The sequence below is a fragment of the Blastopirellula sediminis genome (assembly GCF_020966755.1).
Taxonomy (GTDB): Bacteria; Planctomycetota; Planctomycetia; order Pirellulales; family Pirellulaceae; genus Blastopirellula; species Blastopirellula sediminis.
Window position 1 is genome coordinate 1,324,391 of sequence record NZ_JAJKFT010000010.1, and the last position, 57,082, is coordinate 1,381,472.

53 protein-coding genes (2 of these 53 cut by a window edge) are annotated in these 57,082 nt (G+C 58.9%); 26 read left to right on the forward strand and 27 right to left on the reverse strand.

Going from position 1 to position 57,082, the window contains the following annotated elements; genetic code table 11:
- Positions 1-396: the beginning of a hypothetical protein gene (locus LOC68_RS17025; protein ID WP_230220949.1), read on the reverse strand. It extends 2,916 nt beyond the left edge of the window; the window shows 396 of its 3,312 coding nt (coding positions 1-396); its start codon is at positions 394-396; its stop codon lies beyond the left edge, outside the window.
- Between the two features lie 270 nt (positions 397-666).
- Positions 667-7,800, reverse strand: a complete 7,134-nt coding sequence (locus LOC68_RS17030) for an Ig-like domain-containing protein (protein ID WP_230220951.1) — start codon at positions 7,798-7,800, stop codon at positions 667-669.
- 455 nt (positions 7,801-8,255) lie between these two features.
- Between LOC68_RS17030 and LOC68_RS17035 the strand changes: the two genes are divergently transcribed.
- The 3 genes from LOC68_RS17035 (at position 8,256) to LOC68_RS17045 (ending at position 11,446) form a co-directional block, all read left to right on the forward strand.
- Positions 8,256-9,590 (forward strand): dihydroorotase, encoded by a 1,335-nt coding sequence (locus LOC68_RS17035; protein ID WP_230220953.1) that lies wholly within the window; start codon positions 8,256-8,258, stop codon positions 9,588-9,590.
- A 435-nt stretch (positions 9,591-10,025) separates the two neighbouring features.
- On the forward strand, positions 10,026-10,961 hold the full coding sequence (locus tag LOC68_RS17040; RefSeq protein WP_230220955.1) for a DUF1559 domain-containing protein: 936 nt from the start codon (positions 10,026-10,028) through the stop codon (positions 10,959-10,961).
- 53 nt (positions 10,962-11,014) lie between these two features.
- The gene (locus LOC68_RS17045; protein ID WP_230220957.1) at positions 11,015-11,446 is read left to right on the forward strand and encodes an Ig-like domain-containing protein; all 432 of its coding nucleotides are present in this window, start codon (positions 11,015-11,017) and stop codon (positions 11,444-11,446) included.
- Between the two features lie 67 nt (positions 11,447-11,513).
- On the opposite strand, the gene LOC68_RS17050 is transcribed toward LOC68_RS17045, so the two are convergent.
- Both LOC68_RS17050 and LOC68_RS17055 read right to left on the reverse strand, forming a co-directional pair.
- A complete protein-coding gene (locus tag LOC68_RS17050) occupies positions 11,514-11,987 on the reverse strand; it encodes a hypothetical protein (RefSeq protein ID WP_230220959.1) in 474 nt (157 codons plus the stop codon).
- Positions 11,988-12,040: 53 nt separating this feature from the next.
- Complete coding sequence (locus LOC68_RS17055) at positions 12,041-13,546, reverse strand: hypothetical protein (RefSeq protein ID WP_230220961.1); 1,506 nt, start codon at positions 13,544-13,546, stop codon at positions 12,041-12,043.
- A gap of 120 nt (positions 13,547-13,666) precedes the next feature.
- On the opposite strand from LOC68_RS17055, the gene LOC68_RS17060 reads away from it, so the two are divergent.
- Both LOC68_RS17060 and LOC68_RS17065 read left to right on the forward strand, forming a co-directional pair.
- Entirely contained in the window at positions 13,667-14,116 is a 450-nt protein-coding gene (locus tag LOC68_RS17060) for a hypothetical protein (RefSeq protein WP_230220963.1), read from the forward strand.
- 727 nt (positions 14,117-14,843) lie between these two features.
- The gene (locus LOC68_RS17065; protein ID WP_230220965.1) at positions 14,844-15,836 is read left to right on the forward strand and encodes an extracellular solute-binding protein; all 993 of its coding nucleotides are present in this window, start codon (positions 14,844-14,846) and stop codon (positions 15,834-15,836) included.
- 26 nt (positions 15,837-15,862) lie between these two features.
- Here the strand turns inward: LOC68_RS17065 and LOC68_RS17070 are convergent, their stop codons facing one another.
- Complete coding sequence (locus tag LOC68_RS17070) at positions 15,863-16,438, reverse strand: pyridoxamine 5'-phosphate oxidase family protein (protein WP_230220967.1); 576 nt, start codon at positions 16,436-16,438, stop codon at positions 15,863-15,865.
- Between the two features lie 237 nt (positions 16,439-16,675).
- Here LOC68_RS17070 and LOC68_RS17075 point away from each other — a divergent pair, with 237 nt between their 5' ends.
- Positions 16,676-17,194 carry a protein-tyrosine phosphatase family protein gene (locus LOC68_RS17075; RefSeq protein ID WP_230220969.1) on the forward strand — a complete coding sequence of 173 codons (519 nt, stop codon included), beginning with the start codon at positions 16,676-16,678 and terminating at the stop codon, positions 17,192-17,194.
- Positions 17,195-17,206: 12 nt separating this feature from the next.
- Here LOC68_RS17075 and LOC68_RS17080 read toward each other — a convergent pair whose 3' ends face one another.
- The 3 genes from LOC68_RS17080 to LOC68_RS17090 form a co-directional block, all read right to left on the reverse strand.
- Complete coding sequence (locus LOC68_RS17080) at positions 17,207-17,575, reverse strand: hypothetical protein (protein WP_230220971.1); 369 nt, start codon at positions 17,573-17,575, stop codon at positions 17,207-17,209.
- Position 17,576: 1 nt separating this feature from the next.
- Complete coding sequence (locus LOC68_RS17085) at positions 17,577-17,921, reverse strand: YihY/virulence factor BrkB family protein (protein WP_230220973.1); 345 nt, start codon at positions 17,919-17,921, stop codon at positions 17,577-17,579.
- Between the two features lie 310 nt (positions 17,922-18,231).
- Positions 18,232-18,558, reverse strand: a complete 327-nt coding sequence (locus LOC68_RS17090) for a hypothetical protein (RefSeq protein WP_230220975.1) — start codon at positions 18,556-18,558, stop codon at positions 18,232-18,234.
- A gap of 239 nt (positions 18,559-18,797) precedes the next feature.
- On the opposite strand from LOC68_RS17090, the gene LOC68_RS17095 reads away from it, so the two are divergent.
- The 4 genes from LOC68_RS17095 (at position 18,798) to LOC68_RS17110 (ending at position 24,044) form a co-directional block, all read left to right on the forward strand.
- On the forward strand, positions 18,798-19,202 hold the full coding sequence (locus tag LOC68_RS17095; RefSeq protein WP_230220977.1) for a hypothetical protein: 405 nt from the start codon (positions 18,798-18,800) through the stop codon (positions 19,200-19,202).
- 139 nt (positions 19,203-19,341) lie between these two features.
- Entirely contained in the window at positions 19,342-22,425 is a 3,084-nt protein-coding gene (locus LOC68_RS17100) for a PVC-type heme-binding CxxCH protein (protein WP_230220979.1), read from the forward strand.
- A 116-nt stretch (positions 22,426-22,541) separates the two neighbouring features.
- On the forward strand, positions 22,542-23,570 hold the full coding sequence (locus LOC68_RS17105; protein WP_230220980.1) for a DUF1559 domain-containing protein: 1,029 nt from the start codon (positions 22,542-22,544) through the stop codon (positions 23,568-23,570).
- A gap of 57 nt (positions 23,571-23,627) precedes the next feature.
- Entirely contained in the window at positions 23,628-24,044 is a 417-nt protein-coding gene (locus tag LOC68_RS17110; RefSeq protein WP_230220983.1) for a hypothetical protein, read from the forward strand.
- A 9-nt stretch (positions 24,045-24,053) separates the two neighbouring features.
- Here the strand turns inward: LOC68_RS17110 and LOC68_RS17115 are convergent, their stop codons facing one another.
- The 5 genes from LOC68_RS17115 to LOC68_RS17135 all read right to left on the reverse strand — a co-directional run bounded on the left by LOC68_RS17115 (position 24,054) and on the right by LOC68_RS17135 (position 30,646).
- Positions 24,054-24,899 (reverse strand): GGDEF domain-containing protein, encoded by an 846-nt coding sequence (locus LOC68_RS17115; protein WP_230220984.1) that lies wholly within the window; start codon positions 24,897-24,899, stop codon positions 24,054-24,056.
- 140 nt (positions 24,900-25,039) lie between these two features.
- The gene (locus tag LOC68_RS17120; RefSeq protein ID WP_230225159.1) at positions 25,040-26,026 is read right to left on the reverse strand and encodes a sigma-54 interaction domain-containing protein; all 987 of its coding nucleotides are present in this window, start codon (positions 26,024-26,026) and stop codon (positions 25,040-25,042) included.
- A 93-nt stretch (positions 26,027-26,119) separates the two neighbouring features.
- Positions 26,120-28,348 (reverse strand): HEAT repeat domain-containing protein, encoded by a 2,229-nt coding sequence (locus LOC68_RS17125; protein ID WP_230220986.1) that lies wholly within the window; start codon positions 28,346-28,348, stop codon positions 26,120-26,122.
- Positions 28,349-28,425: 77 nt separating this feature from the next.
- On the reverse strand, positions 28,426-29,814 hold the full coding sequence (gene argH / locus LOC68_RS17130; RefSeq protein ID WP_230220987.1) for an argininosuccinate lyase: 1,389 nt from the start codon (positions 29,812-29,814) through the stop codon (positions 28,426-28,428).
- A gap of 361 nt (positions 29,815-30,175) precedes the next feature.
- Complete coding sequence (locus LOC68_RS17135; RefSeq protein WP_230220988.1) at positions 30,176-30,646, reverse strand: zinc-ribbon domain containing protein; 471 nt, start codon at positions 30,644-30,646, stop codon at positions 30,176-30,178.
- Positions 30,647-30,890: 244 nt separating this feature from the next.
- On the opposite strand from LOC68_RS17135, the gene LOC68_RS17140 reads away from it, so the two are divergent.
- The 3 genes from LOC68_RS17140 to LOC68_RS17150 all read left to right on the forward strand — a co-directional run bounded on the left by LOC68_RS17140 (position 30,891) and on the right by LOC68_RS17150 (position 32,404).
- Positions 30,891-31,367 carry a hypothetical protein gene (locus LOC68_RS17140; protein ID WP_230220989.1) on the forward strand — a complete coding sequence of 159 codons (477 nt, stop codon included), beginning with the start codon at positions 30,891-30,893 and terminating at the stop codon, positions 31,365-31,367.
- 74 nt (positions 31,368-31,441) lie between these two features.
- The gene (locus tag LOC68_RS17145; RefSeq protein WP_230220990.1) at positions 31,442-31,849 is read left to right on the forward strand and encodes a hypothetical protein; all 408 of its coding nucleotides are present in this window, start codon (positions 31,442-31,444) and stop codon (positions 31,847-31,849) included.
- A 72-nt stretch (positions 31,850-31,921) separates the two neighbouring features.
- Complete coding sequence (locus LOC68_RS17150) at positions 31,922-32,404, forward strand: hypothetical protein (protein ID WP_230220992.1); 483 nt, start codon at positions 31,922-31,924, stop codon at positions 32,402-32,404.
- Positions 32,405-32,570: 166 nt separating this feature from the next.
- Here the strand turns inward: LOC68_RS17150 and LOC68_RS17155 are convergent, their stop codons facing one another.
- A complete protein-coding gene (locus LOC68_RS17155) occupies positions 32,571-32,879 on the reverse strand; it encodes a hypothetical protein (protein ID WP_230220994.1) in 309 nt (102 codons plus the stop codon).
- Positions 32,880-33,443: 564 nt separating this feature from the next.
- Between LOC68_RS17155 and LOC68_RS17160 the strand changes: the two genes are divergently transcribed.
- The gene (locus tag LOC68_RS17160; protein WP_230220995.1) at positions 33,444-33,875 is read left to right on the forward strand and encodes an RNA recognition motif domain-containing protein; all 432 of its coding nucleotides are present in this window, start codon (positions 33,444-33,446) and stop codon (positions 33,873-33,875) included.
- A gap of 103 nt (positions 33,876-33,978) precedes the next feature.
- Here LOC68_RS17160 and LOC68_RS17165 read toward each other — a convergent pair whose 3' ends face one another.
- Positions 33,979-34,701, reverse strand: coding sequence for a hypothetical protein (locus LOC68_RS17165; protein ID WP_230220997.1), 723 nt, complete (start codon positions 34,699-34,701; stop codon positions 33,979-33,981).
- Between the two features lie 131 nt (positions 34,702-34,832).
- On the opposite strand from LOC68_RS17165, the gene LOC68_RS17170 reads away from it, so the two are divergent.
- Positions 34,833-35,159, forward strand: a complete 327-nt coding sequence (locus tag LOC68_RS17170; RefSeq protein ID WP_230220999.1) for a hypothetical protein — start codon at positions 34,833-34,835, stop codon at positions 35,157-35,159.
- Between the two features lie 33 nt (positions 35,160-35,192).
- Here LOC68_RS17170 and LOC68_RS17175 read toward each other — a convergent pair whose 3' ends face one another.
- The 3 genes from LOC68_RS17175 to LOC68_RS17185 all read right to left on the reverse strand — a co-directional run bounded on the left by LOC68_RS17175 (position 35,193) and on the right by LOC68_RS17185 (position 37,921).
- Positions 35,193-36,170, reverse strand: a complete 978-nt coding sequence (locus LOC68_RS17175; RefSeq protein ID WP_230221001.1) for an acyltransferase family protein — start codon at positions 36,168-36,170, stop codon at positions 35,193-35,195.
- A gap of 117 nt (positions 36,171-36,287) precedes the next feature.
- The gene (locus LOC68_RS17180; RefSeq protein ID WP_230221003.1) at positions 36,288-37,340 is read right to left on the reverse strand and encodes a sialate O-acetylesterase; all 1,053 of its coding nucleotides are present in this window, start codon (positions 37,338-37,340) and stop codon (positions 36,288-36,290) included.
- 53 nt (positions 37,341-37,393) lie between these two features.
- Positions 37,394-37,921 (reverse strand): DUF4919 domain-containing protein, encoded by a 528-nt coding sequence (locus tag LOC68_RS17185; protein ID WP_230221005.1) that lies wholly within the window; start codon positions 37,919-37,921, stop codon positions 37,394-37,396.
- Between the two features lie 174 nt (positions 37,922-38,095).
- Here LOC68_RS17185 and LOC68_RS17190 point away from each other — a divergent pair, with 174 nt between their 5' ends.
- From LOC68_RS17190 to LOC68_RS17220, 7 genes are all read left to right on the forward strand, one after another.
- Positions 38,096-39,589 (forward strand): sulfatase family protein, encoded by a 1,494-nt coding sequence (locus tag LOC68_RS17190; RefSeq protein WP_230221006.1) that lies wholly within the window; start codon positions 38,096-38,098, stop codon positions 39,587-39,589.
- A gap of 63 nt (positions 39,590-39,652) precedes the next feature.
- On the forward strand, positions 39,653-40,816 hold the full coding sequence (locus LOC68_RS17195) for a serine hydrolase domain-containing protein (protein ID WP_230221008.1): 1,164 nt from the start codon (positions 39,653-39,655) through the stop codon (positions 40,814-40,816).
- Positions 40,817-40,885: 69 nt separating this feature from the next.
- Entirely contained in the window at positions 40,886-41,161 is a 276-nt protein-coding gene (locus LOC68_RS17200) for a hypothetical protein (protein WP_230221010.1), read from the forward strand.
- Positions 41,161-41,649, forward strand: coding sequence for a macro domain-containing protein (locus LOC68_RS17205; RefSeq protein WP_230221011.1), 489 nt, complete (start codon positions 41,161-41,163; stop codon positions 41,647-41,649). Before LOC68_RS17200 ends, LOC68_RS17205 begins: the two co-directional genes overlap by 1 nt.
- Before the next feature lie 23 nt (positions 41,650-41,672).
- Positions 41,673-42,554, forward strand: coding sequence for a sialate O-acetylesterase (locus tag LOC68_RS17210; RefSeq protein WP_230221013.1), 882 nt, complete (start codon positions 41,673-41,675; stop codon positions 42,552-42,554).
- A 71-nt stretch (positions 42,555-42,625) separates the two neighbouring features.
- Positions 42,626-43,372: a hypothetical protein gene (locus LOC68_RS17215; protein ID WP_230221015.1), complete on the forward strand. Its 747-nt coding sequence runs from the start codon at positions 42,626-42,628 to the stop codon at positions 43,370-43,372.
- A gap of 368 nt (positions 43,373-43,740) precedes the next feature.
- Positions 43,741-44,184, forward strand: a complete 444-nt coding sequence (locus LOC68_RS17220) for a transposase (RefSeq protein WP_230221017.1) — start codon at positions 43,741-43,743, stop codon at positions 44,182-44,184.
- 216 nt (positions 44,185-44,400) lie between these two features.
- Here the strand turns inward: LOC68_RS17220 and LOC68_RS17225 are convergent, their stop codons facing one another.
- Both LOC68_RS17225 and LOC68_RS17230 read right to left on the reverse strand, forming a co-directional pair.
- Entirely contained in the window at positions 44,401-45,084 is a 684-nt protein-coding gene (locus LOC68_RS17225; RefSeq protein ID WP_230221018.1) for a class I SAM-dependent methyltransferase, read from the reverse strand.
- Positions 45,081-46,841 (reverse strand): permease, encoded by a 1,761-nt coding sequence (locus LOC68_RS17230; RefSeq protein ID WP_230221020.1) that lies wholly within the window; start codon positions 46,839-46,841, stop codon positions 45,081-45,083. Before LOC68_RS17230 ends, LOC68_RS17225 begins: the two co-directional genes overlap by 4 nt.
- 249 nt (positions 46,842-47,090) lie before the next feature.
- Between LOC68_RS17230 and LOC68_RS17235 the strand changes: the two genes are divergently transcribed.
- The 3 genes from LOC68_RS17235 to LOC68_RS17245 all read left to right on the forward strand — a co-directional run bounded on the left by LOC68_RS17235 (position 47,091) and on the right by LOC68_RS17245 (position 49,130).
- The gene (locus LOC68_RS17235; protein WP_230221022.1) at positions 47,091-47,744 is read left to right on the forward strand and encodes an RNA polymerase sigma factor; all 654 of its coding nucleotides are present in this window, start codon (positions 47,091-47,093) and stop codon (positions 47,742-47,744) included.
- Complete coding sequence (locus tag LOC68_RS17240; protein ID WP_230221024.1) at positions 47,737-48,750, forward strand: hypothetical protein; 1,014 nt, start codon at positions 47,737-47,739, stop codon at positions 48,748-48,750. Before LOC68_RS17235 ends, LOC68_RS17240 begins: the two co-directional genes overlap by 8 nt.
- A 131-nt stretch (positions 48,751-48,881) precedes the next feature.
- Positions 48,882-49,130 (forward strand): hypothetical protein, encoded by a 249-nt coding sequence (locus LOC68_RS17245; RefSeq protein WP_230221026.1) that lies wholly within the window; start codon positions 48,882-48,884, stop codon positions 49,128-49,130.
- 12 nt (positions 49,131-49,142) lie between these two features.
- On the opposite strand, the gene LOC68_RS17250 is transcribed toward LOC68_RS17245, so the two are convergent.
- The 5 genes from LOC68_RS17250 to LOC68_RS17270 form a co-directional block, all read right to left on the reverse strand.
- A complete protein-coding gene (locus LOC68_RS17250; RefSeq protein WP_230221028.1) occupies positions 49,143-49,670 on the reverse strand; it encodes a hypothetical protein in 528 nt (175 codons plus the stop codon).
- A complete protein-coding gene (locus LOC68_RS17255) occupies positions 49,667-51,100 on the reverse strand; it encodes a tetratricopeptide repeat protein (RefSeq protein WP_230221030.1) in 1,434 nt (477 codons plus the stop codon). The genes LOC68_RS17250 and LOC68_RS17255 overlap by 4 nt, the downstream gene beginning before the upstream one ends.
- A 164-nt stretch (positions 51,101-51,264) precedes the next feature.
- Entirely contained in the window at positions 51,265-51,801 is a 537-nt protein-coding gene (locus LOC68_RS17260) for a DUF1697 domain-containing protein (protein WP_230221032.1), read from the reverse strand.
- 8 nt (positions 51,802-51,809) lie between these two features.
- Positions 51,810-52,655 (reverse strand): 3'-5' exonuclease, encoded by an 846-nt coding sequence (locus LOC68_RS17265; RefSeq protein ID WP_230221034.1) that lies wholly within the window; start codon positions 52,653-52,655, stop codon positions 51,810-51,812.
- 214 nt (positions 52,656-52,869) lie between these two features.
- Positions 52,870-53,856, reverse strand: coding sequence for an aldo/keto reductase (locus LOC68_RS17270; RefSeq protein ID WP_230221036.1), 987 nt, complete (start codon positions 53,854-53,856; stop codon positions 52,870-52,872).
- 160 nt (positions 53,857-54,016) lie between these two features.
- Between LOC68_RS17270 and LOC68_RS17275 the strand changes: the two genes are divergently transcribed.
- Positions 54,017-54,334, forward strand: coding sequence for a hypothetical protein (locus LOC68_RS17275; protein ID WP_230221037.1), 318 nt, complete (start codon positions 54,017-54,019; stop codon positions 54,332-54,334).
- Between the two features lie 7 nt (positions 54,335-54,341).
- Here the strand turns inward: LOC68_RS17275 and LOC68_RS17280 are convergent, their stop codons facing one another.
- Together LOC68_RS17280 and LOC68_RS17285 are read right to left on the reverse strand one after the other, a co-directional pair.
- Entirely contained in the window at positions 54,342-55,244 is a 903-nt protein-coding gene (locus LOC68_RS17280) for an AraC family transcriptional regulator (RefSeq protein WP_230221039.1), read from the reverse strand.
- Between the two features lie 182 nt (positions 55,245-55,426).
- Positions 55,427-57,082, reverse strand: partial view of a c-type cytochrome gene (locus LOC68_RS17285; protein ID WP_230221041.1) — the 3' portion only. 72 nt of this gene lie beyond the right edge of the window; only the last 1,656 of its 1,728 coding nucleotides appear in the window; its start codon lies off the right edge, out of view; the stop codon is at positions 55,427-55,429.

Genomic DNA, 57,082 nt, shown 5'->3' on the forward strand with positions numbered 1-57,082 from the left:
ACCTTCGAAGTAGAGGAGATTGCCGAACGTTTGCAGCGAGCGAATATCGGCGAATGCCGGAAAGCCGACCACCTGTTCGGTGCCGGCCGTGGTGCCGTCGGTCTGCCACAGGCTATAGAAATTGGAGTCGTCGATACCGGCGAAGTAGGCGACGCCGTTCAGTTCGGCGTAGCCCAAAGATATGAACGAGAAGATGTCGCTGGGATCGCTGCCGGGGTAGACGTCGACCAGCAGATAATCGGCGACCGCCGGCTCGGCTTCGAGGAGACTTGACTCGATCATCAGATCGGAAGCCAGCGGGGTGCGTATCTCGAGTAGTTCGGTGCAGCAGGTTCGCAGGCGACGGCGACGAGAGGAGGAAGGAGCGAGGTCAAGGCGCAGTGACTTAGTGCTCATGTCGATTCGGCGTGTTTTGGGTTGATTGGCGAGGGGGAGAAGATCAAACCAGCCCGCGTGCAAACTGCCGTGATCGGGGAGCAAGATCGTCGGCAGTATCGATAAGGTGGCGCGATTGTAACGCGCGTCGCCGAGCGAAGGGACAGCAGAAACGGAGGGTTTCCGACATTTCCCGGAAAAGCAAGAACGCGCGGCTCGACTGTTTCACGCCGTGAAACGCCGTCTAAGAGCGGATTCGCCTCTAGCCAGATAGGGGGCTCGCGTGCCGTACTAGTCGGCGTCTGGCCACTGGTCGAGCCAATGGATCAGCCGACCAATGCGCGGACAATCGTCTTCCACTTCTTCCAGGAGCGAAATCGCTTTTTCTACGACCGACGCATACTTCGCCGACTCTTGCAGCGCCCAATCGGGAAGGTGCGGCGAACTCCAAGCGGCGAGTTCCGAGGAGATCCGCTCCAGCAGCGGTTGCTCCACGTCGTCGTCAGTCGGCAACTCCCAGCACTCGGCCTCGAGTGCGAGATTGCCGAACGCCGCGTCGATGTTGCCGGCGTCATCCGACTGCGGGAGCGCAGGCGGGGGAAGAATCGCTTCGCCTTCCAGCAGGGTCGACGTCGATTGGATCGCAAGCGATTCGCTTTCTAGCGGAGCCGGAGGCGGTGGCGGCGGCAGAACTACGCCATCTCCATTGCTGGCGTTGCCGCCGATGTTGCGAACGAAATAGGCCAGATCGATCAGCGTCACAAAGCCGTCGTGATCGAAGTCGTAGCGATAGACGCTAGGGTTGGAATCGACGCTATTCCCAATTCCGCGAAGGAAATAGGTCAGATCGATCAAGGTGATGTAGCTGTCGTCGTCGACGTCGTAGGGGACGACTTGCATCTGGGTTGTGGGGAAGCCTGCCTGAATGCCGGGAACGTCGCCATAGACGTCAAACGACAATTCGAAGTCGGTGGCGGTGAACTCGAGATCGGAGACAGGCTCGGGATAAGAGCCGTCGGCGTTATTGGAAAGACCGCCTTGGGGATTCGGTTGGAATCGAAAACTACCGACCAGGAAGTACGCCTCTTTTCCGACGACGCCCGACGCCAATTGAGCGGCGGTGATCGCCAACGCGTCGCCGTTGTTCTGAACGGTCAATACTCCGACGCCGCTGCTCGCCGAGTAGTCAGCCAACTGAAACCAAGTGCTGTTGAAGTTCAGGTTCAGCGAGACTCCCGTAACGTCATGAACGTACTGCTCGTCGTAGCGAACCCAGACGTCGACGGTAAAGTCTTCCCATTCGTGAATCGATTCCAAGTCGTCTGGAAGAACGTCGACTTCGCCGGCCGCGTCAGTGACGGCCCCGTTATCGCTTGTCGTCAAAAAAGTCTCGATTTCTGGCAAAACGGTCAGCGTGAACGTCACTTCGTCCGATCCTCCGTTACCATCTTCGGCCCGGATCAAGACTTCCCGACTGCCAGTAGGCTGAACGCCGGCCAGCGACCAGGTCCATGTGCCGTCGAGATTGTCGACGACGGTTCCTTCCGACGCCGTGAAGGCAAGGATGTCGTTGCCGGGATCATGATAAGTGCCGGTGACTTTGGCGGTTGATCCGAGCGAAGCGTACGGCGTCGAGTGATCGGCCGCAATCGTCGGCGGCAGGTTGTTGATCGTCAGCTCAATGGTGACGGTCGACTCGCCGCCGTCGGGATCGGTGGCGGTGATCGTGACCGTTTGCGGGCCGGCCAAGCCGTCGATCGCATCGTAGGTCCATAACCACTTGCCCGTCGCCTCGTATTGCGCGATCGTGCCGATGTTGGCGACTAACGTAACCACATCGTCGCCGGGGTCTCGGAACGTGCCGCCAATGGAGACAAATCCACCTTGGTCGACGGTAAGCGTCGTCGCATTTGCATGGACGACCGGGGCCAGGTTTTCGACGACAATCGTCTGACGAACTTCCCGCGTCATCCCAACTTCCGCACTGGCGGTCAGTACGATTTCGTAGCTGCCTTCGTCTGCAGGAGTAAATTGAAGGTCGAACAGTTCGCTATCTTCGATGCGGATTAGCGGCGTCGAATCGCCGTCTTTGAAAACGAAGTAGCGGAAGGTGAAGGGATCGGCAGGGTTGACCGACTCGGTCGTGCCGCTCATCACTTCGATCGGGGTTCCTTCCTGTCGCGGAACGCTGATCGATTCGAGGATCGGCGTTGGCGCCGCGGTGATCATGCGGACCGTCGTCGCCGCATCGCGGAAGAACCCGAAGTTGTCGGTCAGGCGAACGAAAATCTCGTACGTATTGCGGGGAGCGAGCCCAAGGTCGGCGAGGGTTTGTGCTGTGATTGTCGGCGACATGCCGGTCGCGTCGTCAAACTGGCCGTCGCCATCCAAGTCCCAGGTATAGCTGACGATCGTGTCTCCCTCGGCAGGAGGCGCAGCCATCAGGGGAAGATCGCTTTCGTCGTCGATCACGTAAGGACCGCCGGCGTCGGAGAAGAAGCGGAATCGCTGTGAGTAGATCCCCTGGCCATTTCCGTCTTGGTCGTGACTGGTCCAAACGACGACGACGTTTCCGGCTTCGTCGAGCGCGACTTCGGGAAATTCCTGCGTCCCGGGAACGTAGGTATTGATCTGAAATTCGCCGCCGATCTTCGTGCCGTCCGCGGCGTAGCGCTGACCGAAGATGCCGTAGCCGTCGCCGTCTTGATTTTCGCTTTGCCAAACGATGACGAAGTTGCCTGCGTTGTCGATCGAGACGGAAGGGTAGGATTGGTTATCCAAAATGCGGGTACTTACGTGGAACTCGTCCCCAACCGGCGTTCCGTCGGCGGCGTATCGCCTGGCATAAATTCCGCTGAGATGGCCATCTTGCCCAACGCTAAGCCAGGTGACGACGTACGATCCGTCCGCCGCCATCGCGACGGATGGTACTGCTTGAGGGTCATCGAGGTATGTGTTGACATGGAATTCGTCGCCAATCGTTGAACCGTCGGCGGCGAACAGTTGACCGTAAACCCCAGAGAATTTGGCGTTGGGTTCGTAACCGGTCCAGGTGATGACAAAGTTGCCCGGGGCATTCATCGTTGCGCTGGGGGAGACTTGACTACCGAAAGTCGACGTATGGACGCGGAATTCTCCGCCGAGCTTAGAACCGTCGGCGGCGAAACGTTGGGCGTAAACTCCGTTATTATTACCATCTTGTTCATAGCTATCCCAAGCGATCACGAAGGCGCCGCTGGCGTCCATGGCGATCGTCGGGCGCTGCTGCGAGTGGCTTGTATAGGTATTGACCAGGAATTCCTCGCCAAGCGCGATCCCGTCCGCCGAAAAACGTCGCGCGTAGACGTTACTCGAACGGTACCAGGCGACTGCGAAGTTTCCCGCGGCGTCAAACGCGATGGTCGGAGTCAGTTGGTAACCCGTGGTATACGAGTTGACTTGAATCTCTCCGCCGATCTTCGTCCCATCCGCGGCGAATCGTTGTGCGTAGATCCCTTCCGCGGAGCCGTCTTGTAGGTCGCTGGCCCAGACGACGATGTATTCTCCCGAGTCTTTGATCGCGATCGCCGGCGTATTTTGGTCATGTTGAGTCGTCGTATTAACGATAGATTCTTCGCCGAGAAAGCGGGGGATATCGACTGAGAAGTGGAAGACGAAATCTCCGCCGTCGAGCCCGTCTTGGTCGCCGTCCAGGCGGCGTCCCGCCAAATCGGTAGCGCTGTCGAAGAGGGTAAGCGTGAACTGGCCGTAGTTGACCAGTCCGTCCAGCAGCAATTCGACGATCGTGCCTCGGCTGTTGGAATCGGTCGTGATCTGGATTACCCGCGAAGTGACGTCGACGCCGTCGAGTTCGAGACGCCAGTGAGCGAAGTCCGTGATGGCGGCATAGCCGCTGGTCGCCAATATTTCGCTGAACTGAAGCGATATCCGATCGACGCGATCGCTGACCGCGCCATGATCGGCGATTGATTCTTCCCCGGCGTAAACCGAGACGACCTGCGGCGGCGAAGTTGAGAAACGCTGGGCGAAGATATATTCCAACTCGGTGAAGGGGTCGCTGCTAACCCAGCCGATGACAAAGCTTCCCTGATCGTTGATCGCCACCGCCGGATCAAACTGTTCGTAGACGGTGGTCGTGTTTACGAAGAATTCGTCGCCATCCTTCGTCCCATCCGCGGCGAAACGCTGCGCGAAAATGCCGGAACCGCTGCCATCTTGCATGTCGCTGCCCCAAGTGACGACGAATCGACCATCTCCGGTCATCGAAACGTTGGGGGCCGTTTGATCGGATGTTGCGTACGAGCTGACGACGAAAGCGTCGCCAATCGGAACTCCCGCCGCCGAGTATCGTTGTCCGAAGATATCGTTGGCGTAGGTATCTGGCGTGTCTTCAGCCCAGACGAGGACGTAGTTCCCCTCGTCATCCAAGGCGACGGACGGTTCGTCGCTTACCGTATAGGTACTGAAGAGCACCGCATCTCCAGCTGGAGTTCCATCAGCGGCGAATCGACGAACGTAGAGGCCGACGCTGTTTGCGTAATAGACGTCAAATTCGCCTTGGTTATTGAGCGCGATTGTCATTACCTGCGTCGATGTTGTAGTAGCGATGGCGATCGGATCGCCAATCGCTACGCCATCGGACGAAAATCGCTGCGCAAATACTCCTCGCTCTTGGTAGCTCTTGCCATAGCCGCTCCAGGCGATGACAAAATTACCAGCGTCATCCATCGCCGCGACAGGTTTGATATTGTTTGTGGTGACGTATGGATTGACCGAAATCTTGTCTCCAATTTTCTCGCCATCTGCGTTGTAGCGTTGAGCAAAGGGCGCCCCGCCGAGCCCGATCCGCCAGACAATCACATAATTTCCGTCGCTGTTGATCGCCACCGACGGTTCAAACTGTCCCATCTCGGCAGGATCGACCTGGAACTCACTTCCCGCCCACGTGATCAAATCAACCACAATCGTCTGGCGAACTTCATCGCTCCCGCCATCTTCGTCGCTGACCGTCAGCACGACGTCATAGAAACCGATTTCGGTCGGCGTGAACTGGAATGTGGTTAGATCGACGCCCGATCCGCTGAACTCTGGGGTCGCCTCCCCGTGTTTGTAGATGGCGTAGTTGTAGGTCAACGTATCGAGCGACCCGGCCGGATCGCTCGCGCTGGCGGAGAGGTCGATTGGGCGGTCGACGGGATAGGCGTAATCGAGCGGATCAAGCGTCGCGGTCGGATCGACGTTGTTGACGACCAGCTCAAACGTGAACGTTGAGATCGCGCCGAAGGAATCTTGGGCGGTAATCGTCACGATGGTTCCGGCGCTCGGACCGTCCGCCACGGGGTACGTCCAGCTCCATGTGCCGGCTTGCACGTTCTGCATGATCTGACCGATGTCGGCAGACAACGTCACTTCGTTTCCTTCGGGATCGCTGAACGAGCCGCTATTGGCGGCGGTCGACCCTTCGTCAGCGGTGACGACTGCGCTGTCGATCGTCACGTCGGGGGGGAGATTGTCGATCGAGACAGACGCGACGCCGTACGAGATGGCGCCTGCCTGGTTGGTGACCTTCAGTCCGATTTGCAGTTCCTGTGGAGTGTTGAGCGTTAGCGTCGGCATAACGCCGACCGCATCGTCGTATTGGCCGTCCCCGTCCAGGTCCCATTCGAACGTCAGATCGCCAATCACGTCGACGTCGTCAGTCGTTCCGCTGGCGTCCAGTTGAATGGTTGTGCCAGGCGTCGCAGCGTAGGGGCCCCCGGCGTCGACATTCGGCCCAGATCGCAGCGCATACAGGCCGCGCGGATTGCCGCTAACCGAGGCGGCGAAGACGACGCCATTGGATAGGGATGCGAGCCCGACTGGAGTCCCAATGGTTTGAAAGGTGCTGGTCTGTATTTGAAACGTGCCGCTGGCCGTTCCATCGGTCGTCCAAAGCGAGTTGCCTCCTGAAAAGAAGATCCCTTGGTCGGTCCCCCAGAGCTCGGTGACGTTCACTCTGGCCAGCCATTGCGTTCCGCTGAGAGTACCGTCAGTCTTCCAGAGTGCGGCGGGATTTCCATCTTTTTCGCCGACGACGTAAAAGTCCCCCTGGAAATACTTATACCAGCTGACTTTGCTCAGGCCGACGTTCTGGAAATCGAGGAACAGCTCCATCGCATCGGCCGCCTCGTTCAGACGCCATACCTGACGGTAGCCAGGGGCCGAGTTTGCGCTCGAATAGAAATCGAACAACAGTTCGTCGTCGACCGTTTGCAAATGGATCGAATCGACCGCCAATGGCGTATTGAGATAGAACAGCGGCGTGGCGTTTCCGCTGGCGTCGACCTTCCAGATTGGATTCGCGGTGTTGGCGTCGTCCGGTAAATAGTACAGACTACCGCCGAAACTCTTCAAAAACGGCGGCGAGGAGTTTACGACCGTCGGCACGTCGGCGACGCGGTAAGTGCCGGCTTCCGTCCCGTCGGTTCGCCACAGCGTTTGCTGATTTCCGGTGGCGTAGTCGACAAAATAGACGATATCGCCGACGGCGGTGAAATAGTTGGGAACCGAAAACTTCTGTTGGTTCGAGGAGAGGAGGCTGACCGTCCCTTCCGGAGTTCCGTCCGATTTCCAGAGCTTGCTCGCCGAGGAATCGCCGAGGTAGTTGAAAATGATGTTGCCGTTGGCGTAGGCCGGATTGAGCGCCGTGAAGTTGGAGAGCGGAACGCGCTGCTCAACCGTGTCGCCGTCGGTACTCCAGAGACTGTATCGAGTAGCGTCGCGTGCCGAAAAAAAGAGTTCGTCCTCGACGGGAAAAAAGCTCCCAACGTTCGATCCCTTGGAGCCGGAGTAAATATCCTGCAGGAGGTGCGTTCCGTCGACCGTGCCGTCGCTCGTCCAGAGCTCCCAGCCGATGCCCAACTGCAAGGCGGTGAAAAAAATCTGGTCTCCAAACTGGGCGTAGGTGTAGTTGGAGTAGAGCTCGTTTGCATTCGCGGGATTAAACAGGTACTGGGTCGTGTAATTGTGCACGACCAAAGCGAACGTCGATGTCGATTCCGCCCCCTCGGAGTTGGTCATCGTGAGCACGACGTCGTACTTCCCGACATCGATCTTCTTGGTGTCGATGCTCCAGTTCCAAGTTCCCGTGCCTGGATTGAAGGAGGTGATCTGACCGACGCTGGCGGAAAGAGCGACCGCGCCGGTCGTATGTCCGCCATTGGTCACTTGCGTCCCGGTATAGCCGGCGACAGTGGCGACGTTAATGCTGTTGGTCGCCAGCGGCGCGCTGTTCGTCGTCACCAGGTCGCCGTCATCGGTCAGAAGCCCAGTGAGACCGTCCCCGGACAGTAGTGAGCGGACTTCGAGTTGCTCGGTCGCCAAGGGGGAGAAGCGGCGACGTTTTGCGCAGCTTCGGCGCGGTTGGGGAGCGCGAGATTTAGCCATGGGAGAGGGGATCCGTAAGATGCTGGCTCAAGGGAGAAGGGCGGACCGAACTGGCCGTCGATATTCAGGGGGGAAATCACGGCGGGCTGTACCGGATAAGTCAAAGTAGTGCCACTTAGATGGGTGGGTAGCGATGGCCCTGTCTGGTTGTGGTCGATAATAGACGAATATTTTGCCTAAATCAATCAGTTTCGCAGCGGCGCCGGCATCTTTCCCGCCACCCGAATTCACGGTACATTAACGACTTGCGCTAGACCGACGCCGCCGACTTCTAGGCGGCGCTTCCGGCTTTCGGGACTGCCTGGAAGGCCTTTGCGAGCCCCTTTGGGCTCGGTCCGCCGCGGAAATGCGGCCCGACAGGAATCTATCTCCGCTTCCGACGATGCGACCAGCTTGTCGCCGCCAGGAAGCGTTAAATCTCGCCTGCAGCCGTTCGCGGCCATCGAGGAAATAGCATGAAAACGCTGATTAAGAACGCCACCGTGATGCTGCCGGACGGTCCCTCCAAGACGTCGGTCTTGATCGATGGGGCGACCATCGCCGAGATCGACCCGGCCGACACCGTGGAAGCGGATGAAACCGTCTACGCCTACGGCATGCATCTGCTGCCGGGCGTGATCGACGCCCACGTCCACATGCGCGATCCCGGCGGTACCGAGAAGGAAGATCTCCGCACCGGCAGCATGGCGGCCGCCAAAGGGGGCGTGACCACGTTCCTGGACATGCCCAACACCAGCCCGGCCACGATCTCGCAGAAGATGCTGGATGAAAAGCTGACTCTCGCTTCGGTCAAAAGCGTGGTCAACTACGGCTTTTTCATCGGCGCCACGCTCGACAACATCGCCGAACTGAAGAAGGCGAAACGCACCCCGGGCATCAAGATTTACATGGGGAGCACCACCGGCGATCTCTTCCTGAAAGATCCCGGCATGCTGGAAGCGATCTTCGCCGAAACCAAGCTGCCGATCGCCGTGCACGCCGAAGACGAAAACATCATCACCCGCAACTTTGAAGAGTTCGGGCTGACCCGCAACGTCGTCGATCACTCGAGGATTCGTACGCCGGAAGCGGAAGCGTCGGCCGTTCGCAAAGCGGTTGCGCTGGCGAAGGAATACAAGCACCGGCTTCACCTTTGCCACATTTCGTCGGAACTGGCGCTGGCCGAATTTGAAGACCACGCCGATCTGATCACCGCCGAAGTGACGCCGCATCACTTGCTGATGAACGATTCGGACTACATGAATCTGGGGACGCTGGCCCAGATGAATCCGGCCCTGAAATCGGCCTCGGACAACGCCGCGCTGCTGCAGGCGCTGCTGGACGATCAGATTCAGATCGTCGCGACCGATCACGCGCCGCATCGCTACGAAGACAAGTGCCAACGCTATCCCGATAGCCCGTCCGGCGTTCCCGGCGTCGAGACCGTGCTGCCGCTGATGCTCGACCTGGTCCACAAAGAAAAGTGCACGCTGGAGGACGTCGTCCACTGGCTGTGCGAAGGACCGGCGCTGGTCTGGGACATCATGGAGAAGGGGCGGATCGAAGTTGGCTATGACGCCGACCTGGTGCTGGTCGACATGAACAAGTCGGTCGCGCTGCGTGGCCCGAACATGCAAACGAAGTGCCGCTGGACCCCGTTCGAAGGACGCGAAGTGACCGGCTGGCCGGTTCGCACCTGGGTCTGCGGCAAAGAAGTCTATCGCGAAGGGGAATTCGACCTCTCGCGCCCCGGCGTCGAAGTGATGTTCGATCACTCGCGGGGCGGTTACTGGGCCGGCATCGACGGCTAGTCGTCACGACAACTCGCAAATCAAAAACGCCGACCTTTTGGTCGGCGTTTTTTTTTCTTCGATCCGACCGGCCATTCGCCGCATGGAAGCATTCTCATTTTATGCAATGGCGCCGCTTCCTATTCGCTTTACGGCGTGGCAGCCACACTCTGTACGTGGAGCTTCTTTGCGAATCTGGTGGGGTTTGCGGCAGCAACTGAGGCTCGAAACAAAACTCATGAGCACCATAGTTTTTGGAAAGCAAACAGCTCACAAGAGCTGTAAATAGATGCAAAGAAAAAGCAAAAAAAAGCAAAACATTGGACGTGGTTCCGTTGTTAAGTACTAAATGGGATTAGTGGCGCGAATTATTTCTTTAAATGGATATGTTTCTATTTGACGACATGGCCACATTTTTCAATTCACCTTCATTTCTTTTCATGTGAGTTCTGCCATATGAGCGCTCGTTTTTTCTCGTCTCACCCTTCTCGACGCGGTTTTACCTTGGTCGAGCTGCTGGTGGTAATTGCGATCATCGGCGTGTTGATCGCGCTCTTGTTGCCGGCGGTACAGCAGGCTCGCGAAGCGGCTCGCCGGATGACCTGCAGCAACAATCTGAAGCAGATTGGACTCTCGCTCCACAACTACCACGACACCTACAACCGCCTTCCCCCGGGCATCGTCACCAGCAATCAACTTTGCTGGAGCGCCATGTTGCTGCCGTTTATCGAACAAGGGAATCTTTGGGACGCACTAGGAACGGCCGGCGCATTCAATGGGCCGTGGGAGGACATCACCGCTGTGACGACGACCGGCGTGGGCGGACGTCCGCCGCTGGCGCAAACGCCGCTGACCGCTTACCTTTGCCCGTCCGATCCAGGGGGCGATCTGAATAAGAAATTAGGAGGAACCGGCGGGATCTACTTCGCGAAGTCGAATTACATCGGCGTCTTCTCCGCCTACTACAACGCGACCGACCCGGTTTCGACCGGCACCGGCGGCAGCGATCGCCCGGCGGTATTCACCGACGACTCGCAAACCAAGTTCCGCGACATCACCGATGGTCTGAGCAATACGATCATCGTCGCCGAGCGTTGCTCGCAGGGTGGGCCGACCGCGTCGCTCTGGATTGGCTACCACAACGATTTCGGCGGCAGCATCTCCGGTTCGATCTCTCAGTTCCAGGTGCGCATCCGGATGGAACGGGTCTCGAACGACACTGATTATGTGATCAACGGTTCGACCACCTACAACCCGAGCAGTCTGCATCCTGGCGGCGCTCAGTTCCTGTTTGGGGACGCCAGCGTCCAATTTGTGCCGGAGACGATTCCGCTGCGCACGCAAGCGGCCCTTGGCACGATGGACGGTGGCGAAGTGATTCAGCCTTACTAGTCGCGGCGAAGCGTACCTCTTTTTTTCGAAGTCTTTTGAATTTGGCGATTCTCATGAACGTTGAACAGTTTTTCTCGCCGCAGAAGTTGGCGCCAGTCGCCATCATCGCGGCGAGCATGATTCTCGGCTGCGGCGGCGTCAGCGGTCCGCAGTTAGGCACGGTTTCCGGGACGGTCACGTTGAACGGCAAGCCGCTGCCCGACGCGACGGTCAACTTCTACCACGAAAATGATCGTCCCGCGCACGGCAAGACCGACGCCAACGGGCGGTACGAACTGCAGTTCACCAATACCCGCATGGGAGCGATCGTTGGTGAAAACGTCGTCCGCATCACCGCGGCGACCGTCGAGGGAGAAGGAGTGAAGCCGAAAAAGGAAATCCTGCCGGCGATGTACAACACCGATTCCGAACTGCGCTATGACGTAAAAGCCGGGTCGAACGCCGACGCCAACTTCGACCTGAAGCGATCAACCGGAGGAGGTTAATCGCATCTTATCGAACGCGAAAAACGCCTCGCCGGTCGAGGCGTTTTTTGTTTCTTGCGTCGCGGCTTTAATCGCCGCGTCGCCAACTGGGAACGGTGCGATTGGCTTCCGCTCGCGGGGCGATCAGGCCGGGACGAGAAGGGCCGCGATAGAGAGTCGCTTCGGCTCGTTCGGTCGCCGTCAGCCGGGGCAGGGGACGCGTCGAGCGATAGTAACGCTCCAGTCCCAATTTCGGTTGTTCATACCCGCGCGGCGATTGCGCGGGGAGCGGAAAGCCGTTGGGGAAGGTCGCATCGGCGCGGCGACGATAGGGGAGCGTCGGCAGCTTGCCGGCCGAGTCGAGACCGCCTTGGTCGAGCAAGTACTGATCGATCGCCGGTCGTCGCGTTACGCCGCTATAGAGCGAGCCGTATAGGTATTGCTCGCGGGTCGACAATCGCCGGAGCGATGTTGAGGACGGCGCGGTATCTTTCGGCAGATCTTGCCCACTTGCCGGTAAGGCCAAGAGGAGCAAACCGATCAGCGCGATGGCATGTTTCATGACGTTCTCCCTACTTCCAGAATAGGGATCTGAGGGGCAAAGGCAAATTGCCGCTATTGCGCCTTCTCGCGAACTGCGATCTCAATCTCGCCGACGTTGTCGGCCAGTTGGCCGGGATTGTCGTTCACCTTCATGTACAAGGTTGCGGTCAGCGGCGGGGTCAACGTCCGCTGCGTTCCGACCGTTTCGGAGATCGTCAGCGGCGATGCGCCGGGGCCTTTCCAGTCGTCAGGCCGAAGTCCGCAAAGCAGTTGACCAAGCGGACGCTCGTTGAAGTAGTGGAGCGTGACGCCGTTCGGTTCGCAGGGCCAATCCGGGTTTTGCTGCAGCAAGTAACGGCCGCGGGCGGCGATCTCGTAGGTCTTGCCTGCTTCCAGCAGAATACCAGTCGACTGCCAACCTTGGTTCGTCTGAATGACCGCGGTCGCCGTATCGCCGGCGATCGGTTTGCCGGGAGCGTAAGCGATGCGGTTGCGAGTGAAGTCGTAGCCGTAGTCGGCGTTGGCGACGAACATCTGCCACCCTTCGTTGATTTCGGGCCACTGGTCGGCGAGCGACTCTTGAAAGCGGCGGTTCATGTCGTAGCCAAGTCGGACGTATTCCTGCAGCTTGCGGAATTCGTCATGCGTCCGCGGATCGGTTTCCAGATAAGTGACCGCACCCCAGCACCAGCCGTATGGCGACGTTTGCAAGTGAGCGTCAAGCGCGTAGTTCATCACGTCGTCGAGCGTTTTCCCTTGTCGCGCCGCAAAGTCTTCTTTGATGATCTTGATCCGACCCCACATCGGCATCTCTTCTTTCGAAGCGGGGACGACGCCGATGGTCAACTTGCCGTCGCGCCAGTAGTGCGTGCCGAAATACTCGGCGATTCCTTCCGAGTACCACGGAGGTCCTCCGCCGCCGAACATCCGTTCCATGAAGCTGTGCGTTCCTTCGTGCAGCAGCAAATGTCGGCGATACTGCGGGCTCGGCTGTTCGCGCAACCAGAAAGCGTCTCCGCGAGCATAGCCATGCAAGAATTTCGGCAGGTCGTTCGGTAACATCCCGGCGGCGACGAACGGCTCTTCGCGCGACATGAGGCACCCCTTGGTGTGCCAATTGGCGAACTTGACCGGATCGACGTTGAAGTATTCGCACCAGAGAGGAAAGGCCGCGTCAAACACAGTCGGCAACTCGTCCACTTCGGGGGAAGTGGGCAAGTCGGTGATCAGCGTCAGATGTTTTCCCTTGATCTGCCGTAGGCCGTTGGCGGCGAGCGTCGCCGGGTCGATCTCAAACTCGACACGCGGTTCGATCGGCGCCGGCCGAAAGCGATCCCCGGCGCCATCGTCGTTCATGAACTGATTCAGAACGGCGATCGAGCCGTCGTCATCTTTCTTGGCTGGCTCCATCGTCGCGCGGCGCACCGGTTCGGTCGGCTTCGCCGGCTTTTCTTCGACGATTGGCTGTCGGGTCGGTTGGGGAGTCGCTGCGACTTGAGGCGCCGGCGCCGCGGTCGGCTTGTCGCTCGATCCGCAACCGAACAAAACTAGCGTCATGCCGATCAGCAGCCATCGCATCGCGGGATCCTTGGGCGATCAAGTTTTGGGGGCGGGCAGGAGACGCCCGGCAGAATAGGATAGGGTTACGTGCTATTCTAGACCGAAACGCCGTTGTTCGCAGGATTAATGTAAGAGTCGATGTCCGCCGCTTCCGAATCTGTCGTTCGCCGTCCTTGGTCCCACGCCGTTGCGGGGGGAGTTTCGCTCTTGGGAGCGATCGTCTGCGGGCTCGATTGGCCGGACTTTCCGCAAAACCTGCAGCATCTGTCGGCGGCTGGGATCTTCGCATGGGGAGTCGCGGCGATTTTTCAGCTGGTCGTTTCGGCAGGACACTTTCGGATCGCGATTCTCGATTGGCAAGGTCTACACGCGTCACCGCAGTACGAACGCCGCAACGCCACCCTGTGGATTGCGGTGCAAGCGGTCGCGCTGGTGATGATCGGCGTGCTGGTGCTGTTGGGACGCAATTCGGTATTGCTAATGGCCGACCAGACCGAAATCCTCGCCGCCCTGGCGACCAGTTGCGTCGTGTCGCTGACGGTGTGGGGGATGCGGAGAAAGGCGCTAGGAGTATCGTCTCAACACTAGCCCGAGGCGCAAGTCGAGGGAATGCGTGCTCCATTTCGATCAGGCTGCTATAGTGCCAATAACGGCGTCCACTTCGTCGCACAAGAGCAGTCGCACTCATGAATTCCGATCGTCCCAACGAGGCCCCGCTGCCCGAGCCTTTGGCTTATTTGTTGACATGGACGACGTATGGAAGTTGGCTTCCCGGGGATCGACGAGGTTGGGTGAGAAGAATGGGGGGAGATCAATTGCCCGACGACGAGCGTCAACGGGCAGCATCTCGAGCAATGATCGAACCGAAAGTTCGACTCGGCCCTGAACAACGTAGTGTTGTTGAGCAGGCAATCCATGATCACTGCGAATTCCGCGGCTGGGTGCTCTTTGCCGTAAACTGTCGGTCAAATCACGCTCATGTAGTCGTCTGGGCCGATCAACCGCCAAAAGAAGTATTGCGACAATTGAAGTATTGGGCGTCTCGTCGATTGAATGAGTTTGGACCGCCGCGCAAGACTTGGTGGTCGGAGAGAGGAAGCGGACGATATTTGAATAGTGACCAAGCGAGAGTTAGCGCCATTGTTTATGTGCGCGATGCGCAGGATCGAAAATGATGGAGGACGCATTCCCTCGGCTTGCGCCTCGGGCTAGTGTGTCGATTGATGCGATCGGAAACGAAGAGGTATGGATGAACCGTAAAAGGCGGAATACTGAATTCAGAAAGCGGGGAAGATTTTCGTCTGCGACCGTCGCAATGTTTTTCGTTGCTTTGGCGTTTGTCGGCTGCCGGTTTGGTTCCAGTAACGAAGCGGTTGTTTACGTCGCGCTAGATCGTGAGTTTTCCGAACCCCATTTCCTGGCGTTTGAAAAAGAGACCGGCGTCTATATTGCTCCGAAGTACGATACCGAAGCGAACAAAACGGTCGGCCTGACCGCCGCGCTACTGGCCGAGAAGGATCGTCCCCGGTGCGACGTCTTTTGGAATAACGAAGTTCTCAACACGCTGCGGCTTGAAAAGGCGGGGCTGCTCGACGCGTACGTTCCGCCGAACTCGGAGGACTTTCCGCCGGAGTTTCGTTCGCCGGAAGGTACCTGGTATGGCTTTGCGAGCCGTGCCCGCGTGCTATTGGTGAATACCGACTTGGTGAATGCGGAAGATCGCCCGACGTCGATTCTGGACCTGGTCGATCCGAAGTGGAAAGGACGCTGCGGGTTCGCGAAGCCGCTGTTCGGGACGACGGCGACGCACGCGGCGGTGTTGTTTTCGGTCTGGGGACCTGACAAGGCGGAGCAGTTTTTTACCGAGCTGAAAGAGAACGCCCGGATGTTTCCCGGCAACAAGCAAGTGGCGGTCGCCGTTGGCAGCGGGCAGATCGCCTTCGGCCTGACCGATACTGACGATGCGATGGGAGAGTTGCGGAGCGGTTCGCCGGTGGCGATCGTTTATCCCGACCAAGGGGAAGGGGAACTCGGCACGCTTTATATCCCCAACACGTTGGCGATCCTGCGAAATTGCCCCCATCCCGAGAGTGCACGGAAGTTGGTCGATTACTTGCTGCAGCCGGAAGTGGAAGCGGCGCTCGCGGCCGGGCCGAGCGCCCAGATCCCGCTGAATCCGAAAGTTACCGCGCCGCCGCAGATCGAAACGCCGCAGACCAAACGGGCGATGCAGGTCGACTTTCGGGCGGCGGCCGACAAATGGGACGATGCGGCGAACTTTTTGACGCCTCTCTTTTTGACCCAGTAATGCCGGGCCAGTCGCGACGCCAACGGTTAGCTTTCGGCAGTCGCCGGGTCCCCCTCAAAGTTGTCGAGCCCCTTCAAGCCGTCGAGGCTGGTCGCGTTCTTTTCACGCCGATAATCGGCCAACCCTTGCGGGCCCTTCTGGACGCAGTAGTCAATCAGCGTCGAGCGATCTTCGACAAACTGATATTTCGGCACCGCGTAGCCGCATGAGTCGGAGATGCGGGAGACATGGATCCGAATGATCGAACGGGTCCCCGGCATGTGCGGGAAGAGTTCGCGGAGCGAAGCGAAGTCGGCGTGATCCGGCTCCAGCACTTCGGCCTGGCCGTACAGCCGCAAGATATTTGGGGCGCCTTCAAACGAGCAGAACATCACCGTGATCCGGCCGTTCTCTTTGGCGTGAGCGATCGTCTCAATGCCGCTGCCGGTTAGATCGAGATAAGCGACCGTCTTCTCATCGAGTATCCGAAACGAGTCGAGCCCTTTCGGCGAAAGATTAATCAGCCCATCTTCAGCCAACGGCGCGGTCGCGACAAAAAAGAGTTTCTGTTGGCGAATGAATTGAGCGACGCGATCCTCGATCGTCTCGTAGATCTTACCCATTGGCGTTCCTGCATGATTGGGGGCGTAATGCGACGTACTTAATCGGATGCCGGTACGGACAAAAAGGTTCGCTCAGCCGTGAAGCGATCGCGATCTTCGCCGTAACGATTCGACGTCGATAGCCAAGTTCGGCAGCGAATTTGGCTATTCTCGCTTTCTACTCGACGAATTCTCCATGGGGGTGGAGAATGAGGGGGAGTCGACATCTTTGGTTCTTATCTTCGCGCAAATCAACCAATGAATCTTCCCGATTCTTTACAAACGGCGATGCGGACCGGGATTTATTGGGTATCGCCGCGACTCGCCGTCGGGCGATTTGTTGATCCTTTGCGGCGCGAGGAACTCCTTTCGCAGCAGGTGACGCACATTTTGAATGTGAGCGACGCTGCAAGTTTGCCAGAGACGACGCTGGCCCCGTTTGCTCAAGTCTCCGACGTGCCGATCGCCGATCTGACGCCGATTCCGGTCGAGAGCGCTCTGCAGTGCATGGAGGTCATCCGTCGAGCGTTTGGCGACGACGACTCCAAAGTCTTTGTCCATTGCATCGCCGGACAGAATCGCTCGCCAACGATCTTGTGGCTGTTTCTGATTGCCTGCGGATTGAAGGAAGAGGAGGCGAAGGAAAGGATCAATCGTACGTCGCCGGATGCGGCCCCGGGGCATCGCTCGCTGATTAGCGAATTCTTACTGAGCCGAGTTCGGGCTTATGGCCACGAACACCCCGAGCTCGCCTCGTTGTTGGTCGACTTCTCGTAGCGGCGCATTTCTTTAATCTTGCGGCCTGACTGGGATGGGGCTGCGACGGATTTCAAGCGGCGTGACCGACGGCGCCGACTGAATGTCTTCAATCAGTTGAACCGGCCGAACGGCTCGAGCGTGCATTCCGGAAACCAGTCGCGCGTCGATTTCAATCAATGGCCAATAGACCATGCAAAGGGTCTCGCCGGTCTGCTCGCGCTCCGCCGTCCAGGTAGGTTCTGTGAAGTAGTAAAAGTCCCAGCCGTATTCCTCGGCGGTGTGCATGCCGGAGCGGGAGAGATAAAGGAACGTGCCGAGGTAGATGAGCGCGAACGCCAGGATGACGACGATCATGCCATCGCGGAGGTAAGAGCGGACGGAACGAGGTTGCGTCTCCAAATTAATAGCCCTCGACGGAATGGAACGTCTCGGCGTCGACCATACCTTCATCGCTGCAAGACAGGAGTTTTAATACGGCGGAACCTGGGCGGCGACCGGTGATGAGTCGGGCGTCGATTTCGATCAAGGGCCAGTAGAGCCGGCAAAAGTAGAGGTGTCGGCGTTCGCCGGCGTCGGTAAGCGGGTCGGCGAAGTAATAGCCGTCAAGCTCCTGCGGCGTTTCGTCATAGCCAGTGAATGAGATGACATAGAACGAAATGACGTAGGACGCTACTAGCAATCCGAGCAGGGCGAATATCGCGGCCGGGGTGGAAATCCGGAATCTGGACGGATTCGCGTCGTTCATGGCGCCGGTTGGACATCGTGAAGAAGTTGTATGGGCCCGGGGCTTAGCGGCCGTTGCGCATGACGTCCTGAAAGTAGTCTCGCATCAAGCTCAACGAGTGGCCAGAATATTCGGCAGAGTCGCTGGTGTCGCACTAGGCCGTCGACGACGATTGTGTCGTCGAACCAGTAGTCGTCACTGCCCCAGCTTGTCACGATTTTAGGACTGAAACGGGAATAGTAGACGAAGGCGCCGACGTAAGTCAGGACGCAAGCAAGCAAAATCGTAGTCGTGATCTGCAATTGGAAAGTCCAGCGTCGTGGCTCGTCGGTCATGGGTTCGTACTCGAATAGAACTGCACGTCGCTTGTCATGTAGTAGGCTGGCGGCTGGTCGGTTGGTTGACGACCGGAAGCCATTAACGCATCGATCTTGATCAGCGGAAGATAAACGACCTCCAACAGTCGCTCTCGCGAATCGCTTTTGATCGACCAGGCGTCGTCCAGAAAGTCGTATCCCAGAACCCCCTCCGCTTCGGCTTGACGGATGCCTTTCCGGGAAAGGATATAGAAGGAAGCGACGTAGGCGAACAGCATTAGTATCAGCAAAATGACCGCGACGTCGAATGTCGAGAGTCGAGGAGTTGTTTTCTCGGTCATAGGAGGCATTCCAGTTCCATCCGAAACGGCGAGTCACGCAACTCGTTTCAGTCTAAACCTTTTTCGGCTCCCAGGCGAAACGATTTGCGCCCAATTTCCCCCCCAAGACGCTGCCTGACGGAATCGCCGTTTACGGACTATATTAAGAGGACGTGCGACCCTTGGTTACTCACCTTCGATTGCCTGGCGCGGCCGGGCCGACTTCCGGGGTCGTTACGTTTGCGAAAAAGGATCGTGCGATGGGCATGTCGGTATATCCCGCTTTCAATCCCGAGTTGACCGGCATCCAGTTTGAGGCCGAGGGGAAGCTGCTGTTCGACCAGTTTGAGACGCTCGACGCCATCGCCGAAGCGATCGACTCCCCCCGGTTCAGCTCGTTTGGGGACGATCGTCCGATCCCGGAAGATTTTGACGGGGATGAAGATGATCTGGACGAGGCGCTTGGTCCGTGGGACGAATGGTACTCGCCGGCCGAAGGTTTGAAGATGGTCATCGCGCTGATCGACGCGATCGCCGAAGAGGCCGATTTTTCGGAGCAGCTCGACTTCCCGGACGAAGTGATCGCCGAGCTGACCGAAATGAAACGCTGCTTGGAGGCGGCGGTCGAGCAGGGGGTGTTATTTCGCCTGGAACTAGCGCCCTAATCGCTAGTTGGGCCGGTTTCTAGCGCCGTAAACGGTCCAAATGGCCGGAAAAGATTTCTCGTGACATCTAATTGCCCCTCCTCTATACTGCGAGGAAGCGAAACTGTCACCTGACGTCCTTTCCTGCCTTGTGACCGCCATGCCAAAAACTCCCGCCTACTCCGCCTTCCTGCTGCTGTTCGCCCTCCTCGGTTTGTTCGCGTTTAGTGCGTTTGCCGAAGAAACGCCTGCCGATTTGGAGAAGAAAAAACGTTCGCTGGAGACCGCCGAAAATGAGGCGGTCCGCGAGCATATTCGCAATTTCGCTGGCCGCGGCGCGACCGGCGATTTTTCGATTCCCGCCGTCGATCCGCTCGACGCCGAAAAGCAGTTCACGACGCCCGACGACGTGACGGTCAAGTTGGCTCTGTCTGAGCCCGACGTGCGACAGCCGGTCTGCATCAACTTTGACGAGCGGGGACGGATGTGGGTCGTGCAGTATCTGCAGTATCCCTTTCCGGCCGGTCTGAAGGTGGTGAAGTACGACGAACACCTTCGAGCCGTCTTTGATAAAGTTCCTCCGGCGCCCCCGCATCATGATCGCGGCGCCGACAAGATCACGATTCATGAAGATGTCGACGGCGACGGCGTCTTCGACAAGCAGAAGACCTTTGTCGACGGGCTGAACATCGCCACCAGCGCGCTCCCCGGCCGCGGCGGCGTCTGGGTGATGAACCCGCCTTACCTGCTGTTCTATCCCGACAAAGATCAAGACGACGTCCCGGACGGCGATCCGGAAGTTCACCTGGCCGGCTTCGGTTTGGCCGATACGCATGCGGTCGCCAACAGTTTGACCTGGGGACCCGACGGTTGGCTGTACGGTGCGCAAGGGAGCACCTGTTGGGCGACCGTGACGTTGCCGCGCAACCCGTCGCATCCGTCGGTCCATTTCAAAGGGCAGGGGATCTGGCGCTACCATCCCGAGAAGAACCTGTTCGAGGTCTTCGCCGAAGGGGGCGGCAACACGTTCGCCGTCGAATTCGACGCCCAGGGACGCGTTTACTCAGGACACAACGGCGGCAACACCCGCGGCTTTCACTACGTCCAAGGGGGCTACTATTCGAAGGCGTGGGGAAAGCATGGTCCGCTGACCAATCCCTACGCTTTCGGGTTCTTCACTCAGATGGGACATGCCGCGGCCGAACGTTTCAGCCACACGCTGGTCAAGTATGAGAGCGAAGCGCTGCCGGCTCGTTACTACGGTCGTTTGATCGCGCCGGTGCCGCTGCACAACTATGTTGCGGTCTCGAAGATGATGCCGGACGGTTCGACTTGGAAAACCGAGGACGAACTGAAGGTGATGGAGACCGACGACGTCTGGTTTCGCCCGGTTGATATCAAGACAGGACCGGATGGCTGCGTCTATGTCGCCGACTGGTGCGATACCCGTCTGACGCACGTCGATCCGCGCGATACATGGGATCGTGCTCGCGGTCGCATCTGGCGGATTCAGCCGAACGAATATCCGCATCAAGAGCCGTTTGATCTCGGCAAGCTAACGACTGCCGAATTAGTGAAGGTGCTCGAGAGCCCGAACAAGCTTCGCCGCCAACTGGCGCAGCGGATGATCTACGAACATGGCGATCCTTTCGCCGCGGCGAGCCTAATCGAGAAACTGCCGGAACTGAAAGGACAGCTGGCGCTCGAATACCTGTGGGCGATTCATGGTCTACGGCAATACGACGAACAGACGGCCAAGATCGCGCTCCATCATGCCGACCCGTACGTTCGCGTCTGGGGCGTTCGCCTGTTGACGCCGCAGTTGGCGGAAACCTACGCCGACGCGCTTTATCAAATGGCGGAGAAGGAAACGGACGTCGAAGTTTGCAGCCAGTTGGCTTGCACCGCCAAACGAATCCCCGGCGTCGTCGGGTTTGAAACGGCGGTCCGCCTGGCGACGCGTGACGACCTCTCCGGCGACCCGCACATTCCGCTCCTCACGTGGTGGGCGATCGAAGGGCATGCCAACGACTCGTCGCTCGACATCGGCGGCATCGTCAAGAAATTGCAAACGACCAAGATCGGCGGCGACGTGGTCTTGCCCCGTCTCGCCCAGCGTTTAGCGGCCGAACCGACGGAGCCTCACTTGCTGGAACTGGCCGAATTGCTGAACCAGACCGACGTGCCGACCTTGCGCGGCAGCATGTTGACGGGGATCGATACCGCCTTTGCTGGCCGGAAGATTGAAGCGTTGCCGGCGGAGCTGCGCGACGCGATCGTCGCTTCGGCCAGCGGCGATTCGCCAGAGCAGATGGCGCTCTTGGTGCGTGCTGGTCAGAAGGAAGCGGAAGTTGCGGCGATCGCCGTGGTGGAAAACGAAAAGGCGAAGCTCGACCAGCGCGTGAAGCTGGCGCAGCTGTTGGGACAAGTTGGTTCGACCGAAGCGAAAGACGCGTTGCTACGTGTCGCGACGACCACGCCTTCGGCCGATGTGCGCGTTGCGGCGATTGGTGGTTTGCGACAGTTCGACTCGCCCGAAATCGCGATGGCGCTGGTCGCTCGTTACCCGCAAGAGAACGAAACAGTTCGCGCAGCGATCATCGATCTGGCCGCGGGGCGCGCCGCTTCGGCACAATCGCTGGTTACTGCGATTGAAAAGGGGACAATTCCGCGCTCGGCCGTTGCGGTCGACCTGGTCGAAAACCTGAAGCTGCACGGCGACGAAGCGCTAAACGAGCGGATCGGCAAACTGTGGGGCGCCACGCGAGCGACGCCGGACGAACTGGCGAAGCAGCTTGAGCAGACGGCGACGATTCTGAAGACGGGAAGCGGCGACGCCGTGCATGGCGCCGCGCTCTTTAAGAAGACCTGTGCGACCTGTCATAAGCTGCATGGCGATGGGGCGTCGATCGGTCCTGAACTGACCGGGTACGAGCGAAAGAACCTCGACTACATGTTGCTGTCGGTCGTCGATCCGAGCGCTGCGATTCGGGAAGAGTACACCAACTTCCGCGTCCTGCTGGTCGACGGTCGCGTCTTGTCGGGCTTCGTTCGTGAGCAGGATGACAAGACGATCACGCTGCAAAACGCCGAGAACCCAGCTCTGGTGATTCCTCGCGATGAAATCGAGGAAGGTCCCTTGGCGGTCGACAAGTCTCTGATGCCCGATCGCTTGCTCAGCGAAATGACGGCGACGCAGATTCGCGATTTGTTCGCTTACTTGCAAAGCGACAAGGCGCCGTAATGCGGCAAGCTTCGACTTGGAGATAGGCGCCCGAGTCGTCACGCAGTAAAAGGCGGAAATTCTATTCGGATTATCTCGATACGATCATTTCTCTCCTTTCCTGGGGTTTGATTCTGATGAGAACGTGCCTTTCCCTGCGCCGCGAGTCGCATCGCGGCGGATTTACGCTGGTAGAGCTGCTAGTCGTGATTGCGATTATCGGCGTGTTAATCGCGCTGCTGTTGCCGGCCGTGCAGCAAGCTCGCGAAGCTGCCCGGCGGATGAGTTGCAGCAACAACTTGAAGCAGCTCGGCCTGGCGACGCACAACTACCACGACACCTATCGCTCGTTTCCCTTCGGCGCTCGCTACTACATCACCAAGGCGGGAACCAGCTGGCGATGGGCCTTGTTGCCGTTCATGGAGCAGTCGGCGGTTTACGATCTGGACAAAGCGTCCGGCTACAACCTCGATACGTACGTCGGCGGCGGTACGCAAACCAACATCAACGCTTACAGCAGCTACACGCGGCAGATCCTCGGGCTGGTAATTGACGGTTACGTTTGTCCCTCCAGCGCGATCGATCCGCTCTACGCCTACAACGCGCAGCTGAGATCGATCGGTTCCGTGACGCAGGGTCATCACTATGTCGGCATCATGGGCGCCTATCCTGACCCCGCCGGACGGACGACGACCTACTACAAGACGCAGTACGACGCCTACGCGACCGACAACGGCGCTTTGCTGATCAACACGACGACCGGCATGCAGGGAGTCGTCGACGGAACCTCGAACACGATTCTGATTTCGGAGCAGTCGGGCAATAACCACGCGAACGCCGCTACGCGAAAGATGGCCAACTATCACACCGGCTGGGGCGGTTGCGCCTACAACGGTACGGTCGCCGATTGGCGCGCCGGGACCGCGGGACAGCATCGGTACGGGAACGGCTTGACCGCCGTCTTCCATACGCCGAATCCGACGTCGGTTGGCGCCGAAGCGAACGCCGAGTGGGACTTCAACACGCCGCTCACTTCGTTCCATCCCGGCGGCATCCAGGTGGTGCTCGTCGACGGTTCAGTCCGCTTCGTGCCGGACACGATTAACCTGACGACGATCCAGCAACTAAGCGTGCGTGACGACGGTCAGGTGGTTGGCGAATACTAGTGGCGCCTACCAATCGTTTTCTTTCCTGCGCAATCATCTTTCGGAAGAGGCTGGTCTATGTTTCGGTACGTTCATTTGGCGATTCTAGGGATCGCCGCCACGATGTTATTGGGGTGCGGGGGCGGGAGTGAGCGTCCCAGTGCGACGATCCAGGGCGTCGTCACCCTCGAGGGTAAGCCGCTGGATCAGGGAAGCGTCCATTTCACTTCGCCCAAGACGGGCGAGTCGGCCTACGCGAATCTCACGGGGGAAGGCAAATACTTGGTCACGTTCCCCTACGCCGATATCGGTCAGGCATACCAGGTATCGATCGGCAAGACGGTGGTCGACGAAACTGACGCCCATGCGCTGGCCGCCAATCCGCCGGCGCCGATGACGGTCAAGATTCCGGCGAAATACTCGGAGCGGACCACGAGCGGATTGAGCGTCACGATCGAAACGGGCGGCGAGACGCAGTACGATATCGCGCTGTAAGCGGCGACGTTACTCCACGTGATACGCGACGCCATCTTTGGCGTTCCGTTTCACGTCGTACATCAGCTGATCGGCGCCATGCAACAGCGCGTCGGCGTCCGGTTCCGGCTTGTGATAGACCGCGACGCCGATGCTGAAGGTGACCGGCCATTTCTCGGCGGCCATCGCATCGTTCAGTCGCTTTTGCACGCGATCGATGACGACTTGCGATTGCTCTTCGGTGGCGCCAGGGAGGAGCAGGGCGAACTCGTCTCCACCCAACCGCGCCACGGCGTCCATATCGCGAACCGATTGGCACAGAATCCCCGCGACCGTTTTCAGCAGACGATCGCCGGTTCGATGACCGAGGGTGTCGTTAACGTTCTTGAAGTTGTCGCAGTCGATAAATGCGACCGTCAGCGGGGTATGCGTGCGACGGCAATGTGCCGCCTCGCGTTCGGCGGTATCGTTGAACGCGGCGGTATTCAGTAATCCCGTCATCACGTCGATGCGGGCGAACAATCGTTCCCGTTCGTACGCGCACCGTAGTCGCCAGACGACCGAAACGACCACCAGGAAAAACGAAGCGTGCACCGCCGTATGCCAGGCTTCGGCGAGCGTAACGCCGGGAGAACTGGAGTGGAGCTGAAACGCGTCGTCAATGATCCAGGCCATCGAGCAAATCAGCGAGAGGATGATCGCCGTCTGCAAACTGGCGACCCAGCAAACCGCCACCACAAACGGCAGACAGAGTGCGGAGACCGGAAACTCGTTGCCGAGCAGCATGTCGAGCACGCCGATGACAACGCAGAAGAGGCACGCCACCAGAATCGTCAGCTGACGATGCGCGGTACAAGAGTCGAGCCATCGTTCCATCTGGGACGGTCGCAACGATTGCAGCGATGGGTCGTCGAGGTCGAAAGGGCGCATGATGGTTGGGAGCCAAAAACAGGGAGTACTAGCGACAAGGTATCATAGGTTACTTGTGCGTAGTACGATTGGCTCGAAGCCGACGATCAAGAGTCGAGATCGTATTCTTTCAGCTTTTTATGCAGGGTATTCCGATTAATCCCCAAGCGGGTCGCCGCCTTGGTCTGGACCCCGCTGCAGGCCTGCATGACCTGCGCGATCAATTCTTTCTCGACGCGGTTCACCACGCGGCTATGCAAATCTTCAGCGTCCGGGTCGGCTTCGTTGAGGCCTTGCTGCACCACTTCCTGCGTTAGCGTGTCGAGGTCAAACGCCTGGGCCGACATGCCGAGGGTAGGTCGTTTCACGCCGCTGCGGATTTCGGGGGGGAGCAGGTCGACGGTCAACTCGTCTGACTCGGCGAGCACGACGGCCCGTTCTACATAGTTTTGCAGTTCGCGGACGTTACCAGGCCAATCATGATCCTGCAGCGCTTCCATCGCTTCGCGCTGGATATGGACGACGTGCCGTTCGTTCGCTTCGCTATAGACGTTCAGAAAGTGAGCGACCAGTTCTGGAATGTCTTCGCGGCGTTCGCGCAGCGGAGGGATGCGGATCGGGACGACGTTCAGACGCCAGTACAAGTCTTCGCGGAAACGTTCCGCTTCGACTTCGTCCATCAGGTCGCGGTTCGACGCGGCGACGACGCGGGTATCGACGCGAATGGTTTGCGTATCGCCGACCCGTTCAAATTCGCGCTCTTGCAGCACCCGCAGCAGTTTCACTTGCAAGTGGAGCGACGTCGAGTTGATTTCGTCGAGGAAGATCGAGCCGCCGTGGGCCGCTTCAAAACGACCGGTTCGGTTGCTGACCGCGCCGGTAAAAGCGCCCCGCATGTGCCCGAACAGTTCGCTTTCGAGCAGGCTCTCGCTCAGCGCGCCGCAGTTCACCTTCACGAAGGGACCGGCCGCACGTTGGCTCAAACGATGAACCGCCGAGGCGATCATTTCCTTACCGACGCCGGTCTCGCCGAGCAGCAGAACTGAAGCGTTGCTGCCGGCCACGCGACGCGTGAGGTTGTAGACCTCCATCATCGCCTGGCTCGATCCGATCAAGCCGGGAATCGGGGGCTCGTAGCCTAACGTCGCCAACGAGCGCGGTGCATCTGACCAATCGCCGTACATGAATTACTTTGCGACCTCTTCCATAACAGGCTGCACGAGGCCGGGCTGATCCAGGCGAACTCCTTTCGCGGAAGCTTCCATCGTATCGAGGAGGCTCGCCAACACATCTTGGGTCTCGCGTGGGTAGGTCTCGCTTTCGTTGTATCGTTCGTACTGCAGCAAGATCTGATGTCGCGTCAGACGCAAACCGAACTTCTTCACCGAATCGGCGAACGCCTTGGCGGCGATCTGCCGCTCGGCGATGGGACGTGCGTTTTCGCTGGCCGTGTTGACCAACGCACACTGGGCGGTCGGAGTGCCGAGGTTCGCCAACAGCGTCGCAGCGTCTTCCATCGAAACCGGATTGGTGATCAGGTCGGCGAGCGCTTTTTCGTACAGCACAAGGTCATAGAACTTGTAGGCGGGATCCGAGGACAACTTGGCCAAAGCGGCCAGCGCCATCTGGCCGCGCTGAGCACGTTCAGCGGCATCGACCAGCAAACGACCTTCGAGAGCGTACAGCTGTTGAATCTGGAAGGTCAGCCCTTCGATGTCGTGTGCCCGAATCAGGGCCATCGCGTAAGGATCGTCCGACAGGCGAACTTGCCAACGGCTGTAGTCGTCGATCCACGGAATCACGCCGATCGGCGTAGTGGCGGTTCGCTTGTCGCGGTGGACGATTTGCACCATTTCAAAGGCGCCAGGGCGATCGACCGCGTCGCTGATGAAGATCAGTTCGACGTCGGGAGTCGAGTAAATCGCGTCGAAGAACTCACGGCGTCCGCAGCGCGAGATGACCGAGTAGCCGAGTTCGGTCAGCAGGCCGGCCAACTCTTGGGCGCGTTCCGAATCAGGATCGGCGATCACGGCGATGCGTTCGCCAGAAGTGCGAGCGAAGGTGATCAGCGCTTCGATCAAAGCGCTCGAGCCGGCGTACGGCTCTTTCGGGTCGAGCGCCAAGATGGCGTCGACCGCCGCCGCTTGTACGCGGAAGTTGCCATGCGACAGGGCGGTCGCCAACGGGCTTTCGCGTCCGTCACGCGGGAAGACCGCGGCGACGTTTCCTTGTTCTCCCAGCCAACGACAAGCGGCGATCGCCGCCATCGTCAGGTTCGGGTGGGTCAACGCATAGGCCAGGGCGTCTTCCACGGCGGCCGGTCCCAACTCTTGCGCGGCCGCATCGGCCGGCGTTCCCTTGATCGGAGCGTTGGGGCCGTTCAGGGCGATCACGCTTTGCAGCGCGGTCAGCATTCGCAGGCGAGCGTTTTCTTCGTTGTGCGGATTGATGGCCGCCAGGTCGCGAGCCATCCGAGCGATCCAGACGGTCGACGCATCGGCCAGGCTGAGCGTCGTCTTGGTCAGGTGGGGCGCGGCGTCGTTCCAGGTCCAAACGTCCATCGTGGTTAGGGGACCGCCGGAGAAGACCGGTTCGCCGGCCAAGTAGCCTTCGATTCGTTTGGTGAGGAACTTCTCGACGTCGCTGGTCGACGCCGGGGCGCCGACGATGTCGATCACCGCTTGGGAGGCCGCTTTGCGGACTTCGGCCGGTTCGCTCGGATTGACGGCCGGACCGACCATCACGTCGAGCGAACGATTGGAGCGCAGCGCTCCGAGCGCCGAGAGAGCGGCCGCTTTGATTTGCGGATCATTGCTGTCGAGAGCGCCCCACAGAGCCGGTTCGGCGTCTTGGCCAAGTTTTAGGATGATCTTCAGCGACGCGGTCCGAACCGACGCGTTGTCGCTCTTGGCGAAGGCCAACAGCAGCGGCTCGATCGCCGCGGCGCCGGCGCCACGCAGCGCGATGGTGGCGCTACGGACTGCGTTCTCATCGGTCGAAGCGAGCGCATCGACTTGCTGCTGGAGGAAGGCGGGATTGCGGGTCAGTTTCTCGACCGCGGCGAAGACAAGGTTGGCGACGTCAGTACCAGCCGGTTGCAGTGCGGGGAGATTTTGAAAGCGGATCAGCGGACCGCTGCCGAACTTGGCTTGCAGCTTGACCAGGTCCTCATCGCTCGGCTTGTCGGTGAGGATCTTGTTCAGATATTCGTTGGCGACGTCGGCGCGTCCCAGATCGACCATCAGTGCGGCCGCTTCGGCGAGTTCCAGCGGAGTCGTCGGGTTCGATTCGCGAATCGCGGCCACAGCCGGAGAATCGACCGGCGGGGCAGGCGTCGTCGACGGAGCGGGCGCTTGGGCGGCGACGGTTCCGACGGCCAGCAAGATCCAACAAATCGTAAGTAGTGATCGCTTCATGAGCACGCGGCGGGGCTAAAGGAAGTTCCGCATTCCATCTTGGGGGAGAACCAACGTCGCGCTTCCTTGCTGGAGGACTAGTCCAAGTTTAATTGCTCTTTCCAATAACGAACCTGTTTCTTGACCTCGCTCGGGGCAGTTGAGCCGTAACTTTGGAAGGCGGCGACCGCCTTATCGACCCCCAGCACGTCGTATACGCTCTCGTCGAGCGACGGATTTAACGCTTGAAACGCTTCTAACGGCAGGTCGGCCAGCCGGCAGTCGGCTTCCATCGCCTGTTTGACCAGGGCGCCAATCTGGTGGTGAGCCGTTCGCTGCGGCGTTCCCAGCTTGATCAGGTGCTCCATCAAGGTCGTCGCGTCGAGGAATCCGCGATCCAACCGCGACCGGATCGATTCGACCTTTAGCTCGGCTCCGGCGACGATCGGCGCCGCGAGTTCCAAGCAGGCCGAGACCGTGTCATACGAGTCGAACAGCGGCTCTTTGTCTTCTTGCAGGTCGCGGTTGTAGGCGAGGGGCAACCCTTTCACCAGGACCAGCAGCGACTGCAAATTGCCAATCACCCGGGCGCTTTTTCCGCGGACCAGTTCGCAGACGTCGGGATTGATCTTCTGCGGCATGATCGAAGAGCCGGTGCAGAACTGCTGCGGCAACTTGATGAAGTTGAATTCGACGGTCGACCACAGGACCCATTCGTCGGCCCACGTGCTGAGATGTTCAGCGATCAACGTCAGGCAGAACGCGAACTCCAGCAGGTAGTCCCGATCGCTCGAGACGTCCAAGCTGTTGCGGGCCACATCCTCAAACCCAAGTCGCTGGGCGACGTTGTGGCGATTGATCGGCAGGGTGGTGCCGGCCAAAGCGGCCGTTCCCAGGCTGCAAATGTTGACGCGGCGGCGGCAATCGGCCAAGCGAGTCCGATCGCGCGCGAGCTTTTCGACGTAGGCCAACCAGTAATGCGGAGCCAGAACCGGCTGAGCGCGCTGCAAATGGGTATAGGCGGGAAGCAGGATCTCGGCGTCGGCGTCGCAGCGACCGACGAAGGCGCGCTGCAAGGTTTCCAGCCGCTCATCGATCGCGTCAATCGCCTCGCGAACCCAGAGCCGGGTATCGGTGGCGATCTGGTCGTTGCGGCTGCGACCGGTGTGCAGCTTCCGGCCGACATCGCCAAGGCGGTCGACCAGCTGCTTCTCAATATTCATATGGACGTCTTCGAGCGACTGTTGAAACTCGAAGTCGCCGGCGTCGATCTCGGCCTTGATCGCCAGCAGGGTCGTTTCGATCTGGCCGGCCTCTTCCGCCGTCAATACGCCTACATCCGCTAGCATCTGGGCGTGAGCGATTGAGCCAGAAATGTCCACCGCGTAAAGCCGGCGGTCGAAGCTGACGCTCTCGGTAAAACGTTCGACGCGCTGGTCCGCTTCCGTGTTAAAGACCCCGCTCTGTGATGGACTGACGCGTGCCAAAAGTGCCTCGGAATTGCGCAGCAAAAAATCGCTAGAAAAATCGACAACATTCGAATATTAAACGGCTTAGGAGAAGGTGTCAACGAGTCGGGCAGCGCGGTTGCATATCTTTTGGGCATCCTAGGCCCCCATCATCGGTATTGATCGATTCCTCCTATTAACCCGCGCAATTTCACTCTCGTTTGACCAGCTTCTGAGGGCCCTAAAGCGGGCTTGCTGCGCATTTATTCTCCATTGAAGCCTATTTCGCAAGCACTGCCCGAATCGGCGATTTCCGCGCTGCGACAACCCGTGATTGGATCTTGGGCAGGTAATAGGGGAGATAGCCATCAATCGGGATTGATGGGCCCTGGAGAGGCGACTATTCGACTTTTCGCTTCCGCTTTTGTGAGGAGGGGAGCAACCGTCTGGACAGTTGTTTGCGCTCTAGGCCCGCCAGACGCCGCTCGTTCGCGTCGGCTCGAATCTTTCGTCGCTTGATCCGGCACGCGAGGCAACGTTTGGCGCCAGAGTAGATCGCTCCTTTGATCACCTCATACCACCATTTCTGATTCTTGGCGGTCCAGACATCTTCGACGCCGCAGTCAGCGCAGCGGTACGAGATGTCGTCATATCCGTTTTCGTAGAATGCCGGCGGACTGTACGTGCCGAAGGGGGCCAACTGCGAACGGTCGCAGGGAACGTTTCCCGGTTTGAAAACGATCGGAGTGTTGATCAATGGGGCGTTGGCCGGCCGAACTTCGCCCCGCAAGATCGCGGCGTAATGGGCTCGCTGCGCTTTGCGGGCTCGTTTCGCTTTCAGCTGCTCACGCTTCTGGCGATTGCTTTTCATGGCTTCTCAGTACACAGACGGGCTTTTCGTTCTGTAGATTTGCTAGCGAATTTTCATGCATGTTAGTCCGAGAAGGCGTCGAAGTGCGCTGCCATCCTACCGCCCTAACTTGCTGGGCGATCTGATGAAACGCGCCAGGAATGATTGGCCCCCTGCATATTTGGACGAAACCATTCTTAAGAGCGCTGACCGACCCGTTTAGGTTCGCTGGAAAACTATCCAATAGCCCCTCTTCGGCATGGGAATGCGCTCGTTCCGCAAAATTCCGCCTCCGGAAAAAACGAAAGATATTCTTCAGTTGCAACCAGAGGAGACTTCGATGACGGCCCACGTTGATTTTGCAACCGAAGATCAGATCCTAATCGCCAATGTGTCTGGCGCTTGGGAGAAGCCTGGCGATACGATTGCGGCATTTTCCAAAATCCTGGCCCAAGCGGAGAGCGCGGGTTTGTATCGAGTGCTATATCTAAGCGATATGACCGGACGAATTCCCACCACGCTGGAAGGACATTTCCTGGGACAGCGAGCGGCGGCGATTCTGGAGCCGCTTGCGGTGGGTTACGTTTCCTTGCAAAAGCGCGACGCAAGAATGGAAGAGGCGATCCGCTTTGTCGTTCGGGTTGCGAAAAATCGAGGGCTGCACAGCGAGCTGTTCGCCGATCCGGCGGAAGCTCGTTATTGGCTAGCTCAGCACTCCGTAGTCCCCGCGGCAAGGCGCTAACGATCGGTTCCCCACTTCTATTTCCGACTGCTGCTTTTTCGAAAGCGGCATGTTAAATCGTTGCAGGCAAGACGATGGACATTCACTTTGAATTTGAACTTGAAGAACAGCTATTGGTCGTGACGACCAGTGGTCCATGGCATTCCCATGAAGACAGCGTGGCGATGTGCAACACGATTCGCGAGGTCGCGCATCGACATCATCGCGATCGCGTGTTGTGGTTGGACGATACCGTTGGCCGGCCGATCACCGTTTTGGAATCGCACATTTCAGGCGAAGCGGCGGCCGATGCGTTTCGCTGCCTCGCGGTCGTTTACGTTCCGCGTTATGAGTTGACTCCCGAACTGCGTCAACGTCTCGACTTTTTGGAGACTGTGGCGAAAAACCGCGGACTACGCGGTCAAGTTTGCCTGGAAGAAGAGGCGGCCCGCGAGTGGCTGAGCGCCGTTCCGAGCAGTTACTTTGCGATGTGCGATTGGTAAACCTGATTCCGCCGTTTCGCGTCGCTTGTCGACGTTCACGATTTGCACCGAAGAATGAGGATGTTCGAGCGTATGACGACTACTCCCTATTCCGTCGGCCGCGACGCTGCGCCTGTCCATTTTGAGCCGACGCCGCCACGCGCGGATCACGATATCGAATACTTGTTCGTCGCCGAAGTGGATCATCTGGTGGTCCAGACGAGCGGACCGTGGGGGAGCGTCGAACAGTTCCTGGCGATGGCGCATCGAATCTCGGCGGAAGCGGAAGCGGAGAAGCTTGACCGCGTGCTGTGGTACTTTGATCTCACCAACTTCCATCCCAATCAGTTGGACGGCTACCGGATCGCTGAAGAGTGCGTATCGATCTTTCGCAAGTTCGTATTGGCGATCGTACGTAGCGAAGCGGTCGACTCTGAAGCGAGTCTGCGGATCGATGAGCTTGGCGACATCGCCCATAACCGCGGTCATACCGGCCGCCACTTTTCGGACCCTCACCAAGCCAGAAACTGGCTGCTGTCGGTCCCGCGTTATCTGACGCATCTCTGGGACCAGTAGGTCCACGCTCGGGCGCAGCAAGCGGCTTTGTCGGAACCTGATCGCCGCGCGTGCGACGTTCCTTGATCATCGCCAGAGATCCTTGACGAAAGAGGCCAGCGGTGGCGACTCTAGTCGAGGAATTCCCTAGGGTGCGAACTAACTGCGGCAAGCTCGGCGGTCGGTCTTAGTAGCCGGAATCTTCCAACCGCACTTTGGCCAGGGCGATCTGGGCCGCCGTTGGGGTCTTCTCGGTTGGGAGGTGTCCGAGCAGATCGAACTCTTCCGGTCCGATGATCGTCAGATGGGCGCCCAGCATGACCCGGCGGTACTCGGCCGGCATCGCCATGATCTTTTCGGCGACCTCGGGGGGAAGATCAGCCAGCAGCTCGCTGACGTTTTCCTCGTCGACCAGCAAAAGCAGGCGATGGGCCGCTTCGGCGGCCGGAATCGAACCGCATTCAAAGAGGTCAATGATCTTCGTTTTCGGCTGCATGCGGGTCGCTTTTTGTAGGGTTGGCGGTACGGAAGGTACGGGCCAATTGTAATTGGCTGCGGAGTTTAAAGCGATTCCTTCATGGTCGCCGGAGGCCCTCGGTTTTCAGGGCGGGAACAAATCGCCAGCGACCGGATCGGCGTCCTGGCGACCCAAGTCGAACGGCGGGGGACCGTCAAAAGCGCGTAACCGATTAACAAAGCACTACGATCGGCGACCGTCCGGGGAAGCGGCGGCTGGCGCGATTCGGTCAATTTTAGGTAAGGAACCGCCAAATGGTGGCGAATTCTATTGACGGCGGTCAATTCGCGCCGATACGATCAGACTGCAAGAATGACTTGCCGGCTGACGAAAGTCCCGAAGACGCGAGCGACGATCAGGTTTCCGGTCCGAATATTCGACGGCGCACGACCGAATCTTCTTCTCCCCTTCTGACTGTAGAGCCGGCTTAGCAGCCGCTCGCGAACCGCTCGCCTGGGTTGCCATCCTTTTTTTCGTGTTCCATCGATCCGTCTGAGATCGATAACCAGTTTCTTGTCAGAAGTTTTGATTAGGTCTGCGCCTGTGGGTAAGAAGTTGTATGTAGGGAATCTCCCCTACCAGTATGGTTCCAGTGAGCTGGAGAACCTGTTTGGTCAATATGGTCAGGTCGCTTCGGCGAGCGTGATCAACGATCGCGAAACGGGCCGTTCGCGCGGTTTCGGTTTCGTGGAAATGGCGTCCGACGGCGATGCCGTTGCGGCGACCGAAGCTTTGAACGGTTTTGACGTCGACGGCCGTAAGCTGGTCGTGAACGAAGCCCGCGAACGTGAACGCACCGGCGGCGGTGGCGGCGGCGGTTACGGTGGCGGCGGCGGCGGTGGTCGCGGCGGCTACGGTGGCGGCGGCGGCGGTGGACGCGGCGGTTACGGCGGCGGCGGTGGCCGTGGCGGCGATCGTGGCGGACGCGGCGGCGATCGTGGCGATCGTGGCGACCGCGGTGGCGATCGCTGGTAAGCGATCCTCGCATTCGGCGGCATTGGCCGAAAACAAATCAACATTCGACAGCGGCTGCTATCCGGCAGCCGCTGTTTCTTTTTCTTGGCGCTCTGGCGGCGCCTTAAAACTCGTCGTCCGGGATATCGTAGCGGCTGAAAAAGAGTCCCGGCTCGTACTCGACGCTCCAGCGGTGAACGTAGTGGTGCGGTACGCCGTAGAGCTGATATTCAAAGGCGCCGGGACGCTCACCCGGCTCCAGCAGTTCGACGAAACCATCTTCGCCAGAGAGCATCATCGCGACCCGGTTCTTCGGCAGGAAAAAGCCCAGGTCACCAAGCGACGAGTCATCGATCCGATCTTTTGACCGACGGAGAAGAAACGCTTCCGGCGCATCTTCGTCATGCTGATACTCGAAGTTGCATCCTTCAATCTCTAGCGTCAGCTTCTCAAGCCGAGGCAGGGTGCGAGCCGCTTCCAGCACCGCCCGAAAATGCTTTCGCTCTGCGCCGACTCGGCAAGGAGCGGTCCGCTCGTTCAGCCAAGGAAGTGATAACGTTACGCCGATCGATGCGAACGTCGCCGCCGCCGCAATCGGCCAGTTAACCGTTAACCAGAGCCAGACGAGCGCTCCGGCATGCAACAGGATCAGCATGGCTAACCTTGCCAAGCGGAGACCATAGCAGTCCCACTGTAACGTGCCGCGGATGTAATCCTGATCTTGCCATGTGCTGGGACGCAGCAAGTGAAAGGCGTACCGCAAAAATTCGCCAGCGGCTGAATCGACGCCAAACCAAAACGCCGCATAGAGAAGCGTCGCGACATACAAAACCCAGGCCATAACCATCTTGCTGCCTCCGGCGGAGATATTCGCTATCCTACAAGGGCGGATCCGAGCGAAGCAACAATTCGGGCGATCTTCTTCCCTGGGCGGCGCCGCAAAAACTACACCCCACATGCACGATTAAATTCACCGCAATGAAATACTTCTATTTCGACGAAGGCAAAGAAAAAGGGATCGACGGCAATACGCCGAAAGAGGCGACGCAGGCCGAGGTGCTTGCCGCGTGGGATGCGATGTCGGGCCAGGCGCTTTCCTTTCTGGGGATCGTCAACGACGGCGGCGTGACCCTGCAGTTTATGTGGGAAGAGGACGGCTCGATGGTGATCGACGTTCCCGTGCCGGAGCGCGGCGGATCATGGACCAAGACGACCGACGTCGCTGAGTGCAAAGAGGTGATCGCCGCTTTCTATGACGGCGTCGATCCGACGAAGATCGCAGGCCTCGTCTTCGAAGAATGGTAGTCAGCAGGTTAGGCCGTGGCCCGACACGCCGCTCTAAGCGGTCTGGGCCGGTCGCCCGCTTGGGTAAAGCGTGGCGATTCCTTTCCGCACGTAGGTCTCCATCACGTAGAGCGCCACCGCTCCGACCGCAGCTCCGGTCGTACCCAGCAGAAAGACCAACCCGATCCGATTCGGAAACAGCTTGTCGGCCGCCAGGTAAAATGGGACGTGGACCAGGTAGAAGTGGTACGACAGTTCCGAGAGCTTGGCGATGATCGCTTCGGCATGTTCATGCAGCGAGAACGGAATCGCCGTCGTCAGGATCGTCAGCCCGGCAATCGTCACGCAGGCGAAGCCCGGGTTTACGGCCAAGGTCAAAACCGCCGCCAGCAAGGCGATCGCGAGCGTCAGTTTCGGCGAAGGACGTTTCCCCAATTGGCCCAGCGATAGCCCGGTCAAAAAGGCGAGCGTATTAGAAGCGAAGCCCAAGTCCCACCAGAGCCAGGCGATCGAACCGACGATCATCACCGGCAAGACGCGACGATCAAACTTCACGACTGCGGCCAAGAGGTAGCAGAAGAGAAGCAGCGACACGAACCAGAAATAGATCCCGACGATGTCGCCGCGATGCGTCCAGCCGACGACGCCGGCAAACTCGGCGATCACCAGCGATAGCGGCGCCGGTTTGTATTGCACGATGTAGTTGGCCGACAAGACGCCAGCCACGGCGATCCAGTAGGGGACGTAGATCCGCGACAACCGTTTCGAGAGCCAGTTGATCGGATTGCCGTAGCGGCCTCCGGCGGCGAGCAGCCCGCTGATGGCGAAGAACATCGCCACGCCGATCTGCCCCGGATCGAGACCAAGCAGCACCCGCGGCGGCTCCAGGTCGCAGATGGTGATCAAATGCTGCAGCGCCACCATCCCCATCGCCAACAGTCGCGCAGCGTCAAGCCAAACCAGACGCTCCAGCGGCTTGGCCGGCGGGCGTTGTTCGACAGCGGGGGCGGTTTTAGGAGCAGGGGCTCGCATTCGACCGATTCAAAAAGCGGTAACGGGAAAGCGCAACGTCTGCTGAAAGCATAGGTTCCAAAACGGTGCGCTCCCGCCGCTTGTCGAATCGGCTGTAGCGATTGTAGCGAGAGCCGGCTATTGCTCCTGTTGCATCTTGAGCATCTCCGCCGCCAGCGCCTTGCCGATCCGGCCATACCAGATCGGACTTCCATAGTAGTGGTAAGCCCGGTCCGAGCCGACCTTCTTCCACTCTTCGACGTGGTCCTGCCAACCGTCGATCAGTTCTTCCGCCTTTTTGTCGACCAGGACGTCGGTCCGAATCGTTTTGACGTTCCCGGCGAACTCCGGCACGTCGTTCATCGACAGCTGTGCGTCTTGAACTTGCTTCATCCGCTCGCTCGGTTCGGCCGAGCCATTTTGTCCCAGGGCGCCAATCACGACCGGCAGGTTCGGCTTGTTCCACGCTTTACGAACGTCTTGAATCAACAGCTTCATGTTCTGCGCGTACTCGCCAGGCGCGTCGTCGCCGAACATGTCGTTGAAGCCTTGGAACCACACGAAGCCGGCGATCTCCGGCGTCTTTCCTTTGAGCGCGGGGAAGAGCGTATCGGCGTTCTTCAGCGTCGAATCGACTTCCTGCATCATGTTACGGTACGAGACGCCGTACTCCGCTTTGATTTCCTCCATGGTCGGCAGTGGATCGTTGCGGTTCCGTTTTTCGTTGTTGTTGCGGACGCGCTGTTGGGCTTGCGCCAGTTCTTTTTCGAGCGCTTCGTCGCTGGGCAGGCCGGCGCTCGGCGGACGGAACTTTTGATAGAGGGAGTGCCCACCCCAGGCAGTTTTGATCAACAGGACCGGTTGCTGGTAGTGCTCGCCGACCGCGTAACCGAACTCGAGCTCGAGCCCTGTCTTATTGGGCGAACCATATCCGATCGTCAGCGGACCTTGGCGATTCAGGAACTTGATAGAGACGTCGTCGCGCTCAATCCACTTGCCGTCCTGGCGCCAATGGGCGAAGAGCTCGGCGGTCGGCGGATCGCTCGCTTGATGTTCCAAGAGGGCGTTGTCCGCTTTCCCTTCCATGTTCGATTGCCCCGCCAGGATGAAGACGGGATAGGTGTCGGCGGCAGTCGTTTGCAGCCAGCAGCAGGCCAGTGCGCTAGCGAGGAGAATTCGAAGTGAAGCCATGATGGGAGCGATCCTAAAAGGGTTGGGTCGATAGAAGAGAGAGGGGCCGTGCGTTACGCGTCGTCCAGGTGCATCTTTTTGGAGAGGGTCGAATACAATTCGGTGATTTCAAACCAGAGCTCTTCCTCGTCGCTGCATTTCATCTTATCGAAGTAGCGGCCTTCCTTTTCCACCAACGCCTGACCGGCGAACTGTTTCCCCAAATACATCAGGACGTCATATTCGTCCGACGTCCGGAGCACTTGGTAAGGGGCGGCTTGCGTCCCTTCGCCGGTCGCGAGGATCCCCTTGCAGCAGGCGATCGCGATGAACCGCTCAAACTCGGCGTCATCCTTTTTTCCTTGCTGGTCGTAGTTGAAGGCGATCAGCATGTGAGCGCTGGGAGAAAGGAGGAGATTGGGCATCGATTGCCCGATCGTTTCCACCGCTTCGATCAGTTTCCCTTCGTTCGTCAATTCTTCGGCCTGGTTCAGTTCGTCCGAGTAAGGATCGTACGTTTCGGAATTCATTACCACGCTGCGCAGCGGTAGATAAGTCTCAGCCGACGGATCTTTCAAGAGATCCATAAACATCTCTCGCATGGCAAGGCTCCAGGAACGTGGGATTCGGTCCGCGAAGGGGGTTACTCTTGAGAATACCCGTTGCGGCAGCCGCAAACAAACAAATGGCGACATTCCTTGCTCGCTCGGCGGCCCGATCGCGATTAAACTGGAATCCCCCTCCCGTTGTCCGCCTGCGCCCATCGGAACGCCCCCATGAAACGTCTTTTCCTGCTTGTCGCGCTGCTGGCGCTGGTCAGCCAAGCGTCGGCGGCCGAACTTCCCAACATCGTCATTTTGTACGCCGACGATATGGGGTACGGCGACCTCGGCGCCGATAATCCAAAGTCGAAGATCCCTACCCCCAATCTCGATCGCCTGGCGAGCGAAGGGATGTGTTTCACCGACGCTCACAGCTCGTCCGGCATCTGCACCCCCAGCCGTTATGCGCTGCTGACCGGTCGCTTTCACTGGCGCAAGTTTCACGGCATCGTCAACGCGTTCGACGGGCCGGTCCTCGATGACGAGCTGACCATTCCCGAGCTGCTGAAAGAGAAGGGGTATCGCACCGCTTGTATCGGCAAGTGGCATCTCGGTTGGAACTGGGACGACATTCGCAAGCCGGAGGTGAAGCCTGAAAAGGATCAACGAGGGCGCACCTTCTATCCGCCGGCGGCCTTCGATTGGTCGAAGTCGATCAGCGGTGGACCTCTCTCCCATGGGTTCGACTATTACTTTGGCGACGACGTCCCGAACTTTCCTCCGTACTCCTGGTTTGAAAACGATCGGGTCATTACCGAACCGACGGAGCCGCTGCAGATCACGCCGGAAACCGCCGAAGGAAGTTGGGAAGCGCGACCCGGCCCGATGACCAAGGGTTGGGATTTTTACGCGGTCGTTCCGCGCCTGACCGAGCGAACGGTCGATTGGATCGGCGAGCAAAAGGGGAAGGAGGGGCCGTTCTTCCTTTATGTGCCGTTCAACTCACCGCACGCGCCGATCGTGCCGACCGAAGAGTTTCGAGGCAAATCGCAAGCAGGCGGGTTCGGCGACTATGTAGTGCAAACTGACGACAACGCCGGCCGCATCTTGAAGGCGCTCGACGACAACGGTTTCGGCGAAAACACGCTCGTGATCTTCAGCGCCGACAACGGCGCCGAACATTACGCCTACGAGCGCGTGCGGAAGTTCGACCACTGGAGCTCGGCGCCGTTTCGCGGCGTGAAACGCGATCTCTACGAAGGGGGACATCATGTCCCGATGATCGTGAAATGGCCAGGCCATGTCCCGGCCGGCACGGTCAACGACACGCTGATCAGCCAGGTCGACGTGATGGGAAGCGTCGCCTCGATTGTCGGTTTGTCGCTGCCGGCCAACGCCGCCGCAGATAGCTACGACATGTCGAAGGTCTGGACCGAAAACGGGAAAGGCCCACGGCAGAGCATCGTTCACAACACGATGGCCGGCAAGTTTGCGATTCGGGATGGAGACTGGTTGTTGGTCGCCGCCAAGACCGGTGCCCATAGCAAAGTCCCAGCCTGGTTCGACAAAGAGAGGGGCTATCTCGAAGATGATGCGGACGGCGAACTATATAACCTCAAACTTGACGTCGCGCAAAAGCACAATCTTTACGCCGATCATCCCGAGAAGGTGAAAGAGCTGACCGCGCTGATGAAGCGAACCCAAGCGAAAGGGCAAGTGCGGCAATAGCGAGATCATGTTTGCCGCAGCTTCCTTGTTCTCCGTGTGCCCTCATTAACCCCCACCATGAAAATGCCCCAAAGAATTCTCTCCCTCTCCATTGCGCTGACGCTTGTCGTCTGTTCGCAAGCAGCGTTGCTCGCTCAGTCGGCCGACGCCACCAAATCAATTGATGCTGCGGTCCAGCCGTATGTTGATCGTCAGGAATTAGCCGGCGCCGTAATGTTGGTCGCTGACCAGGAAAAGACGCTCAGCCTCTCGGCGGTCGGTTTCGCCGACATCGCTTCGCAAACGCCGATGAAGGACGATTCGATCTTTTGGATCGCCTCGCAGTCGAAGCCGATCACCGCCGCCGCACTGATGATGTTGGTCGACGAAGGGAAAGTGAAGGTCGACGATCCGGTCGAAAAATACCTGCCGGAGTTTCAAGGTCAGATGGTCGTCGCCGAAAAGGATGGCGAGCATGTCCTGCTCAAGAAGCCGGTTCATCCGATCACTGTCAAAAACATTCTGTCCCACACCAGCGGGCTGCCGTTCGCTTCGCGAATCGAACAGCCGACGCTCGATCGCTTGCCGCTGGCCGATCGGGTTCGCAGTTATGCGATGACGCCGCTCGAGTTTGAGCCTGACTCGAAGTACCAATACAGCAACGCCGGCATCAACACGGCAGGGCGGATTATCGAAGTCGTCACCGGCAAGAGTTTCGAAGCGTTTCTCGACGAGCGACTCTTCCAGCCGCTCGGGATGACCGACGCGACCTTCTGGCCGAGCGAAGAGCAAGTCGCCAGAATCGCGAAAAGCTACAAGCCAGGACCCGGCGGCAGCGGTCTCGAAGAAACGACGATCAGCCAATTGCACTACCCCTTGAGCGACAAAGCGGAGCGATATCCGATGCCGGCCGGCGGACTGTTCGCGAAAGCATCCGACATCGCGCGGTTCTATCAGATGTTGGCCAATGAGGGGGAATTAGACGGCAAGCGGTATCTCTCCAAAGAGGCGGTCGCCATGATGACCAGTCGCCAGACTCCGGAGGAATTGCCGACCGGCTATGGTTTTGGCCTCTCGGTCGGCGGCGATCAGTTTGGGCATGGGGGCGCTTATTCGACCAATTCGTATTACAACAAGAAGCAGGGCTTGGTCTTCGTCTGGCTCGTCCAGCATGCCGGTTTTCCCGGCAAAGGGGGAGACGCCCAAGGGGCGTTCCGCAACGAAGCGAGCAAGCAGTTTTCGAAATAGTAGCCCGCAGCGCAAGCGCGGGGGAAAACGCTCGCAAATTGAGCGTAACGATCGAAGGAAGAATAGAGCGTGACGACTGATAGATCGAGCGGCGAAATCCTCAACCTCCGTAACTACGTCTGCATCGGCCTCTTGGCCTACGGCGCCTACCGCGCCTTCGAAGGCTTTCAAGCGACCGACGGGCCAATGCGGCAGCAAGCGTTCGGAGTGGCGGGGATCATGGTGGTGACCAGCGCCATCCTGTTTGCCGTTTGGACGCGGCGTGGCTCCCGCAAGCAGGAATCTGCACCCGAGGAACCGACTGCTGACGCCGCGGACAAAACGAGCGAAGGCGAAGAGAAGTGATGACCGCGGTTTATTTCGTCAAAGGCGATTTGCTCGATCAACCGGTCGAAGCGATCGTGAACGCCTGGAACCGAAATATCATTCCGTGGTGGCTCCTCTTGCCGCAGGGGGTATCGGGGGCGATCAAGCGTCGCGGCGGCCTGGCGCCGTTTCGCGAAGTGGGGCGTCGCGGGCCGATTCCGCTCGGCGGCGCCGTCCTCACCTCGGCTGGCAAGTTGCCGTTTCGCGGCATTATTCATGTCGCCGGAATCAACATGTTTTGGCGGTCGTCGGAGGTTTCGATTCGCAATTCCGTCGATAACGCCTTGCAGATCGCGACCGACGAGAACTTCGCTTCGATCGCGTTTCCGCTCATCGGCGCCGGATCAGGCGGATACCGCGCCGACCGCGTGCAAGAGCTCATGGTCGACCAGATGCAGCAGCGCGATTGGTCGATTCCCATTACGATTGTTGAGTACCAGAAATCGCCGCCCAGTACGGCAAACTAGAACCATTCCCCGGAGCCATCCTCATGTCGCTTCGTTCGCTCGTCTTCGTTGCAATTCTCGCTTGCGCTTCAGTCTCGCTGGCCGATCGACCGCACGTTTATCTGTTGTCAGGACAATCGAACATGCAGGGAAGCGGCCGCGTCGCCGATATTCCCGAGAGCGTGCCGCGTGAAATCCCCAACGCTTATCTGTGGAACGGCAAAACGTTCGAGCCGATGGTGCTGGGACAGACCAAGCTGGGCGCCAACCCCAATACCTTCGGTCCAGAGGTTGGCTTCGCCTTGAAGGGAGCGACCGCCGAGCATCCGGTTTACTTGATCAAGTATTTCGCCAGCGGCATGCCGTTGTATCACGGCTGGAACGGCGGGAAGTGGGAAGGGACCGAGCCTGGTCCAAAACGCCGGAACTTTTATCCGGGGCTGACGCCGGACGATCCGAACGTCGGCGCCCTCTATCAGCAGATGCTGTCGATGTACAAGAAAGGACTCGCCGAACTTGCCGCTCAGGGAGAAGAGCCGCAGGTCGAAGGTTTTCTCTGGATGCAAGGCGAGATGGACGCCAAGGGAGAAGAGTCGGCGATCAGCTACGCCGCCAACCTGAAACGACTCCGCGATCGCCTGGCGGCTGATTTGAAACTCGACGCCGAGTTGCCAATGGTCTACGGTCAGGTCTTGCCACATGAGCCGGCCGCGCCGCGGTTCACCCATCGAACCGAAACCCGTCAGCAAATGGCCGATGCAGACGCCGACTCCGGCAAACCGGAAGCGATTCCCAACGCCAAGATGGTCTCGACCGACGGTTTTGAAGTGCTGGCCGACACGGTTCACTATAGCGCCAAAGGCCAGCTCCAACTCGGCGAAGCGATGGCTGCCGCGATGCAGAAGCTGACGCAGAAGGGGCGATAGCCTGCACATTGCTTGCTGAAAATCAACAACTGCTTTTCTGGCGAGACGGTTCTTAGGGGAGTCTTTTTCGGGTGCGCGAATCGTTGAAGCCGTTGGTAGCGTTGGTGCTGATGATCTCGTTGGTGCTGGCAAGCGTCGCGTGGTACGTCTATGGAAACGATCCTCCCACACCGACGTTGTGGCTGATGTGGATCGGGACCCCGTTGCTGTCGATCGTTTGCTGCGTGGCGCTACTCTTGCCGGATCGTCGCCAGAATCTTGCGGAAGATTTCCTGACCGAGTTGCATGGCGAATTCTTAAACCGAAACGGATTCTGTTTCAGCGTTGGTCCGGCCGCCGAGGCAGGTCTCTGTTACATCTACGTTTTCTATCAGAATCAATTCGCCAATCGATCGATTGGTCGTGTTGCAATTCGTCCAGCGCGGGGCTTTTGGATGACGCGTCCCGACTTTCCCACGATCTGCGTCGATGTGGCGATGGAACCGGGCGAGTATGGCTGGGTCCGCATGCCGATGCCGGTTCCCACGTCGCTGCAAGGCAAACAGCAAGCGTTCGAGGTAGGGGCGGCGGTTAGTTATCCCGAAGGCAAGGGAATACAGCTTCGCTTTGCCGAAGGAATCTTATTGCGAACCAACTCAGAGTTTAACGACGCGTTTCAGACCGCCTTAGTCGTCGCGGCGAATCTTACCGGACAGTTTATGGCATTCAAGCCGACGATGATTAAGCTGCAGTTGCCGACCGGCGTCGCCAGCGAACTCACCGGCGAAATTCGCCACGATCGCCAAACGATTTGGACCTATTCAGCGCCGGCCATTTAACGGCGCTGATCCGAGGTTCATGGGATGCGTTGACGCGAATCGCCGATGATTCGCCCAGTTGCTGGCGACGCAGGTTGATTTGCGATGACCGCCAACGGAACGAACTGTTTCTCCGGCTACCGCGCTGGTCGCATTCCTCCCGATCAACCTCTCGTCAGGATCGTACCCGCTACCCAATTGGGGTTGGTTTGTTCGGCCAAATGATCTTTCGAAGGCGAAGAAAAGAGAGCTACTTCGCATGGCTGTTCATTTATGAAAGTGATTTTTCCCAATTCGTTCTCGCCGTCGATTAGAAACTGTGAATCAAGGGGCGGCCTGAATATAGTGGAAGAGTGAAAACCCCACGCTGATTTTGCCCCCTGATGCTTATGTCCGCCGATCTACTTTTCTCCGCCGATGCGCCGCCCACTTCCGCTTACTTGATGACCTGGACCACGCAAGGGACTTGGTTCTTTAGCGATCAAGTCCAAAGCAATCTCACGTTGTCGTCGCGCCGAGCGGCGTCGATCTCGCTCTCGATTGCGCAGCGTGAACTCGTCGAACAGGCGATCGCCGACTGTTGCCAACAAAACGGCTGGAGCCTGGTCGCCGCCAACTGCCGCTCGAATCATGTCCACGCGATGGTGAGCGCAACGATCGATCCGCAAGAGATCCTCCGAGCGCTGAAAGAAGCCGCCGCGTTGCAACTTAATCAAGCCGCTGCGCCGCGTGAGTCATGGTGGGAAAAAGGAGGCAACGTCCGCTCCCTGAACAACGACATCGGCATCCAGGCCGCGATGTTCTACATCCGCGTGATTTTGCAGCGGATGTAAGTCGGGCGAAGAATTGTTTTCGGGTGGCCCGGGCAGTTCGTTAGAACTGGCTGGGTTGCGCAGCAACACGATGCTGCGCCATGCGGCCGCAAAGAGAGCGGGCGTTGGCCACGATAAATAGACTTCCTGCCGGATGGCGCTGTATCTTGTCGCTAAAGCGACCCAACCAGTCTTTGCAAGACTGGTCGGGCCACCCGAGTGATTTTCATCCGGCGTTTAGCCATTCTTCCGCGCCGCCCAGGTCCAGTGGCGATCGCTGGTCGCAGTAACCGTGGCGGGATCAAAGCCGAGCGGCTCGACCAGCTCGCGCACTTCGTCGAGCGTCAGCGCCGCACGCAGCGAATCGCCAAACAGCCGGCGTTCATGGTCATCTACGCCGCCGTACGTTTCGACCAGATGGGCAAGCTCTTCTTCGCTATCGGGGCGAAGGAGATCGCGGATGAAGATCATACCGCTAGGACGCGTAACGCGGATGATCTCACGGAGGGTCGGCAGCGGATCTTCGAGGTGATGAATGATGCTGTTCGAGATCACCAGGTCGAACATCTCCGAATCGAATCCGTTATCGGCCGCGTTGGCTTGGGCGAGTTGAATTCGTTCGAGCATGCTGTCGATGTCGATGTTCGCCTTGGCGATGTTCAGCATCGAGGTCGACATGTCGATCGCCATCACGCGCGCGGAGGGCAACTTTTGGCAGAGCGCGATCGGAATCAGCGCGGTCCCGGTCCCCACGTCGAAGACGTCGAGATAAGAACCATAGTCGGAGGAAGGATCGAGCGAGAACGCTTCGCAGAGATCTGCGACGAACTTCGCATTGACCGCCGAGTGATCCATCGCATCGTAGACGGCCGCTTCCTGAGGGTCGTCCATCACCTCGTCTTCCAGGATGCGAATGATCATGTCGTCTCCTCCCAATCTTCCAAGCTTTCGGTCGGCGGGCCCTCTTCGAGTCGGCAATAGTGGAACAACACCAACACGCCGGCCGCGCACAAATAGGCGGCCAACATGTAGATCGGCGTTTGTCCCGCTGCGGTATCGGGCATCGGATGCCAGACCCATTGGCCCAAAGCTCCATCGTACCAGAACGGCAGGAAGACCGGGCTGCCGGGAAGCGGCGAATGAATCACGCCAAAGAGGGAGAAGAGCCCGCACAGTGCGAAGAAGCCGGCGGCGGTCAGCAACTTGCGATCGATGATCATCGCCAGCGCCGACGCCCACAACAAACTGGTCAGGATGAATCCGCCCGAGAGCATGCGGAGCGTTTGCAGTTTCACCCCCAAAGGACCAAAGAAGTTCCCCTGCGAGATCGACTGGATCGATTCGGCGGACGCTTTCAACTTGTCGAGCCCTTCGGTGTCGGCCGGCAGCGCATCGATCGCCGCAGTGAGCTGCGCGGCTTGACCCATGTATTGTCCTTGCGCGTCATCGACAAAGACGAGCACCAATGCCGCCAGCGCTGGCACGCAGGCAAGCGACACGGCGGCGTAATGCTTCTTCTTGGTCGCCAGGAAACTTTGCGCGGTGATCTCCAAGCCGATGAAGACGAGGATCGGAAAGACGGTCGACTTCGGCACGAGCCAATAGAGATAGCCGAAGTAACCAATGGTTCCCGCGCCGCCGACGAACAGCGCCGTCGCCAGCACATACGCGGAACGGCCTCCCATCGCTTTGTACGCGGGGTGGCCGATGTATGGAGTCGTTTGAATCACGCCGCCGCACAGGCCCGCGACCAGCGTGGCGATCGCTTCGACCAGAATGATCCGATCGGTATCGTATTCGTCGCCGACGGCCGCAGCGCTTTCGACGCAGTCGATCCCGCCGATCACCGTACCCAGCGCGAATGGAATCACGACCGGCAGATAGTTGAGCGCGTCTCCCATTTGCGCGACCCAGCCAAAACGGAAGACCGCCAACCAATCGGTCGGCAGCAGACCTTCGTGCGGATTGAACGGCATCGGTTCTTTGTCGGCGCCGAGGATGCCAAACGCGTCCATCACGTAGTAGATGAACCCAGCGATCAACAGTGCGGCGAGAGCGCCGGGGATTTGTTTCGGCAAACCGATTCGCGCGACGAGCGTGGTCAAGATGATCGCCAGCGCGGTCATCCCGACGACCGGATAATGAAGCGACTCAACGAACGGGAGGAAGCTGATCAGTACTAGCGCCACCGCGGCTAGCGATCCTAGCAAGCCGGCGCGGGGGAGGAACTTTCGGATCCAACCTGATCCGAAAGCGCACGCAACTTTGAAGAGACCGCTAATGACGATCGAGCAAATCCCAATATGCCACGTATAAACAGCAGCCTCTGTTTCATTCAGTTGTAAAATGTGCTGAGCGTGGTTAAAGGCTGGTCCCAGCACAAAGAAAACCATGCCGAACGTGCTGGGCGTGTCGAGCCCTAAAGGCATAGCAGTAACGTCGTTGCGCCCGGTTCTGCGGGCCAGAGCCAGGGCCATAAAGAAGAAGGCCAGGTCGCCGACAAACACTCCAATCGCGGTTCCCGGAGCCATATGCCGGATCGCGAAGTTTGTAGGAAAGTTAAAAACCGTTGCTAGCAGACCAATCGTTAAAAGCAGATCGGCGATGTTATCTAACATCAAGCCAAAGAAGGCGTTAACGTCGCCAGCAGCGGCCCAGTGAGGAGTCTTTTTCGTCATTTTGGCTGCCGTGGCACGGTGTTTGCGATTAGGTTCGATCGTGAGTTTAGGAGGCTAGTCGCACGCTGTCAAATCGGCGGATTTTGCTCCCTTCGAGCGTTTGACCGGAACATTCATGGTAGGATGGCCGGCAAACTGATCCGACGACAAGCGGGCGACGATCCAGGAGGACTTCTGTGAAGAGCAGAAGAAATCCGGGCCTTTTTGGAATGGATGTCGAACCGTCGCCCACTTGCCGCGTAAGTAATCATGACAGCCACACTTGAAATGACGCAGAGCGCTTCGGAGTTTACCTACCTCGAACCGATGTCCGATGAAGATTTGATTCTCGGATATCGGGAAAGTGGGGATCGTGAGCTTTTTGAATGCCTCGTCAATCGCTACGAGCGGGAGTTGTTCAACTACCTGCGACGCTATCTGAATGACGCAGAAATGGCGGAAGACGCCTTTCAGGCCACTTTTTTACAAGTGCACCTGAAATGCGAATCGTTCGAGGAAGGACGACGATTCCGCCCCTGGCTTTACACGATCGCCACCAACCAGGCGATCGACGCCCAGCGTCGTTCTAAGCGGCATCGCATGGTCAGCTTGGATCGCACCGGCCGGGAAGACGCTGATGAGATCGGGGGTCTGGTAGACCTGCTGGTCAGCGGCGAACCGGCTCCGGCCGCCCAGATTGATGACGCAGAGCGCCAAGCGTACATGCAAGAGGCGGTCAAGCAACTGCCGGAATCGTTGCAGGAAGTCGTGATCCTGGTTTACTATCAGGGTCTGAAATACCGCGAAGCGGCCGACATCCTGGGAATTCCGGTCGGAACTGTCAAAAGCCGACTGCATTCCGCGGTGATCAAGCTGACCGAAGCTTGGAACCGCACTTACGCCAACGACGACTACAATGCGTGACAATCTCTTAGGTTATTTGCTTAACGCCCTCGATGAGGACGAAGCGCGCGACGTCGAAGTCCAGGCCGAGCGCACCCCGGAAATTCAAAACGAACTACTGCGGCTACGTTCTCACGTCACCCTACTGGAAGACTCTTGGGTCGATATCGCTCCGCCCGCCGGATTAGCCGCGCGGGCTTGTGCGTTTCTTGACGCACCGATCGGTCGGCAATCTTCCTCTTCGCCGGAGGCGGCTGACGCTCTGGTCGATGAGAAGCCAGTTCCGCGTCGCAGCCGCGCCTTCGCCGCGATGACCAGCGATTCGTCCCGGTTTACGATGGCTGACCTGTTGGTCGCCGCCGGCGCTTGCGTCGCCGCCGCGGTCATTTTCTTCCCCGCCTTGGCGAGCAGCCGGATGTTGGCGTCGCGCCTGCAGTGCGAAAACAATCTGCACCAGGTCGGGATGGCGCTGCACGACTTCGCCTACCAAAACAAACAGCAAGCCTATCCCGCGATCGATGCGGATGGCCCGGCCAACTTCGCCGGCTCGTTCGGTCTGCCGCTGGTTGAACAGGGCTATTTGAAGTCGCCAGAGTATCTGAGCTGTGCGGCGAACCGAGGCAAAGCAGATAAATTCCGTTTGCCGACCCTGAAAGAAGTTGCCCAGGCAGCGCCCGACCAAATCCCTGGTTTGCATGCGAACTTTGACTTGGTCTACAACTACAACCTCGGCACGCAGAAGAATGGCCGCGTCATTCCGCCGAAGATGCAGGGACGCACTGACTACCCGGTCGTTTCCGATATCGTTCGCGTCGGCGACAAAGGAAACCTGAACGCCAATGGCCACGGGGTAACCGGGGTCAATGTTCTCTTCGATGACGGGCGCGTTGATTTCATTCGCTTGGATGAGATTCCGGAGCTGGTCCGTCAGTACTATTTCAACGACCTGGGGAAGGTCGAAGCAGGCGTTAACGAGAACGATCCGGTTCTCGGCAGCGGTTTCACCAAGGCGCTTTCTGGGCGTTAAGATCCGGGGAATTGAAAAATTTAGTGGAATTGAGCGTTACTTAAACGCTGTTTCCGGCTAAATTAGGGAAGCCTCGCAAAACGAGGTCACCCTCTTCCCCCCGGAACACCCATTTTTTCGACAGACGCACCATGCGCCGCAGCGGCGAAACGACGACGATTTACTCGCGCACGCTAATCCAAGATTCCTTGCGTCTTGGCTTCTTCATCGGCGCTGGACTTGGCATCCTGATCGGGGCGGCGGTCGGCGTCTACTTGCACGAGAACCTTCTCTGCCAAGCTGTTGGTTTGAGTGTTGGAGGAAGTCTTGGTGCTTTGAGCGGTTGGCGCAGCGGACTGAAGCGAGCCCGGATGGCGGCTTCGCAGGTTTCAGTCGGCTAACAACTTCTACGCTTAGAAGTTGAAGTAGTAGTAAATGAAGATCCGCTTTTGGTCTTCATCACGCGTGACGACGTACTGGTCCGCTTCTTCCCCTTCCTGATATCGGCGACTGGCCCACATCCGGGCGTTTCCTTTCTTGCCGATCCACCACTCGTCAGGTAGTCCGTCGATGTCGGACTGCGTACTCATCCGAATCGTCTTGGCGGGCGACAATTCCAAGTGGCGCGTCAGAAAGTCGATCGCCGCATCCGAGTCAGGCAGACGAATGATCGCCTTTTCGTCCGGCATCACGTCAAATCGATAGACTTCCCACTGGGAAGGGCCGAGCCCTTCTTCTTGCATGGCGGTTGAGAGCATCCGAATCGGTTCGGGCCAGATGGTTGGATCAGGGAGCGTCTCAGCATGGCTGGCGCTTCGCCATCCATAGATTTTCAGACCGAAGAGAACCGCTTGCGTCGCCAGAATGAGCGCGGCGCAGAGGATCAAGAGAAACAACGTTAGTCGTTCGGCCGGTATCGAGTTCGAATCTCCACGTTTCACAACTGTAGCCCAATCAACTTGGCGCTCGCGATGGCGACCAGGCTGCCATCCAAAGCGACGGCTCGCTTCACGATTTCTTTCCGCTCCGGCGAACTGGAGGGAAGAACTCCGCCAAGTGCGCACAGCAGCCGGCTTTCGAGGTCAGGCTCGCTGACCAGTTCCAATCCTTTCCGGTAGGCGGCGATCGCTTGCTCGTGATCTTCGGCGAAGTTGCCGGCGAACAGATAGAGAGGGGCGAAGTCGGGATAGGTTTCGATTCCGCGATTCGCAACCTCGCGGCCTTGCTCCGGCGGAAGTCCTCCGTCGTCGAGCAGACGGAGCAGCTGAAACTCATCCTGCGAGATCGTCCCTTGCTCCAAACCGTCGGCCAGCCAGTAATCGGTGCGGCTGCGGAACCAACCCGGAGCGAGCCGCTCCACTTCGGCGTAGGCCTGACGAGCCTGGTCATAGGCGCCCATTTCCGACAGGCACATCCCCGATTGATAGACCGGATCAGGATCGTACGGATCGACCTCGCTGGCGGCGTAGTACTTCTCCAGCGCATCGGCCAATTGGCCGTCGGTCGCCAACTGGTTCGCCTGACTGGTCAGCACCATCACTTTATGGAGCGGAATTCGATTGCGGCGAAACTCAAACCGGTAGCTGCCGTCGGTGATCGTGGAGATCTCCTCGAGCTCCTGCTCCTTGTCGTCATGAATGCAGACGACGCGGCAGAGCGGTTCCCCCTGGCGAAGCAAGCGAAGGCGCCGCTCGGTATGCGTCGTCGGTTGCTGATATTTGCGTTCGGTCTCCAGCAGTCGCTCGGCGGTGGCGATCGCCTGACCGTCGTCGAGATAGCGGTGAACTTCCAAAAGGTTGCGGAGATAGGCGATTTCCCCTTCGCCGTCTCCGATATCGAGGCAAAGTTTCAGCGCCGTCTGAAAGGGTTCGATCGCTTCCGCGACGCGGCCTGAGCCAAACAACAGTTCTCCCAGCCGCCCGTTGAAAAAGGCCTCGTATTGGCGAGCCGGCGGGCCGCGAAACTTGCTGGTCTCTTTTGCGAGTTCCTCTGCTTCGGAGATGAGCGCGTCATACTCCAATCGCTCCAACCGCTCAGGCATGTCGTTGAACCAACGATCCCATTTCACAAAGGGATTGTCGTCGTCGACGCGCTGCATCCGGTTGATCAGTTCCGGGGCGCCGCACTGCTGGGCCAGACACTGAGCGATCGTGATCACGCAGCGCATGTGATGATCGAGCGCCTGATCGTCCTCCAGGATCTCTTGCGGCGCTCGCAGGAACGTTTCCAGGTTCTCGGCGACTTGCTGTTTGTGCTGCTGGCACGCCGCCTTCAGTTTGGACTTGGAGCCGGACGCAACGGCGGCGAATAACTTGTCACGCAGCTGCTCGGCGGTTAATGGCTCCGGCTTCGTGCGAGTAAATGGCCACATCGGCGGCATTCCTGACAGTAGTGGAGCGATTGCCGGTCGTAACCAACAATCGTGACGGGGAGGAGACGAGCGAAAGAAGGGTTGTGCCGGGGGCGGTACGACTTTGATCCTAACCGATTGTTGCGGAGGCGTTCAACAATTCTGCACGCGAAATCGACAGAGGGTTATGCGCTAGCCAGTTCTAACATCGTGCTCACGGTTCGCCAGTTTCGCGCGGTCGTCGCGACGCCGAGATGACGATCAACTTTCGCCGCCAGCTTCGAGCGACCAATGCCGCTCGGCGCGTGCAGATAGAAGACATCGTCTTTGAGCTGAAACGACTCGTCCGCCGCTTTCAGCGTTTCGAGCGCCGCCAGATCGGGTTTCTTCGCTTTGTCCGTCAGAAAGAAGAAGTGGAGCGATTTGTGATCGTCTTCCGCTTCTGGGAAAGGATTCGCGGCGACGATCGTTTTCAGCTGATGTTGCTCCAGCAACACGACGAGCGGGGCGAAGCCTTTGGCCTGTTCGATGGCGGCGGTGATTTCGGTCGCCAACTTGGTACGGCTGCGACTCTTGGAGTCGAACGCCGCGTTGCCGCTTTGGATGTAGGTTTTGACCTGCGTGCAGCCGAGCGACTCGAGGATCGCGGTCAGCTCTTTCATCGGCAGCTGGTTATTGCCGCCGACGTTGATGCCGCGAAAGAAGGCGCAATAGCTCGGCATGGCTGACTCTACTTATCGTCGGCTTCGTCGGCCGGCACTTCGGTCCAGGGATTTTCCCAGCGTCCCCAGCCAGACAGATACTCTTGGAAGACGGCGGTTTCGGAGGCGTGGTCTTCCAGCCACTTCTTGGTTTGCTCGATCAACACCTGTTCACGTTCCAGGGAAATCATGCCGAGCAGCACCGCCGTCCGGAGGAAGACGAAGTAGGTATCGAGCACGTCGCAGCGGCAATAGTCGTTGATCTCAGCCAGTCGTCCTTCGTCGTACAGATCCTGAACCATGTCCCCTTCGATCCCCATCTTCCCGGGCTTGCCGAGCAAGTTGGCCGCCAGGTTTAGTCCGCCGGTAAAGCGCGTTGCGCCGTAGTTGGTCAGCACATCGTGCAGGTCAAAGTGGGCGTCGACGTTGTAGCGGTTGCGGGGCTGCTCGAAGCTTTTGCCGTGGACCTGAAACCACTCCGGCACGCTGATGCCGAAGCGAAACGCGGCCAGTTCCAAGAGGGGAATGTCGAACGAGCGGCCGTTGAAGGTGACGAAGGTGGGACGGCGATACGCTTTCCAGCCGCGCCAGAAGTTCTCGGCAATGACCGGCGGGCGAAACTTCGGCTCGTCGAGCAGGACCTGGTCGACCAGGTTGAACTCGGCGTCGACCTTGGCGATCGCGACCGAGACCGGGATCTGAAAGGTGTAGGGAATGAAGTCCGATCCCTTTTCGGCCATCAGTTCGGCCCGAAAGCGAGCGATCGCCTCTGGGGGCGTCAGCCCTTCGCCGGGATATTTGATCTTCGAGACGAGCGCCCCGTCAGCGACGCTTTCGATGTCAAAGACGAAATAGCGAATCGGATTGCCGTTCATCGTGCGAGTCCTTCCTGCAGAGTATTGCCGTGCAGGTTACCAGATTCGCGCGAAGAAGGCGATTGGAGCCGGAAAAGCGGAAAGCGGAAAATAGTAGCCCGAGGCGCGAGCCGAGGGAATGCGGCACAAAGCGATCGGCAAGTCGGAGTTGCGAGCAAGCGCCCGCAGCACATCTTCGTCCGCTTTCCGCTTTCCCGTTTCCGCTTTTCTTCCCCTACCGCATCGCCATCACTTCCCGCGGCGTATAGCAACTCTCCAGCGTCTCGATCTCCTCGTCGGTCAGCACAATCTCTAACGCCGCCAGGGCGTCTTCCAAGTGCTGGAGCTTCGAGATCCCGACGATCGGCGCGGTGATGACCGGGTTGCTCATCACCCAGGCTAATGCGATCTGCGCCATCGGGACTTCGCGGGCCGCGGCGATCGCTTCGACGGTATCGATGATCGGGCGGTCGAGGTCGGCCGTTTTGGCGAAGAGCTTGTTCGCATAGTCGTCGTTGGTCGAACGGTTGGTCGCCTGCTGGGCGGTCCAAGGGCGGGCCAGTTTGCCGCGAGCGATCGGGCTCCAGGGAATAACGCCGATTCCTTCTGCGGCGCACAGCGGCAGCATTTCCCGTTCTTCCTCGCGGTAGAGGAGGCTGTACTGCGGCTGCATCGTCGCGAATCGGGTCCAACCATGTGCGTCGGCCAGGTAGAGCGACTTGGCGAACTGCCACGCGAACATCGACGAAACGCCAAGGTAACGAACCTTGCCGGCCTTCACGACGTCATGCAGCGCTTCAAGCGTTTCCTCGATCGGCGTGTGGTAGTCCCAGCGATGAATCTGGTAGAGATCGATGTAGTCGGTACCGAGTCGACGTAGACTATCGTCGACCGCGGTGAAGATCGCTTTTCGCGAGAGCCCGCCGCAGTTGGGACGTTTTTTCCACGAGAAGAAAACCTTGGTGGCGATCACCACTTCGTCGCGTGGCGCGAATTCTTTGAGTGCGCGACCGACGATCGCTTCGCTGGTGCCGGCCGAGTAGGAGTTGGCGGTGTCAAAGAAGTTGATCCCTGCGTCCCACGCCCTTTCGAGAAAAGGGCGGCTTTCGGGCTCGTCGAGCGACCAAGGATGTCCGCCTTGATCGGGAACGCCGTAGGTCATGCAGCCGAGACAAAGGGGCGAAACCTTCAGGCCGGTTTTGCCAAGTTGGACGTATTCCATGAGCGGTCTCCAGATGGGGATTTGATGGGTCGCTCATCGCCAGAAAAAGGTCCGGCGAAGTTTTTTTCTTAAATTTGACTGGCAGTCCTGGTACGATCGAGCGGCAATTACAATCGGACTTGCCCCGACGACAATCTCTGTTTTCGACGATGGAAAATCTATGCTTGGAATTATGGTTAGCGTTGCGATTCTCACCTTCGGGATCATGATGGTCGACGAAGATGAAGTGAGTCTCGGTAAGTCGGTGGCGTTCGCCTTGGGGTCATCGCTCGTACTTGGATTGGCGCTGGGAGCGATGGTGAGCGCGATGGGATTAATTGGGCTAGTGGTCTGGTTGGTCTTGGCGCCGATCATCGTCACCGTCGGGATTTGGCTTGTCTTCAATCTTGACCCAAAGCGAGCGGCATTTGTCGCGGCGGTCTATATCGTCGGCAACATTATCTATCGCGTCACGATCATGTACGCGTTTGCGGCGTAGGCGACCACTAAGCGCCGGCGGCTGACAGGCTCTCCTTTAACTGGGCGATATCGCGAGCCGGCGGTGCGCCGAACATCCGACGATATTCGCGACTGAACTGCGAGGCGCTTTCGTAACCGACGCGCGTGCTGGCGGTCGAAGCGTCGACCGAGTCGCTCAGCATCAAACGCCGCGCTTCCTGTAGTCGAATCTGCTTTTGATATTGCAGCGGGCTCATCGACGTCACCGCTTTGAAGTGATGATGAAACGCCGAGGCGCTCATCCGCGCTTGACGTGCGACCGTATCAATCTTGAACGGCTCAGCGAAGTTGCGTTTGAGGTAATGGATCGCTTTGCTGATCCAGTGCAAGTGACTATCGGCCGCCGCGATTTGACGCAGCGGCGCACTGTGCGGACTGAGGAGGAAGCGATAGAGCATCTCCCGCTCGACCAGCGGGGCGAGGTAGGGGAGCTCCTTCGGGTTCTCCAGCAGCTTCAGCATGCGAACGGCGGCGTCGGCCAGTTCGTCGCTCATGGCGCCGATTGAGAGCCCACGCGTCGTTTTCGTTTCCTGGACGTACGGAACTTCCATTTCCAGAATCAGCTGACTGAGTTGGGACGGATCGAGATCAATCTTGAGCGAGAGAAACGGCTTCTCCGGCGAGGCTTCGATCACTTGGCCGGTCACCGGCAGATCGACCGAGATCGCCAGGCAATCGCCGCCGGCGTAACCATCGATCTCGTCTCCCAGGATGATTTGCTTTCTCCCCTGGGCGATCACACAAAGGGCCGGTTCGTACAGCGTGTGGACCGGCAACGTCGGTTGCGACGTCCGGATTAGCGAAAGCGGGGCGTAGGCGGTCCGGTGAAGGCCGTCGGCGTCGACGAAGCGATCGATCAGGGCAATCAGCTGGGTCAGGTCAGCCGGCATCGTTTCCTCCCGGTTGGGACAGGGGCGAAGGATCGGACAAGCGACGATCCGCGATCCTCTCGAATTATCTGCTTCAGATACGCGGGAGAAAACCGCGATTGCAGGATTAGGCAAAGATCGGAGAGGATCGATCCAGGGGAGGGTAGCGGCTATGGGGTGGTAGTCCGGTTCTGGCGTAAGGACTACAGGCTGCGGAGGAACGCAATCAGCGCCGCTTGTTCTTCGGCGCTCAGATCACGCGGCAGTTGGTGTTTTTGCTTGCCGACCACTTCTTCGAGCGTGACGCCGCTGCGGTCGTGGAAGTAGGGGCCGCGATGGCCGACGCCGAGGAGGGAGGGAGGATTGAACTCCTCGTTCCCTTTCTTGTCGTGGATGCCGACGTCATACGTCTCGGGCGTGGTGTAGGTCGGCGGAGCGTGGCACTGAACGCAGCTCAGTTCGGTGAAGAGCGCTTTGCCGGCGGCGACTTGGGCGTCGTCGCGGGTTCCTTGCAGCTCGTCGATCGGTGGCGGCACGGTCAGCGTTTCCAGAAAGGCGGCCAGGTGATCCGCTTGTTCGTCGGTGATGTCTTCCCCTCGCATCGTTTCGACGATCGACTTGTGGATTTGCTCCTGGAACGTCGCCTTCTTGCCGAGCCAGCCATACGGCGCCGTGTCGCGCTGGCCGAGGAGCGACAGAATCCGCTTTGGCGCGCCGTACGATTCGTCACTTAGATTGTCATTAGCCAGGCCGTTGGCATGTCCGTCGGTGTGGCAACTGTGGCAAGACATCCAACCTTCGAGCGATAGCCCGCGATAGAAGATCCGCTCGCCATGTTCGGCTGGGGTCCGCTCGCGAACCGGGCCAAGCGAAATCACGCCGACTCGCTCTCGCTTTTTCACGTCGACGATCGAGATCGTATCGTCGAGCGAGTCGGCGGCGTAAACCAGTTGCTCATCGGCCGAGAAAATCACATCGGTCGGTCGGGCGCCGACTTTGACGCGCCAGATGCCGTAGGCGTGATCTTTGCCGATGGCGACTTGGTTGGTCGCGCCCATCGCAACGGCGTAGTCGTCGTTTGACGCGATCGCGATGCCGGTCGGGTCGCCGCTGCCGACGCCGGGTTCGCCGATCGAGTGCATCCGATTCCCTTCGTACAGATTGGAATCTTGCTTGACTAACGCGTCGACCATCAGCCAACGAATATCGTTGGTCATCACCAGGCCCCAGTGGATGTCGTTGTCGTTGGTGTAGGCCAACTCGCTGAGCATTTGATGGGCGAGAGCGACGCTATTTCCATCGTCGGCCGGGTGGAGACGTTGGATGTTGTGAGCCGGAAATTGATTGATCGCCTGAACCGACAGATCTCCGCTGGCCAGGGCCGCCAGGTTGCCGCCGAACCCGTCGGCGACGATCAGCGTGTCGCGCTGCGGCAAAAGGAGCAACTCGCGCGGTGCGAAGGGGAGGGTGATCCGTTTCGTCTCGCGCCACTGGTCTGCAGCTTTTTCGAGCCGCGTCACTTGCTTCGGCCAGAGGGAAGTGACGTAGATCGTCTGGCCATCCTCCGAGGCGGCGGTGCGCTGCGGATAGGGAGGAACGGCGCACCGTGAAACGACCGAGACCTGGTCGTCGACCAAAGCGATTTCAATCACTTCATGGGCGACCGGATCGGTCAGCAGGTAGTGATCATTTGGCAGCGAAGTGAGCGACGTGACGCTTTGGCCGACGCGGAACTCACCAACTGTCTCCCGCTTCTCCAGGTCGATCAGCGAGACGCTGCCGCTGTTGCGGTTGGCGGTCAACAAGCGATCGCCGCCGCTCGACATCGCCAAACGTTGCGGATGGCGAAGGTCGGCGCG

Coding starts and splice junctions, on each gene's coding strand:
- LOC68_RS17030 (WP_230220951.1), bottom strand. CDS start 7,800: ATGGCTAAATCTCGCGCTCCCCAACCGCGCCGAAGCTGCGCAAAACGT.
- LOC68_RS17035 (WP_230220953.1), top strand. CDS start 8,256: ATGAAAACGCTGATTAAGAACGCCACCGTGATGCTGCCGGACGGTCCC.
- LOC68_RS17040 (WP_230220955.1), top strand. CDS start 10,026: ATGAGCGCTCGTTTTTTCTCGTCTCACCCTTCTCGACGCGGTTTTACC.
- LOC68_RS17045 (WP_230220957.1), top strand. CDS start 11,015: ATGAACGTTGAACAGTTTTTCTCGCCGCAGAAGTTGGCGCCAGTCGCC.
- LOC68_RS17050 (WP_230220959.1), bottom strand. CDS start 11,987: ATGAAACATGCCATCGCGCTGATCGGTTTGCTCCTCTTGGCCTTACCG.
- LOC68_RS17055 (WP_230220961.1), bottom strand. CDS start 13,546: ATGCGATGGCTGCTGATCGGCATGACGCTAGTTTTGTTCGGTTGCGGA.
- LOC68_RS17060 (WP_230220963.1), top strand. CDS start 13,667: ATGTCCGCCGCTTCCGAATCTGTCGTTCGCCGTCCTTGGTCCCACGCC.
- LOC68_RS17065 (WP_230220965.1), top strand. CDS start 14,844: ATGTTTTTCGTTGCTTTGGCGTTTGTCGGCTGCCGGTTTGGTTCCAGT.
- LOC68_RS17070 (WP_230220967.1), bottom strand. CDS start 16,438: ATGGGTAAGATCTACGAGACGATCGAGGATCGCGTCGCTCAATTCATT.
- LOC68_RS17075 (WP_230220969.1), top strand. CDS start 16,676: ATGAATCTTCCCGATTCTTTACAAACGGCGATGCGGACCGGGATTTAT.
- LOC68_RS17085 (WP_230220973.1), bottom strand. CDS start 17,921: ATGAACGACGCGAATCCGTCCAGATTCCGGATTTCCACCCCGGCCGCG.
- LOC68_RS17090 (WP_230220975.1), bottom strand. CDS start 18,558: ATGACCGAGAAAACAACTCCTCGACTCTCGACATTCGACGTCGCGGTC.
- LOC68_RS17095 (WP_230220977.1), top strand. CDS start 18,798: ATGGGCATGTCGGTATATCCCGCTTTCAATCCCGAGTTGACCGGCATC.
- LOC68_RS17100 (WP_230220979.1), top strand. CDS start 19,342: ATGCCAAAAACTCCCGCCTACTCCGCCTTCCTGCTGCTGTTCGCCCTC.
- LOC68_RS17105 (WP_230220980.1), top strand. CDS start 22,542: ATGAGAACGTGCCTTTCCCTGCGCCGCGAGTCGCATCGCGGCGGATTT.
- LOC68_RS17110 (WP_230220983.1), top strand. CDS start 23,628: ATGTTTCGGTACGTTCATTTGGCGATTCTAGGGATCGCCGCCACGATG.
- LOC68_RS17115 (WP_230220984.1), bottom strand. CDS start 24,899: ATGGAACGATGGCTCGACTCTTGTACCGCGCATCGTCAGCTGACGATT.
- LOC68_RS17120 (WP_230225159.1), bottom strand. CDS start 26,026: ATGATGGAGGTCTACAACCTCACGCGTCGCGTGGCCGGCAGCAACGCT.
- LOC68_RS17125 (WP_230220986.1), bottom strand. CDS start 28,348: ATGAAGCGATCACTACTTACGATTTGTTGGATCTTGCTGGCCGTCGGA.
- LOC68_RS17135 (WP_230220988.1), bottom strand. CDS start 30,646: ATGAAAAGCAATCGCCAGAAGCGTGAGCAGCTGAAAGCGAAACGAGCC.
- LOC68_RS17140 (WP_230220989.1), top strand. CDS start 30,891: ATGCGCTCGTTCCGCAAAATTCCGCCTCCGGAAAAAACGAAAGATATT.
- LOC68_RS17145 (WP_230220990.1), top strand. CDS start 31,442: ATGGACATTCACTTTGAATTTGAACTTGAAGAACAGCTATTGGTCGTG.
- LOC68_RS17150 (WP_230220992.1), top strand. CDS start 31,922: ATGACGACTACTCCCTATTCCGTCGGCCGCGACGCTGCGCCTGTCCAT.
- LOC68_RS17155 (WP_230220994.1), bottom strand. CDS start 32,879: ATGCAGCCGAAAACGAAGATCATTGACCTCTTTGAATGCGGTTCGATT.
- LOC68_RS17165 (WP_230220997.1), bottom strand. CDS start 34,701: ATGGTTATGGCCTGGGTTTTGTATGTCGCGACGCTTCTCTATGCGGCG.
- LOC68_RS17170 (WP_230220999.1), top strand. CDS start 34,833: ATGAAATACTTCTATTTCGACGAAGGCAAAGAAAAAGGGATCGACGGC.
- LOC68_RS17175 (WP_230221001.1), bottom strand. CDS start 36,170: ATGCGAGCCCCTGCTCCTAAAACCGCCCCCGCTGTCGAACAACGCCCG.
- LOC68_RS17180 (WP_230221003.1), bottom strand. CDS start 37,340: ATGGCTTCACTTCGAATTCTCCTCGCTAGCGCACTGGCCTGCTGCTGG.
- LOC68_RS17185 (WP_230221005.1), bottom strand. CDS start 37,921: ATGCGAGAGATGTTTATGGATCTCTTGAAAGATCCGTCGGCTGAGACT.
- LOC68_RS17190 (WP_230221006.1), top strand. CDS start 38,096: ATGAAACGTCTTTTCCTGCTTGTCGCGCTGCTGGCGCTGGTCAGCCAA.
- LOC68_RS17195 (WP_230221008.1), top strand. CDS start 39,653: ATGCCCCAAAGAATTCTCTCCCTCTCCATTGCGCTGACGCTTGTCGTC.
- LOC68_RS17205 (WP_230221011.1), top strand. CDS start 41,161: ATGACCGCGGTTTATTTCGTCAAAGGCGATTTGCTCGATCAACCGGTC.
- LOC68_RS17210 (WP_230221013.1), top strand. CDS start 41,673: ATGTCGCTTCGTTCGCTCGTCTTCGTTGCAATTCTCGCTTGCGCTTCA.
- LOC68_RS17220 (WP_230221017.1), top strand. CDS start 43,741: ATGTCCGCCGATCTACTTTTCTCCGCCGATGCGCCGCCCACTTCCGCT.
- LOC68_RS17225 (WP_230221018.1), bottom strand. CDS start 45,084: ATGATCATTCGCATCCTGGAAGACGAGGTGATGGACGACCCTCAGGAA.
- LOC68_RS17230 (WP_230221020.1), bottom strand. CDS start 46,841: ATGACGAAAAAGACTCCTCACTGGGCCGCTGCTGGCGACGTTAACGCC.
- LOC68_RS17235 (WP_230221022.1), top strand. CDS start 47,091: ATGACAGCCACACTTGAAATGACGCAGAGCGCTTCGGAGTTTACCTAC.
- LOC68_RS17240 (WP_230221024.1), top strand. CDS start 47,737: ATGCGTGACAATCTCTTAGGTTATTTGCTTAACGCCCTCGATGAGGAC.
- LOC68_RS17245 (WP_230221026.1), top strand. CDS start 48,882: ATGCGCCGCAGCGGCGAAACGACGACGATTTACTCGCGCACGCTAATC.
- LOC68_RS17255 (WP_230221030.1), bottom strand. CDS start 51,100: ATGTGGCCATTTACTCGCACGAAGCCGGAGCCATTAACCGCCGAGCAG.
- LOC68_RS17260 (WP_230221032.1), bottom strand. CDS start 51,801: ATGCCGAGCTATTGCGCCTTCTTTCGCGGCATCAACGTCGGCGGCAAT.
- LOC68_RS17265 (WP_230221034.1), bottom strand. CDS start 52,655: ATGAACGGCAATCCGATTCGCTATTTCGTCTTTGACATCGAAAGCGTC.
- LOC68_RS17270 (WP_230221036.1), bottom strand. CDS start 53,856: ATGGAATACGTCCAACTTGGCAAAACCGGCCTGAAGGTTTCGCCCCTT.
- LOC68_RS17275 (WP_230221037.1), top strand. CDS start 54,017: ATGCTTGGAATTATGGTTAGCGTTGCGATTCTCACCTTCGGGATCATG.
- LOC68_RS17280 (WP_230221039.1), bottom strand. CDS start 55,244: ATGCCGGCTGACCTGACCCAGCTGATTGCCCTGATCGATCGCTTCGTC.